Here is a 49,421-nt window from a genome sequence, read left to right on the forward strand (position 1 = left end):
AAACCATTTATAATGAATAAACTATTTTTATCATTGCTAGAATACTTAAAATGGTGTTTTAGCTGTTCTATTTCATTGTTGCGTCCATAGTACATAAATATTCTCCTATCGATAACTATTTATTATCACTATACAAAGCACCCAAATAGGTTTATAATAGCATGATTATTGATGAAGGAGATTTTCATGGATTATAAACTTATTTCTACTTACTTAGATTATTGCAAAACTCATAAACGTTTGAGTTCACATACGATTCGAGCTTATAAAAATGATCTTATGCAATTTTATAACTCAAACTATGATAATGTCGAATCCTATATCGAACACTTGACACAATCTAACATAAAAACGAATACACTAAGAAGAAAAATTGCTTGTATGAAGGTGTTTTATAATTATCTAAAATACCAGAACATAATTGAAGAGAATCCCTTCAATCAATTGCGCTTTCAATTTAGAACTGAAAAAATATTGCCTAAAACGATTCCGTATAATATTTTGAAAAATATTTTTTTATATTTAGAGCAGAGAGTAGTTATTTCTAAAACTGACTTTCAAAAACGAAAAGCTGAAAGAAATCTACTAATCATTTCTCTTTTACTTTCGACGGGTATCAGAATTTCTGAACTTTGTCACATTCATCTCAAAGATATTAATCTTTCCAATAAGACACTTCATATTATAGGAAAGGGGAAGAAAGAACGTATCATATTTTTAGGAGACCAAACAACATTTAATTTATTAGAAATATATATAAATAAAATAGGGAAGGAATCCAATGGTTTTCTATTTCCAGGGAAACATTCGCCAAAACCATTGTCAGAGCAAAGTGTACGTTTAATTTTAAAGAGAATCGTTGAACAAAATAACTTATCTAGAACTATTACACCACATATGTTTAGACATAGTTTTGCAACAATGCTTCTGGATAATGATGTAGATATCCGATACATTCAACAAATTCTTGGACACAGTTCTATATCAGTCACACAAATCTATACTCACGTATCTCATTCAAAACAAAAAGAAATACTTAGTTCTTTTAATCCTGTATCAGCAATTCATTCTGAAATCGAATAAGAGAACTTTCCAAAGTCTACAGTTCAGTTCATCTAAAATTAATTTTTGTAGTTCGACTTTAGTTAATAAATCTTATACTCAACAAAAGTAAAAGCATACAAAACTTCACTTTGAACCAGCATTTATACTATATTCCGTATTAAGCACTTCTGTAATTGTTTTTCTAAAATACAATCTTAAAACATCCTCAAATAAAACAAAAAAAGTTTTGTCAAAAACGATTCCTGGATAAAATGAAGTAAATCTTCCCACAATAAAAGGCATAGTATCAAGTTATTTTCAACATCTGATACTATGCCTTTTTCTTATTTTTAAGACTCTTTACCTAGCATTTCACTTACTAGTAAGGGTCACAATAAGTTTAAGCTTTGTAAGCAGATTGTTAGCAATAGAGAAAAAAACTCCAAATTTCTAATCTACTTTATTCTATATTCATTAACTAAAAAAGAAAATCTACCTTCTCAGTAGATTTTCTCTGTTTAAAATTTATTTCCAAGCACCACTGGCATCTACATAATAGCCATCTGGTGTGCGTGTATTGCTAAGCATATTACCAGATGAAGCCAGATAGTACCACTTACCACTATCTTTTACCCAACCTGTTGCCATTGAACCTGAGTTCTTTAGATAATACCAAGAGCCACTATCTTTTACCCAGCCTGTCGCCATTGAACCTGAATCTTTTAGGTAATACCAAGAGCCGTTATCTTTGACCCAACCTGTTGCCATTGAACCTGAGTCTTCTAGATAATACCAAGAGCCACCATTTTTAAGCCAACCTGTTGCCATTGAACCTGAGTCTTTTAGGTAATACCAAGAGCCATTATCATATAACCAATCAGCTGAAATCATAGCTCCTGATGATTTAAAGGCATACCAGCTACCACCTTGGTATAGCCATGTTTGATTAAACATAACCCCTTCATCATCCATAAAGTACCATGTTCCCTGATCATTGATCCAAGCATCTTTAACTAGTTGACCTTGTTTTTGATAGTACCAGGTTTCACCGTGATTATTTTTTACCTTTAGCCAGCTTTCTGCTTTTACAATCGGATAAAGTTCTCGGAAAGCTCCCTCACCCTTATAGGAATGACTGATAGAACCTGGTTTTACAAGTTTCATACCACCATATTCGTCTGCCCAAGCATAGACTTTTTGACCATTGACAGTTTCTGGTAAGGTAGCAGTGTAAGTCTTGGTTTGATAGTCCCATTTGGTATCAAGATAGGTGTATTGATCATTTGATTCTTTAATATGGTAGTAGCCTCTCTTTCCACCGTCATGATATACATCATCAACCACTTTAGTGGACCAGGTCTTTACTTCATTTCCGCTCTTGGCCTCTACCTTGATATCTCCTCTATAGCCATATGGAACATAGAAATTCAGATAACGTCCTTCTTCACCAATATTGGATCTATCCACTTCTTGAGCTAGGAAATTGACAGTCTGGTCTTGACCATCTAAAGTAACTTTCCACTCGATTTTCTCAGTTGTTGGCAAATCCAATGCTTTGATATCTATGTCATGGCCATTGTCAAATCGAAGAATTTTGCCATCTTGATATTGAACACCACCCTTAATACGCCATACCTCTTGTAGTTCAAAAGCTTTGGCAGATTGAGGGAGAGCCAGCATAGCTAAACCTGCTAAAGACAAACTAAATAGTGTGATTTTTTGTGATATTTTCATTTTATGAACTCCTTATTTTTTGAATAAAACAAATTGACTGTTTTCTGGATAAACTGATACATGTTGCTCTTCGTGAATTTGTGATGCAGCTTGAAGGACTAGAGGATAAGAGTATTGATACAGTTCCTCTAAAGTGATTTTTCCGTTAGTATTCGTGTCTGCCATAGGCGAAATAATTCTATTTTGAAGTGGATCCCAACCTGTACCCATTGCCCAGTATCTGGTAGCAAGACTACCTACTCCGACTAAACTATACGATTCTTCACCCATACAAGAGGCACATAGTACGAGGAATTTAGAATCAAGCATTTCGCCATTCTTGCTTGCTATATCTCCTGTTGAAAATCCTGCCAAAAATGCTTGTTCATCAAATCTTTTTTCAGACTTGGAGGTAACCTTTTTGTTTGGCTTATCTGCATCTATAATTGTTCCTGAATAGCAACAATCCAACATAACAACAAACTTACCTTTGTATTGTTTCAGTATAGATGCCAATTCCCAACCTGAAAATGATGTTTTACCACTACCAATGGATATCGTCCCATCTTCTCCTCCATGACAGGTAAAGTAAAGATAGTTCACATCACTTTCGCGAGAAGATTCAAACAGTTCTTGCATTTTTGCAATAATCTCGGACTTGGTTCTATCTGGAAAACGAACAACTTCACTAAAGTTTTGGTTACTAAATACCTTTTCCATAGCATTAACATCTTCGATAGGTACTGCTCTCGTTGATGTTTCACCAAGAACTAAAGCCCGACGATTGATATTTTGATTTTCCCCACTATTAGCAAAGAAATAGGTATCATCTCCGATATTGTGCCAACCAACTTGCATATCACCACTACTAGATAAGTAATATTGTTTACCTTCGATAGTCTGTAGACCTGTTTGCATGACACCACTAGTATTTAAATAATACCAGCTACCAGAAACCCAACACCATCCAGTTTTCATAGCACCACTATCATCTAGATAATACCAGTTTCCAGATTCATTAATCCAGTCTGTCTTCATCCAACCTTCACTATCAAAATAGTACCAGGTGCCACCTATTTTTTCCCATCCATTTTTAGTATATGAACCATCAGAATGCTTATACCACCAACGGCTATCAGATTTTATCCAATTTCCACTTGACTTACTATAAATCGTTTGAGAGGAGGATTCTTGAGCAGAAACTTGATTATTTGCTGCAAGGAGGCTGCTAAGCTTAGTAAAGCAACTGTTGACAATAAAATTTTTTTCATAATATTATTGTCCTTTCATTTTTAATTTTGTATAATAATATCAAAAATGAAAAAAAGTGTTTAATTTTTTGCAAAAATGGAAGAGGATGAATATGGAAAATTTTGGAGCAGTTTTAAAGGATATTCGTATTTCAAAAAACTTTCGTCTTAAAGATTTATCATGTAATGAAATTAGTGAATCAACTATTTCTCGTTTCGAAAATGGCATTACAAAATTATCTATTAATCATTTTTATATTCTGTTAAATCGTCTTGGAATATCATTTTCAGAATTTGAAGAATTAGTTCATTGTTATTATTCCAAAAAAGAATGTCTTTTTGAAGAATTAGAACATGCTGTAAATTCTTCAGATATATTTTTACTTCAAGAATTAGTGGATAAAATAGAGTTAAAACAAAAGCAAGAAAAAAGTTTATGCAATTATCACATAAAAATGATTGCTGAACAACAGATTAATCGTCTTGCAAACCTTCCTTATAATTCAGTGTTTTTTATGAATACTAAAACCATTAGCTTACTATATAGAATAGTAATCAAGAAAACACGACATTTTTTAAAAACGGATACCGGAACACATAAAATAATTCCTCTATATTTATTTAACCTAGAAATGTTATTAAAAAATAATTTGTTAGATAGCGCTCAATTTTTTATAGATGATTTAGAAAATTTACTTACTAGACAAGGATATTATTTTGAAAAGAATTATTTGCTCTTTCTAAGAGGTATTTATCTTATAAAAACTAATCAAATAGAGCTAGGTAAAAAAGAATGTTCTAAAGCTATGAGAATATTTAAGGAATATAATGATAGTGATACAATAAATAAATTAAACCAGAGATTTAAGCTCGATCTAACAATTTAATTGTTAAATGATATCGTTTAGAGATATAATTTCTAAAAAATAGACAAATAATTTATCTATAAGATTTGGTTCTGCATTACACTGAACTAAATCTTTTTATTTTTAATACATTTGTTATTATATAGGCTTTTGTTGATTTATTTCTTGTTTTAATTCAGTGGAATAGTAACGATTCTTCCCTTTTTTAACGCTCTCTGTTCAATAACGATCAATTCACCTTGTCACATACCATAGCCAGAAATATCCATACCAAATCTTTTTGAAAGCTGATTAAAGCTTTGTACTTTCTTTCTAAGTTCATAGAACTGAACCTTAACGTCATTTGGCAATTCCATAATAAAAATAAGGACATTCCAATAAAGGAAGTCCTTTTTAGCACTACTATAAATCAGAGACATTTTCATGATCCATTTTATTCTATAATCATTGACCAAAATATAATTTTTGGTCAAAATTTGGTCAAAATTTGGTCAAAAAAACAAAAAATACTAATTTATTTTTAAAAATGAATTTGTGATGATTGCCTTTAAATAAACACTTTGCATATTCTTTGTCTTTCTTTACATTACTAAAAATGCCGATTGCAGGGATCGAACCTGTGACCTTCGCGTTACGAGTGCGGTGCTCTACCAACTGAGCTAAATCGGCGATTCCACTTATAGTATAGCACTATAAGGAAGGATGTCAAGGGATTCTTAACCCATCTTTTTAATCAAAATCTGACAAGGATTTTGAGGCCCCCAAAGTTGTGGAAAAATCTCTAGTTTTTTAAAGCCAAGACTGCGATAAAAGACATTTGTTCGGTCATAATCTTTATTAGAGCCTTCTGCCACTGTTTTCACCTGCAAAAAATCAACATTTTGGCTGGCTTCACTTTCTAAAGTAGCAAGCAACTGACTACCAATTCCTCTACCTTGATGAGCTTTTTTTACACCGAGACAATCAATCTCTGCACAATCTTCACTAGAATAGGACAAGCTTACAAAGCCAGCCAAATTACTCTCCTGATAGGCAGCCCACACTTGCAAGTCCTTGGCTCCTTCGATATAGGCTTGCGTACTTTCTGGAATTCCAAACGATTCTGGCAAATCCTTTAAAACTTCAGCGACAACTGCCATTTTTTGATTGGCATCTTTCACTTCTTTAATTACAAACATCATAAAATCCTTTCATGATTTGGTCCAATTTTTGCTATTAAGAACCCGCACTTTCGTAGGCATCTAAGCCCCTATCCCAGAGTTTTAGAGAGATTCCAAAGAAGATAAGGGAAATCAGAACCAATCCTCCGATATTAAAAAGCCCATCCTTATCCTGCAAGAAATAGCTGGCAGGATAGTAAGCCGTAAAGGCAAAAGGCACGATAAAACTGATCAACCAACGAAGAAGTGAATTGTATATAGAAATCGGGTATTTGGCAAAATCATTGAACATATAGAAAATGTAAATCATAGCACCTGACTGCTTGGTCCAAAAAGCGATACTGGCTGTTGCAATTTTCAAGGAAGTATAAATCAAGGTCGCAAAAGGAATACAAACTAGAAAAATCAGGAATTTTGGAAAAGTCCAAGCAATGCTAGTCACTGTTGTTCCCAATAGAATGCCACCGACCAAGAGCTCACCCAAGGCATCAATCTGAAAGGTCTCAACCAGAATATGAAATAGGGGATTGATAGGACGAGTCAGATACTTGTCAAATTCTCCTTTTCGGACTAGTCGTTGACCTAAAGCCCAGAGGTTGTCAAAAAAGAGATGGTCCAGTCCCTTAGGAATCAAGGAGAAGCCATAGATAAAGGCAATCTCTTGAAAGGTCCAGCCTTCTAGGGATGGGATATGTTGAAAGAGTACATTGAGAAACAAGAGGTTCAAGCCTTGAGTCAGAAAAACACCCAGGACACCAACCACAAAATCGACCTTATATTCCATGATTTGTTTGATGTATTGTCTGATAAAAATCAGATGCATGCGTTGATATTTTTTCATACTAACCTCCTTGAATGGTGATAAAGGACTGGACTCGTTTCCAAATCAACTGAGACAAACCCACCATCACTATAAGCCAGAAAAACTGCATAGCGAGTGCTTGAAGAATCTGACTAGCATCGTATTTCCCAACAATGATCATGACCGGAGTGTAGATTAAAGATGAGAAAGGTAAGAAGGACAGAATATCTGAAACGACCTTTGGAAAGAAAGCCAAGGGAATCAAACTTCCTGACATAAAGGATACTAGTGAAGCTTTGAATACTTGAGAACCCCATAGATTTTTAAATATAAAGGCTGAAAATCCAAAACAGATATTAAAGAAAAAGTTAATCAGATATGCCAGTGCTAAGCTAAAGAGATAAAGTATAGTTAATCCCAGTACTTCTACAATACATTGCCCAGATAAGATTTTCATCAAAACAATGACACTTAAAAATGGCAGTCCAACAGAGATAAAAATCAACCACTTGGAACCAAGCTCGGTGAAAAGATAAGAGGCCGCAAAATGCACTGGTCGCAATAAGCGCATGATAATGGAACCATCCTTGACCTCATCACCGATCATAAAGGAGCTATCTGACTCAGTTAATAAATTAGTCACAAAACTCATGATGATATAGAGGGTGATATCCGCCATACTGAAGCCCTGAATCAAAGGCTCTTGCGAGGAATCAAAGACAGCCTTCCAGAGATAAAAGGCCACAAAAGCCCCCATGACGTCGCCAATCCGATAAAGAAGAAAGTTTACTCGATAGGTAATCAACTCCTGAATCCCCGCATTGATAAAGGGTTTATAACGTCTCCACAATTTGACCATCTTAGAGCTCCTTTCGATAGAAGCGACGGATAATATCTTCAATATCCGTATCTACCATCTTCAAATCACGGACTTCAAAATCAGATAAGGTTTGCTTAATAATATCAGCTGATTGGTAGCGGGAACTATCAAATTCAATGGTCAGGCTATTTCCTTGTCTATCAATGGTCATATCAGGCAAGCATTCAAAGTGAGAGACGAGATGACTTTGACCTGGTAGCAGTTCAAAGGAAAGAATCTTCATCTTGCCAAAGGTATCCTTGAGTTGGCTCACCGTTCCATCAAAAATCTCCTGCCCCTTGTCAATCATGAAAATCCGATCACAAAGTTGCTCAATATCACTTAGGTCGTGAGTGGTTAAAAGAATGGTGGTTTCTTCCTCTTGATTGATCTGAGTAATGGCGCGACGAATGTTGTCCTTGACCGACACATCCAAACCAATAGTAGGCTCATCTAAAAAGAGAACCTTGGGATTGTGAAGCAAGGAAGCTGCAATGTCTGCCCGCATCCGTTGACCAAGCGAAAGAGTTCGCACGGGATCCTTGATAAATTCCTTCAAATCCAAGACTTCATTCAAAAAATCCATGCGCTTATGGAAGAGCGAGTCTGGCACATCGTAAATCTCTTTTAAGACCGTGTAGGTCTCTTGCAGAGCCAAATCCCACCATAGCTGGGTACGTTGACCAAAGACCACCCCAATATCCTTAACATAGTCCTGGCGATTATCCTGGGGAATCTTGCCGTTAATCCGACAAAAACCAGATGTCGGTTTCAAAATTCCTGTCAGCATTTTGATGGTTGTTGACTTCCCAGCACCATTAGCCCCGATAAAACCTAAAATCTGACCCTTTGGCACCTCAAAGGTCAAATCCTTGACCGCTTCAAAAGTCTGCTTTTCAGGATGAATAAAGGAGCGCAAAGCCCCTTTCAACCCCGGCTCCTTAACTGTCTTCACAAAGTTTTTCTGAAGATGTTCCACTTCTATCATTGCCATATCTATCTCCCTTTAGAAAGAAATCGTTAAATCAAGTTCTTGAACATTCAAACACGATTTCTTATCTCCAAAAATCTGCCTTCTTTTTCGACATAAGGAAAGAAAGCTCTAATAACACCCTATTATAGTGCAAATATCTAAGGAAAACAAGTGTTAATTAATATCAAAAATTTGAATTCCTAAGAAAGTATAAAAAGGTGATTCATCATCACCTTCCTCTACCAAGTCAAGTCTTCAATCATAGTTCTTACTTGTGAATCAAGAGTCTTATCCTTCTTAAGTTCTCCAACCAAAGCCTGAATCTGCCGGACTAGATTTGGATCATTGTCATTACAGCATCGATGAAGCATCCAAATATTATGCAAGGTTGGGTTTTTACCAACTACTTCCATCAATAAATCCTCATAGCCTTGATGATAAAATCTCTCCACAAAGTGAACCAAGTAACCTGGAGAATCAAAATCTACTTCTGGATGCTTGGAAATAAAGTCTAAAATGGGGGCAACCAAATCAAAGGGGTGATCATAAAACTCCATAACATCCATAATCTCATCTGCCAACTCAAATTCTTGGTCTTCAGTAATTGCATCTTGCAAAGCAACTAAAATCTCATCTCTAGTAAGCATCTGATTCTCCTTTTTCACTTTTCCATATCATATTTGTCTTCGAACTTTTTCTTCACTTATCAAACCTTGTTCGTAAGTAGTTTTCCAACTCTTTTTGGGGTAAAACACTAGGAAGCTCAAACACATACTCATAGCCTTCATCACAAAAGAAAACCTTCTCCTCAGCTGGAAACCATTTCCGAAGCCAGATGATGTAGGAGGCATAATCTTGTAACCTGTTTGTTGAATCAAAGTAATTTATCACAAAAACATCTTTATTGCTACTTAGTGAACTTTCCAAGGTAAGCTGAGGACTTTGATAATCCCAAGAAAGCGGGTATGCTTTTTCGGGATTAGTTCTTTCTCTAACCATAATACCTGGGAATTTTTCGCTCAAAGCACCACAAAAGACTTGTAAATCAAGGAATACGGGTTCTTTAGTCTCTACAAAGACAAAATCAGCAGTACTCATCAGTTTCTTCCTTTCATTTTAAAACTGAAAAGAGACCTTAACCATCAATGGCAAAATTTTCCAGAATTTCAAAGTCTTGTCCCTGATAGTCAAAAGAAAGGATATGAATATCATCAAAAGTTTGGTCACAGAAAGTAACGGTTTGTCTTTCTGGCTCGATGATGGGTTTGCCCAACTTTTCAGTAGCTTCTTCATCTGTCAAATACCCATAAAATTCTTGTAAATGAGGCAGTATAAATGCAAGAATACGGGAAAGATTTTTATGGTAATTGGCTGCAAGCAACTGAGCTTCCATCTCAAAATTTCCACTTGGTTTTTCTTCCCAAGCTACAAGAACATCATCTACTTCATGTATGTAAGCTTGCAAGGACTGATCGAATATCATGGCTATCTTTCCTTTCAAAAGTACTGTAACGTTCTCACACCTAAACACCGAAAAACCTATGTTCGCTAGCAATCCAATGCCAACAAGTTTTTCAAATGAACCTAGTGTAGCTAAAACTGCAATTAAAGAGTCATCAATATATGCTCCGGAGGTTTCATGAATTCCAAACAACTTTGCAAATCAGTTAGAATTTCTGCCGTAAGAAAAGATTTTTCATTCTTATTTATAACCTCCCTTACTTGAATCATTATTCTCCTCCACCATTTCAATCCAAGAATCAAAATACTGCTCCATAAAATAGGTCTGCTCTGCTATCAAATCTTTATTAACCTTCTCATCCAAGGGCGCTAAAACCCACTTGTCTTCTATATCATCACGACGTCGAATGATAGCAACCAACTTTCCAGTAAAGACTTCCAGAGGCTGTTGCTGATCATGGGAAACAATATAAACATCTTGCTCTTCGCCATCTCCCCCCATCAGTTCAGGTATGTAGCCATAGTTAATCGGATAGACATTCCCAAAAGAATCTTCAAACCCCACCGGCCGATCAATGACACCACTAAATATTCTCTCTTTGAATTTCATCTTTTCATTGCCTCCGTATGACATTTTTCCTAGATTCATTATACAAGAAAAATCCCGCCGCAGCGAGATTTTCTATCTATAGCCTAATTAAGCTTTACCTTCTGAACCGAATACGTCGATACGTTCTTCAACTGAAGCTTGGATAGCTTTTACACCGTCAGCCAAGAATTTACGTGGGTCGAAGAGTTTTTTCTTGTCGTATTCTGCTTCGTTTGCTTCGTAGTCACGAGCAAATTTACGTGTTGCGTTAGCGAATGCGATTTGGCATTCAGTGTTAACGTTAACTTTAGCAACACCAAGTTTGATAGCTGCTTGGATTTGGTCATCAGGAATACCTGAACCACCGTGCAATACGATTGGGAATCCTGGTACAGCTTCAGTCAATTTTTGCAAGTGATCAAGGTGAAGACCTTTCCAGTTTGCTGGGTAAGGACCGTGGATGTTACCAATACCAGCTGCCAAGAAGTCGATACCAGTTGCAACCATTGCTTTAGCGTCTTCGATTGGAGCCAATTCACCATCACCGATGATTCCGTCTTCTTCACCACCGATAGTTCCAACTTCAGCTTCTACTGATACACCATTTGCGTGAGCAAATTCTACAACTTTACGAGCTTTTTCAAGGTTTTCTTCAACTGGAAGGTGTGAACCATCAAACATAACTGAAGTATAACCAACTTGAATACACTCAAGTGCATCTTCGTAGTGACCGTGGTCAAGGTGGATAGCTACTGGTACAGTGATACCCATTGATTCAACAAGGTTAGCGATCAAGTTGCGAGCAACTTTGTAACCACCCATGTATTTAGCAGCACCCATTGAAGTTTGGATCAAAACTGGAGCTTTTTTAGCTTCTGCTGCGCGCAAGATAGCTTGAGTCCACTCAAGGTTGTTTGTGTTAAATCCACCAACTGCATAACCGTTGTCACGAGCTGCTTGGACAAATTTTTCTGCTGAAACGATTGCCATTTTATCAGGCCTCCTGTATATTTTTATGGGACATCCCATTTACATTGTTCATTTTATCACTTTTTAGCAAAAAAAGCTAGTTTTTCCCATACTTTAGATTGAATTTCTTCTATTTTCAGATATGTAAACCTTTTCCCACTTGGTCTAATCCTTGTTCTGAGGCAGGTTCATGTAAAATACCAAGTGGTCGTTATATCTTTCGAAACGATAGTCAATTTCTTCGTTTTCTAATAAACTCTTAACCACAAATAGTCCCAAACCAGCTCCCTTACTTTGGCGACTAGAAGTCGTAAAGGATTGTTCAAACTTATCTTGCTCTTCTGTTGTACAGGTGTTTTCAATGAAAAACCAGCCATCCTTTGAACCAATTTTTAGATAACCACCTTGAACAGAGTGTTTCACCGCATTACTGATCAGATTTGAAAGAATCAGCTTGAGTACTGAAGGATTTAGATAAACGTGCTGATCAGTTAGCTGGTTCTCTACTGAGATTTTTCTCTCCTTGGCTAACAAGTCATAGTCCTTCAATAGAAGATTGGTCATATCAAGAAGATTGATTTCTTCCTTCTTATCTCGCAATTCCTGTACCGAAGAAAGGGATAGGATTTGCTGGACATGGTGACTTAAATCATCCACAATCCCCAAAGAAACTCCCAGGTAATAGTCACGGTCTTTGTAGCGCCCAATGTTTGCTTGCATATTTTCCAGAAGGATTTTCAGACTAGCAAGAGGTGTTTTCAGTTCATGGGAGGCTCCTCGCAAAAACTCGACCTTCATCTTTTCTAACTGGAGGATGGCTTCATTTTTCTCATGCAGGTCCGCAATGACTGTCAAAAGATGCTGATAGAGGCTATTGATTTGCTCCTTGAGATCCCCAATCTCGTCCTTAGAATCCACGCGCAACCTCACTTCTGCATCCAAATCCATCATCCGTCGAGTCACTCGTTTGATTTCCAAAATCGGTGCAACAATAGTCCTAGCATAGATAAAGGCGATGAGGAGCGAAATGATGAAAGACGCTAATAAAGTATAGGGTAGAAATTGCAGACTGATATCTTCTGCTTCTTTCTGTAAATCCATAGAAGCTAAAAACTGTAAGGTCATAGTCTGACCATCCTTGGTCTGAACTTCTCTTTCCTCAATAACCAGGGAGGCCGTTTGTCGTTGTTTGTCAATGGGAAGGTTGTCCTTGACCTCCAACTTATCCGAGGTCATCTCACCCTTGATAGATCCCTTAATATCACTACTTTGAGAATAGAGTTCAAGGACTTCTTGGATAGTTTGACTATCCTTTCCTTGGAGGGTTTGAGTAATTTCTGTTGCCCTCTGTCCGATACTTTCCTGACGGTGACTGAGATAGGTTGATGGAAAGAGGAAATAGATGGCCAAATGCAAACAAATGACTAAGGTAGAAAATACCGAGAAGGTATAAATAAAAATCTTTTTAAATAAACTCAGTCTTTTCATTTTCTCTCCAATTTATAGCCAACATTGCGCACAGTAAGAATACAGTCTAAATCCAATTTTTTCCGTAGTTCCTTGATATAGACATCGATCACTCTGTCAAAAGGGACCTCATCTGTCATCTTCCATACAGCATCGATAATCTGCGACCGTGTTAAGGCACGACCTTCGTTTTTAACGAGATAGTCTAAAATTTCTAATTCTTTTGCATTCACTGCAACTTCTTGATCAGCCACTGTGGCACTATAACTGTCAAAATCGACCTTGGTATCCTTATAGGTAAAGCTACGACCTGCATCATAATAACGTTTAAAGACAGCATCCACTCGAACCTTCAACAAAGAAAGGGAAAAGGGCTTTTCCAGATATCCATCAGCTAGTGAGGCAAAGGCACTCATCTTATACTCTTCATCCTGAAAAGCTGTCAACATCAAGACCGGAACTTGGCTAGTCTTACGGATTTCTGACAAGACCTCTAAACCATTGAGTTTCGGCATTTGAATATCTAGGAGAACCAAGGCAACTTGGTGATTTGAAAATTGTTCTAAGGCTTCTTGACCATCTGCAGCCTGAATGGTTTCATAGCCACAATCCGCCAAGTAATCACTAATTCCCTCACGGATCATGTCTTCATCTTCTACAATTAGAATTTTCATATAAATCCTTTTCTATCAAAAATGCTACCTATATTATATCTCATTTGAGTGAGAATAGGTAGCACGATTCTTATTCACCGTCTATCAAAAGTTCTTTTGGTTGCTTAAAGAGAAGATTGCTTGAAGCAAGTGCCATAACAAGTACTACCAGTACCAATCCAAGAACAAAAACGATAGCAAAGTCTGATGGTTGAATGGAAATATCGAGACTAGAAAGTGTTTTGCTAAAGCCGTCAACTTCTGCACCACCACCGAGATTGGAAGCTTGTGCAGCCTTACTTGCCTGCTTGGCCACATCTGATGTGACATTGGCTAGTACTGTATTTCCAATAGCACGAGCTGTATAATTAGCTAGGAAGTAGGCTGAAATGAGAGCTGGAATAGCAATCATAACTGCTTCTGTGATAAATTGACCTAGAATACTTGCTTGTTTAAGACCAATGGAAAGAAAAATTCCAACCTCTTTACGACGGGCGTTAATCCATAGTGTCAGTAAGAGAGCAAGCAGGAGAACTGAGAAGCTCAAGCTACCCCAGAAGAGAAGATTAGCCATCTTGTACATGCCTGAGATAGATTGTTCAAGGGCAGGATAGTTAGATGAACTCTTAATCAAGCTATACATCTTCCAGTTGATACCGTTGATAGACCCTAGTTCTTGCATGACACTATCTAGGTTCTTATCTCCAGCTACAAAGAAGGTAGCATCTCCATAAATAGCTGTATCTTCTGTATAACCATAGAGTTGGGCTGCTGTGTGAATATCTGTGATAGCTGTATTCTCATAGAGTTCTTGTGAGTAGGTTACAGCAGATTTGTTATGTCCATCAAAAAGTCCTTTAATCGTTACTTCTACTGTTTCCTTGGCTCCTTTTTCATTATCGGCATCGTAAATATTGGAGTTGAGTTTGACCTTGTCTCCTACTTTCCAACCGTGTTTAGCAGCCAGGTCTTTATGCATGAGAATCTGGTACTTGTCGTCATTGGTTAAATGCTCACCTTCGACCAGTTTGTAAGAGCCTGACACAAACTTGTCTTCTTTAGAAGAGTCATTTACACCTGTTATCATTAAGCTACTTCCAAAACGTTGAGCTCGATCTGCCGTTAGATTTTTCTTGGTTTCAGGCGTTTCAATCAGTTCATAACCTGTTAAATCACCGATAGCATTGATCCGTTTGATGTAGGATTCAATGGCCTTATTTTCAGTAATTTTTTTAATATCCTCACCCTTTATATTCCCTGCACCACGTGGAGTTCCTTGATTGACCCTGCGGTTGATTTGCATGGAGAAACTATTAGTGATATTTTTAAAGGTTTCCTGAGAAGCCTTGGCTGTTGCTCCCTTGATAGACAAGCCTACCAAACTCAAACTAGCCATCAAGAGAATGATAAGAAAGATCACAAGCGACTTAAAAAATTTTCTTGTGACGTAGGCAAATGCGTTGTGTAACATAAGATTCCTTTCTAGATTTACTTCGCTTATATATATTTAAAAGATTTAGTTACTATTTTTTCTTGTTTCAGTTAGTTTCTTATCCTTCAATTCAAGTGTAATATCTGACGCCTGTGCCACTTCCTTACTGTGGGTCACAACGATCACACACTTACCTGTTTTCTCAGCAAGAGATTTGAGCAAATCGATGATATCTCCAGCAGTCTTAGGATCCAAGTTTCCAGTTGGTTCATCTGCTAAAATCACTGGCGCCTCAGAGACAAGACTACGAGCAATGGCAACCCGTTGTTGCTGTCCACCTGATAATTGAAGAACATTCCGCTTGATCTGACTTTCATCTAAACCAAGTTCAAGAAGAGTGTCCTTGCTGGCCTTTTTATTGACCAAGCGGATATTTTCCAATGGAGAAAGATAATCAATCAAGTTATAGTTTTGGAAAACTAGCGAGATATGGTGCATGCGATGATAAGAATAACCTTGTTCACGAATATCCTTGCCTTCGAATAAGATAGCTCCTTCGACTGGGCTATCAAGTCCTGCTAATAGAGATAAGAGTGTTGACTTCCCAGCTCCTGATTCTCCGATAATACTATAAAACTTACCAGGTTCAAAATCGTAATTGATTTTATATAATACAGCTTCTGCAGTGTTCTTATAACGATAAGTAAGATCTTGTAATTGTAGTAAAGTCATGATTTCTCCTTCATTAACTAATTGATGATAAAATTTCTTTAGGTGATTTTCTAAATAAAAATAGGAAACAAAGTGCAACTGACAAGCAGCTGATTATAAGTAGGAAAATATAAGATTCTCCAAATGATAGAAGACTTGTTGAAAGATTCGTTGCTTTTGCTAGCGTATCTTGTAGGGCAGCTTGGTCGCCACTTGCTAGTACAGTCTTCAAGAGATAGGAAGTAATGGCATTTCCAGCTACAAATGCCGGCAAAATAGATGCCAATGAAACTAGGATGACTTCTAGAAAGAATTGGCTAAAGATTGCTCCTTTTCCCTTCCCTAGTGCCAATAAAATACCAACCTCGTAGACTCGCTCTCGTAACCAAAGTGACAAGACCAAGATCAGCGCTCCTACACCAGCAATCATAATGCCATAGAGGAAAATCTGTAGGAAGGTTTGAAAGGTCGAAACTGAATCCTTGATTTGTTCAAAGGCCTTATTTTCCTTCTCGACTTGGTAACCTTTAGTTTCCAGGGATAACTTTTCAACTTCTTGAATGATACTATCCATATCTTTTGGATTTTCTAGATAGAAACGAGCGGCAGTGACCTGAGCTTCCTTATTCCCAAGAAGAGTTTGACTGCTTTCATAGTCTGTATAGATCGTATTTTCACTAAAGTCTGATGATAGACCTGTGAACTTCTCTTGCTTCTGACCCGAGAAAATACCCACGATTTCATAATCTAGCCTTTGTCCACTATCTCCTTCTACTTGACTAGGCCTTAAGCTGATCTTTTCTCCTACTTTTAGATTGTTTTTCTTGGCTAAATCTTCGTGGATTAAGATTTTTTTGCTATCTCCTTTTTCTAAATGCCTTCCTTCTTTAAGGGTAAAGGCGGAACTTGTAAAAGAAACATCCTTGGAAGAATCTTCCAAAGCAATCAAACTGATAAGATTTTTTTCAGCCTCTGTCAAATCATCCCTTTGGATACTTTGTTCTCCAGTAACGACTTCTTTGTCAGTTAACTTGGCTATTGTATCTAGCTCAGGTGAAATCTTCTCAAGACCCTTTATCTTTTTAAGCTCGTCTAGTTGAGACAGTTGAAAAGTCTGATCTGCTTCTATTCTTTTAATAGAAAAAGATGTATTCAGTGAGCGATAGAGATTATTTTCAACAGTTTTGTTGGACTTCATAAGCGTCAAACAAGCCGATATTCCTGCCAATAAAACAAATAGAATCAAGAATAATATGAGACTTCTCAGTCGTTTTCTGCTGACGTAAGCCCATGCTCTTTGAGTGGGATTCATATAGCACCTCCATATTTGTAAGTCTATTATAATATCCAAATATGAAATGTTTATGAAATCACAAAAAAAGAGCAAAATCTTTGCCCTTGTTTATATAAAAATAAAGAGCTAGCTGAAGCTAACTCTTTTCCTATGCGGAGAGAGGGACTTGAACCCTCACGACCTAAAGCGGTCACAGGATCCTTAGTCCTGCGCGTCTGCCAATTCCGCCATCCCCGCGTCGATTACTTTACTAGTATATCAACTTTCACAAACTTTGTCAACACTTTTTTCAGATTTTTTTCATTTTTTTTGAATACATTATTCTTTGATTTCATCTAGGTTTTCATCAAGGAGTTTCGCTCCTAATGTATTCTTAAAATGTCCAAGTGCAAACTGGTGATTTTCAGGCCAGATTGATGCGACTGCTGGCTTAACAACTTCTATCTGATACCCAAGATTATAGGCATCAATAGCCGTATGCAATACACAGATATCTGTCAGAACACCTGTTAAGATGACTGTATCCACGCGACGCTCTCTCAAACGGATATCCAAATCTGTGCCAGAAAAAGCCGAATAGTGACGTTTGTCCATCCAGAAAACACGACTATCGCCAGCATATTCCTGATAGAAATCGGCTAACTTACCATATAGATTACGCCCGCTAGTCCCAATCAGATTATGAGGGGGAAATAGTTTACTTTCTGGATGAAAGACATCATTTTCCTCATGAGCATCAATGGTAAAGAAAATATAATCTCCACGGTCAAATGCTAATCTAGTCACCTGATTGATCGATTCTGATATTGCTTGAGCAGGAGCTCCAGCTGTCAATTTTCCATAATCCGCTACAAAATCTTCTGTATAGTCAATCGAAATTAAAGCCTTAGTCATTAATAGTCCCTCTTTTTCACTTCTTCAAAGATATCTGGGATCAAGACCTTAAGATAAGTTCCCTTCATCCCCAGTGAACGACTTTCAATAATTCCTGCAGATTCGAGCTTCCGAAGGGCATTGACAATCACAGAACGCGTAATACCGATACGGTCTGCAATGACTGACGCAGTTAATTGTCCTTCATTGCCATTCAATTCACCCAAAATAGCTGACACTGCTCGTAACTCAGAGTAAGAAAGAGTGTTGACTGCCATCGTTACGGCTGTACGACGACGGATATTTTTCTCGTCTTCTTCACGTTGGAAGTTCAAAAGCTGAATACCAACCACCGTACTAGCAATCTCAACAAGAATCAAATCCTCATCTTCGAATTTTTTGTCATTTCGCCAAATAATCAAAGAACCCAAACGAATCCCAGAAACATGGATTGGAGCAATTGTTGTCAAACCTTCTGAGAAATCTGCACGACTCTCAACTGGAAAGATGCTTAATTCGTGATCTACAGTCAGATTTGCTTCTGTATCGTAAATCATGTTTGCACCTTGAATATAATCCTCAGGAAAAATTTTTGATTGGAAAAATTGCTCTACACGATCATTATTAGTCTTGTAGCGCATGAAATATCCCAAAAGACGTCCCTTACTATTTAGGATACAAGCGTTGCAATCAATAATATCCGCTAATTGGCGTGTGATGGCATTATATGGAAGATCATCTTGTAATTTCTCCTCCGCACGCTTCAGGATAGACGTAATTTTTCTCGTTTTTTCTAATAAATGTGCCATTTTTCACCTCGTATTTAATCGCTTCCATTATATCATAAATTGACCATTATTTCAATAATTATCTGAAAATTGTTTATTGAATTGCAATTCATGACTGTTCGAAAATTTTTACTAGTTTTTTTTAATTTTCTTGTTGACAGGTTTCTAAATTTTTGATAATATAATATCACAAGATAACAAATATATAAATCTATTTTCTCGTATTAATACTCAATGAAAATCAAAGAGCAAACTAGGAAACTAGCCGCAGGCTGTACTTAAGTACGGCAAGGCGACGTTGACGAGGTTTGAATTTGATTTTCGAAGAGTATAAACTTTTATTAACTCTCGGTCTCCTTATATATAAAAGCGATCCACCTCAGTGAACCGCTTTTTTTATTATTTATCACCCTTGTTACGGATTACAAAACCAGTTTTCTTCTCACTTGAAGTATTACGTGGTTTTTTATTATCCTTACGGTAACGTTTTTCCTTCTCAAAGCGGTCGTTCTTGCGACTGCCTTTTTTGAAATCATCTCGACGTTCACCACGACGATTGTCTCGACGACGATCACGATCTCGACGATCCTCACCACGACGTCCTCCCTTGCCTTTACCACCGAAGCCATTACCTGATGGTTTAAATGGCAATGGTTTCTCGCGCGCAATTTCAACTTCTGGAAGACTATCTGGATCCTGAACTGTCAAACTTAGGATGTACATTGCCAATTCTTCTAGGCTGAATTCAGCTGCAAGTTTACGGGCATCTTTTGCGAATTTGTCAAAGTTTCCACGAACAGTCTCATCGGCAAAGTCACGTTCAATTTTCTTCAACGCAACATGCTTTTTAGCTTGGAAGGCTTCTTCTGCTGTCGCAGGTTTCAAGCCCTTCATGCGTTTCTTGGTCAAGTTTTCGATGATTTGGAGGTAGCCCATCTCATTTGGTGCTACAAAAGTAATCGATTGACCTGACTTCCCGGCACGACCTGTACGACCGATACGGTGAACATAGCTCTCTGGATCTTGTGGAATGTCGTAGTTATAGACATGAGTCACACCTGAGATATCCAAACCACGAGCCGCAACGTCCGTTGCTACGAGGACATCCAGATTGCCATTTTTAAAATCGCGAAGGACACGAAGACGTTTGTTTTGGTCCAAATCTCCATGAATCCCTTCTGCACGGAAGCCACGGATTTTCAGACCACGAGTCAACTCATCTACACGACGTTTTGTACGACCGAAGACAATAGACAACTCAGGCTGTTCAACGTCCATAAGACGAGTCATGGTGTCAAATTTTTCTTGTTCCTTGACACGGATATAGTACTGATCAACTAGTTCAGTTGTCAACTCCTTGGCAGCAATCTTCACATGCTCAGGTTCTTTCATAAACTGAACCCCGATACGCTTGATAGCTTCAGGCATAGTTGCTGAAAAGAGCAAGGTTTGACGATTTTCTGGGACACGAGAGATGATGGCTTCAATATCCTCAAGGAAGCCCATGTTAAGCATTTCGTCCGCTTCATCAAGAATAAGAGTTTCAATATCTTGCAATTTCAAGGCCTTGCGTTTAATCAAGTCTAGGAGACGACCAGGAGTTCCAACTACGATATGAGCTCCTGATTTAAGAGCCTTGATTTGTTTTTCAATACTTGAACCACCATAAACAGAACGAACTTTTACACCCTTGCTTCGACCAAAGCGGAAAAGCTCTTCTTGGCTTTGAACAGCTAGTTCACGAGTTGGGGCAATTACCAAAGCTTGGATAGTTGCTTCTTCTGTACGAATCTTTTCAAGGGTTGGCAAGCCAAAGGCTGCAGTTTTTCCTGTACCAGTCTGAGCTTGACCGATAACATCTTTCCCTTCAAGAGCCAAAGGAATGGTTTGCTCTTGGATAGGACTTGCTTCTACAAATCCTGCTTTTTCAATTTCTGCCAATAAATCAGCAGAAAGGTTAAATTCATTAAATTTCACGTTATTCTTCTTTCTAAAGATGGTGCGAAGCCATCCTATAGCGCTTAGTTTATACTTTTCTTGTCATGACGTACTTTCATATCTTTTATGAAAGACCGTGTTGCTTCTTTTCCACAAAAGAAAAGTACTGCTTTCTTTGCAACCTATCTAGTATAACATAAGAGAGATACAAAAGATAGTCTAACCTCCTGATTAAATCATGTAAACGATTTTCTTTCGATTTGCTTCACTCAAAAAGTATTTGTTAGAGCATTCAGTTCCTGAAACTATTTTCCGTAGCAGATTTGTGCAAAAGTCCTTTTCTTGTGCTAGAATGAAAATCGAACAGGAGGAATAAAAATGTTAACATACGATTTAATTGTTATTGGATTTGGTAAGGCAGGTAAAACGCTTGCTGGAAAACTAGCTTCAGCTGGTAAAAAAGTTGCCCTTATCGAACGTAGTAAGGCGATGTACGGCGGAACTTGTATCAATATCGGTTGTATTCCAACTAAAACCTTGCTAGTTGCTGCTGAGAAAGACTTGTCTTTTGAAGAAGTCATTGCTACTAAAAACACTATCACTGGTCGCCTTAACGGTAAAAACTATGCTACGATCGCTGGTACTGGAGTTGATATCATTGATGCCGAAGCCCACTTTGTTTCCAATAAAGTCATCGAAATTCAAGCAGGTGACGAAAAACAAGAACTAACTGCTGAAACAATCGTCATCAACACTGGTGCTGTTTCAAACGTATTGCCAATCCCAGGCCTTGCTACAAGCAAGAATGTCTTTGACTCAACAGGTATCCAAAACTTGGACAAATTGCCTGAAAAACTTGGTGTCCTTGGTGGCGGAAATATCGGTCTTGAATTTGCCGGTCTCTACAACAAACTTGGAAGCAAGGTTACAGTCCTAGATGCCTTGGATACATTCCTACCTCGTGCAGAACCTTCTATCGCTGCTCTTGCTAAACAGTACATGGAAGAAGACGGAATCGAATTGCTTCAAAACATCCGTACTACTGAAATCAAAAATGATGGCGACCAAGTCCTTGTCGTAACTGAAAACGAAACTTATCGTTTCGATGCCCTTCTCTACGCAACTGGACGTAAACCAAATGTTGAACCTCTTCATCTCGAAAACACAGATATTGAACTAACTGAACGAGGCGCTATTAAAGTAGACAAACATTGTCAAACAAACGTTCCTGGTGTCTTTGCTGTTGGAGATGTCAACGGTGGCCTTCAGTTTACCTACATTTCATTAGATGACTTCCGTGTTGTTTATAGCTACCTTGCTGGTGATGGCAGCTACACACTCGAAGATCGTCTCAATGTACCAAATACTCTTTTCATCACACCTGCACTTTCACAAGTTGGTTTGACTGAAAGTCAAGCAGCTGATTTGAAACTTCCATATGCTGTTAAGGAAATTCCTGTTGCAGCTATGCCTCGTGGTCACGTAAACGGAGACCTTCGTGGAGCCTTTAAAGCTGTTGTCAATACTGAAACTAAAGAAATTCTCGGTGCAACTATCTTCTCTGAAGGATCACAAGAAATCATCAACATTATTACTGTTGCTATGGACAACAATATCCCATACACTTACTTCACAAAACAAATCTTCACTCACCCAACCTTGGCTGAGAACTTGAATGACTTATTTGCGATTTAAGTTGAAATTTCATCGCATCAAACAGCCCTCCTTGGGCTGTTTTTCTTTTTCTAAAATCTCAAATCTGTCTTTTTCAGCATTTATGATATAATAGAAACATGAAATTAAAAACTACTTTGGGCCTTCTTGCTGGGCGTTCTTCTCATTTTATTTTGAGTCGTATTGGACGTGGAAGTACTCTCCCTGGAAAACTTGCCCTTCAACTTGATAAAGATATTTTACAACATTTAGCGAAGAACTACGAGATTGTTGTGGTTACTGGTACCAATGGAAAAACCTTGACGACCGCTCTCACTGTTGGTATCCTAAAGGAAATTTATGGTCAAGTTTTGACCAATCCAAGTGGTGCCAACATGATCACAGGGATTACAACTACTTTCTTGACTGCAAAATCTTCAAAAACTGGAAAAAATATAGCAGTTCTTGAAATCGACGAAGCTAGTCTCTCACATATCTGTGACTATATCCAGCCTAGTCTTTTCGTTATCACTAATATCTTCCGTGATCAGATGGACCGATACGGTGAGATCTATACGACCTACAACATGATTTTGGACGCTATTCGAAAAGTTCCTACTGCTACTGTTCTGCTGAATGGTGACAGTCCTCTTTTCTACAAACCTACAATTCCAAATCCTGTTCAGTATTTTGGTTTTGATTTGGAAAAAGGTCCAGCAAAGCTTGCTCACTACAATACTGAAGGTATCCTCTGCCCTGAATGTCAAAGTATTTTGAAATATGAGCTAAATACATATGCCAACTTGGGAGCTTATATCTGTGATAATTGTGGATGCAAGCGTCCTGAGCTGGATTATCGTCTGACTGAACTGGTTGAATTGACCAACAATCGCTCTCGCTTTGTTATTGACGGTCAGGAATATGGTATTCAAATCGGTGGTCTCTACAACATCTACAATGCTCTGGCTGCGGTTGCTATTGCTCGTTTCCTCGGAGCTGAGCCACAACTTATCAAGCAAGGTTTTGACAAGAGCCGCGCTGTCTTTGGACGCCAAGAAACCTTCCATATCGGTGACAAGGAATGCACACTGGTTCTCATCAAAAATCCTGTCGGTGCAACACAGGCTATTGAAATGATTAAACTAGCACCTTATCCATTTAGTCTATCGGTTCTCCTCAATGCCAACTATGCGGACGGGATTGATACCAGCTGGATTTGGGATGCGGATTTTGAACAGATTACTGCTATGGACATTCCTGAAATCAATGCGGGTGGAGTTCGTCATTCTGAAATTGCTCGTCGTCTACGTGTTACTGGCTATCCAGCTGACAAGATCACTGAAACAAGTAGCCTGGAACAAGTTCTCAAAACGATCGAAGCTCAAGACTGCAAGCATGCCTATATCCTTGCGACTTATACGGCTATGCTAGAATTCCGAGAATTACTAGCCAATCGTCAGCTTGTTAGAAAGGAGATGAACTAATGGTTTATACTTCACTTTCCTCAAAAGACGGCAATTATCCTTACCAACTAAATATCGCCCACCTCTATGGGAATCTCATGAACACCTACGGGGATAATGGAAACATCCTCATGCTCAAGTATGTGGCTGAAAAGCTGGGTGCTCACGTAACAGTTGACATCGTTTCTCTCCATGATGATTTCGATGAACATCACTACGATATTGCCTTTTTCGGCGGTGGCCAAGACTTTGAACAAAGTATCATTGCTGGTGATTTGCCTGCTAAAAAAGAAAGTATCGACAACTTTATCCAAAATGATGGTGTCGTCCTTGCTATCTGTGGTGGCTTCCAGCTATTAGGCCAATACTATATTGAAGCTTCTGGAAGACGCATCGAAGGTCTTGGTGTCATGGGACACTATACCCTTAATCAAACTAACAACCGCTTCATCGGTGACATTAAAATTCATAATGAAGAGTTTGATGAAACCTACTATGGTTTTGAAAACCACCAAGGCCGTACCTTCCTCTCAGATGACCAAAAACCATTGGGGCAGGTCGTATACGGAAACGGAAATAATGAAGAGAAAATCGGTGAAGGTGTTCACTATAAAAATGTTTTCGGTTCTTATTTCCACGGGCCTATCTTATCTCGTAACGCCAACCTAGCCTATCGCTTGATCACTACTGCTCTTAAGAAAAAATATGGTCAGGACATTGTTCTACCAACTTACGAGGATATCCTTAGCCAAGAAGTTGCTGAAGAATACAGCGATGTTAAAAGCAAGGCAGAATTCGACTAATATTTAGATTCCAATATGCTATTAGCTGTTGGAATTTTTTTAGGTTCTTTTCCCCTTCTCCCTTGCATTTTCTCTTAATTTTTGCAAAAATAGAGGGGTAGAAAGAAGGTAGCATATGTCTAAATTACAACAAATCTTAACTTATCTTGAATCAGAAAAGCTAGACGTCGCTGTCGTATCTGACCCCGTCACAATAAATTACCTCACTGGCTTTTACAGTGATCCACACGAACGTCAAATGTTCCTTTTTGTCCTTGCAGACCAGGAACCACTTCTCTTTGTGCCAGCCCTTGAGGTTGAACGTGCGACTAGCACTGTCTCTTTCCCAGTAGTTGGCTACGTGGACTCTGAAAATCCTTGGAAGAAAATCCAAAATGCTCTTCCACAGCTTGATTTCAAACGTGTAGCAGTTGAGTTTGACAATCTCATCTTGACTAAATATCACGGTTTGAAAACTGTCTTTGAAACTGCGGAATTTGAAAACTTAACGCCATTAATCCAACGCATGCGCTTGATTAAATCAGCTGACGAAGTGCAAAAAATGATGGTGGCGGGTGTTTACGCCGATAAGTCTGTCAAAGTTGGTTTTGACAATATCTCTCTTGATAATACGGAAACAGATATCATTGCGCAAATCGACTTCGCTATGAAACGTGAAGGCTATGAAATGAGCTTTGATACCATGGTCTTGACTGGTGATAACGCTGCAAACCCACATGGTATTCCTGGAGCAAACAAGGTTGAGAACAATGCCCTTCTCCTATTTGACCTTGGTGTTATGGTAAATGGTTATGCATCAGATATGACTCGTACAGTCGCTGTTGGTAAACCCGACCAATTTAAAAAAGATATTTACAACTTGACTCTAGAAGCTCAACAAGCTGCCCTTGACTTTATCAAACCTGGTGTAACAGCTCATGAGGTTGACCGTGCGGCTCGTGAGGTGATCGAAAAAGCTGGCTACGGTGAGTACTTCAACCACCGTCTCGGTCACGGTATTGGTATGGACGTCCACGAATTCCCATCCATCATGGAAGGAAATGACATGGTTATCGAAGAAGGCATGTGCTTCTCAGTTGAGCCTGGTATCTACATCCCTGGTAAAGTCGGTGTCCGCATCGAAGACTGTGGTGTTGTAACTAAAGATGGTTTTGACCTCTTTACAAGCACTAGCAAAGATTTGCTTTATTTTGATTAAAAAGTATATTACAAAAAATAAGATGGAAAAGCTTAACTTTCCATCTTATTTTTTGATTTGATAATAAATTTTATCAGCTATATAATCTTTTCGTTTCACACCATCTGGAATCGTCTTCCAAAAAGTCATACCAGCCTTTTCCATCACACGACCAGAGGCAGGATTTAAACTTGCATAGCAGGCATTAACCTCTTTAAATTCAATCTCATCCAGACAGTATGATAAAACTGCTTTCAAGGCTTCTGTCATGAGTCCTCGTCCCCAGTAGTCCATTCCTAAGATATATCCGATCTCACAGCTAAAGTTTTCTTCATCCACACTGACCAGACTAATATCTCCAATGACATAGTCTGGATTTTCTTTGAGACTAATGGCCCATTTGTAGTAATTTGGATCGTCATAGGATTTTACCCAATTGCCAATAGAATTTCGAGTCTGTTCGACATTCAGGTGTGGATTCCAAGTCACATAAGTTAGATTTTCTGAGCATGAAGCCCAATTATCAAACATGGCTCGAGCATCACCTTCCACAAATCTCCTCAGTATCAAACGTTCAGTTTCTATAGGTTGTGTACCTAGTGCTTTCATAATCGTTACTCGCTTTCTTATTTCTAGACTTGGGGTAAAAACACTTTACTCATAAACATTGATAAAACAACAGTTTCCTCCAATTTCATGACGCAGTAGCTGTCTGGCTTGAAATACGCTTTATCAAGCTTTTTCAAGCCTAGTCAGCCTTGCGGGGGTGAGACTACGAAATCGAACTCTTCGAGTTACCGACCTGCCTCGTTTCCCTATTTCTAGACTCGGGGTTCAAGGTCCCCCGGACTTACTCTCACTTTCTTATTTCTAGGTGAGAGAGTAAAAACCTCCACTGGAGGTTTTTACTCCCAAAACGTATCAAACACTGTGATTGGTAAATGGCGTTTGTGTTGGCCTTTGTACCACCATTTTTCAATGGTTGCTTGAGCTTCTGGGCTGACTTGTTTACCTTCGAGGTAGTCATCAATTTCTGCGTAAGTAACTCCTAATGCTACTTCGTCTGCAATACCTGGTTTTTCTTCTTCCAAATCTGCTGTTGGGATTTTTTTATAGAGGGCCGGATCAGCTCCAAGCTCCTTCAAAAGTTGTTTTCCTTGGCGTTTATTGAGGCGATAAAGTGGGAGAATATCTGCACCACCGTCACCAAATTTGGTAAAGAAACCTGTGATATTTTCCGCAGCATGATCAGTCCCGATAACTGCTCCGCTATGGGTACCCGCAAGGGCATATTGGGCAATCATACGACTACGAGCCTTGATATTTCCCTTGTTAAAATCGGAAACATGACTGCCTGTTGCTTCCACTGCTGTTGTCATAGCATCAGCAGATTCCTTGATATTAACGACCAAGCTCACATCTGGTCGGATAAAAGCTAGGGCTTTTTGGGCATCTGCTTCATCAGCTTGCACTCCATAAGGCAGGCGAACTGCTATAAATTTATAAGAATCATCACCGGTTTCAGCTCGCATTTCTTCTATAGCTAGTTGGGCAAGGCGACCAGCTAAAGTCGAGTCTTGACCACCAGAAATTCCTAATACATAACTTTTAAGGAAGGGATGTTTTCTTAGGTATTTCTTTAGAAAGTCAATGGAACGACGGATTTCTTCTTGAGGGTCGATGACAGGTTTAACCCCTAATTGCTGGATAATGGTCTCTTGCAAACTCATTCTTCTTCTCCTTCACCTAGAGCTGCCTTACGCATCTTGTCAATCAAGTCCATCTTATCTTGCCAAATATCATGCGCTAAGTCTACTGGATAATGTTGTGGGTTAAGAACACGTTTGTATTCATCCCAAAGCTTATCAAATTCCTTGCGAGCATAGGCCTGAATTTCAGGAAGACTTGGTAAATCATAGACTAGCTTACCTTCCTTAAAAATGTCTACCAAAAGAGGAACGGCATCAAAATTGCGGACAGTTTTCTTGATGTAAGTATAGGTTGGGTGGAACATCTTGAGTTCAGTCATACTTGACACATCAACGCCGTCATAGGTAATATAATCACCTTCAGATTTTCCTTTTTCACGACTGGTAATGCGCCAAACTTGTTTCTTACCTGGAGTTGAAACTTTTTCAGCATTGCTAGAGAGTTTGATAGTATTGCGCATCTGACCATTTTCATCTTCAATGGCAACAACCTTATAAACTGCTCCTAGAGCTGGTTGGTCATAGGCTGTAATGAGCTTAGTTCCTACACCCCAAACATCAATCTTAGCTTTTTGCATTTTGAGGTTAAGGATGGTATTTTCATCAAGGTCATTGGATGCATAAATCTTAGCATCAGTAAATCCTGCCTCGTCCAGTTGTTGACGAACCTTTTTAGAAATATAGGCGATATCACCAGAGTCAATACGAACACCAAGGAAATTAATCTTGTCACCGAGTTCACGCGCAACCTGAATGGCTGCTGGAACACCGATGCGAAGGGTGTCATAGGTATCCACTAGGAAGACACAGTTTTTGTGAGTTGAGGCATAAGCCTTGAAAGCCTGATAGTCATTCCCATAGACTTGAACCAAGGCATGGGCGTGAGTCCCTAAAACCGGAATTCCAAAGAGCTTACCTGCACGTACATTACTAGTTCCATTGGCACCACCAATGACAGCGGCACGAGTTCCCCAGATAGCTGCATCCATCTCTTGCGCACGACGTGTACCGAACTCCATCAAAGGCTCATCTTCAATGACCGAGCGAATACGAGCAGCCTTGGTCGCAATCAAGGTTTGAAAATTAACAATATTCAAAAGAGCTGTTTCAACCAATTGACACTGCGCTAAAGGTCCTTCCACTTGAACAATCGGTTCATTAGCAAATACTAAGTCCCCTTCTTGAGCAGAACGCACCGTCAACTCTAACTTGAGATTACGGAGATATTCCAGGAAGGCACCATGATAACCAAGTGACTCCAAATAAGCTATATCGCTATCAGAAAAGCGCAGGTTTTCTAGGTAGTTCACAATGCGTTCCAAACCTGCAAAAACAGCATAACCATTTTTAAACGGTTGTTGGCGGAAATAAACTTCAAAAACTGCTTTCTTGTTATGAATTCCTTGGTCGAAGTAAACCTGCATCATGTTAATCTGATACAAATCTGTGTGCAATGTTAAACTGTCATCTGGGTACATATACTGTCCTTCTTCCTTATTTGTAAAAAGAAGAAAATATTTCTTCTTTTCTCATAAATTAGTACTATTATAACACATTTTACCAAGATGGAGAAAAAGCTAACAAGCTATTCCATGCTCTCGAGCTCATCCATATCTTTTTCATACTTCTTCTGAGCCCATTCACCATAACTTTTCAAACCTAAGTTACCAATAAAGACCCAAGGAAGATAAAAGATATAGGTAAATACCCAAGCAAAAATGTATTTAAGATGTAGAGGGTTATGCTGATATATTTCGATATTGAACTGGTAGTTCTGTAGCATCAAGGTAGCTGTAATCACTAGAGTTAATAACAGACATCCTAAAATTGTAAAATGAAAACGACTATAGTAAGTCACACCTAGACTTCTAGCACGATTGATAAAGTAAAAAGTCCCTATGATAATAATAACGAGAAGCATACTTGGATTAAAAAGGCTTGGTGCTAACACTGCTATGAAATAAGTTAGAAACAATAATCCGATAGAAATATAAAAACTCTCTGCACTAGCTTTATTCATCAGTTGTTCTTCTCTTTCGTCTAATAATTGATAATAATAAAATTTATTTTTCATCTTCTTCCTCCCAAAATAATTGGTCTAAAGTTTTCCCTAAGCATCTGCAAATAGACTGGCAAAGCGAAAGCGAGGGATTGTACTTTCCTGCCTCTATCAAGCCGATAGTCTGTCGAGTGACACCCACAGCTTCTGCCAAATCACCTTGTGTCATGTCAAGCTCCACTCGAGCTAATTTTAATTTTATATTCTTAGCCACTTGTTACCTCCTCCTTAATTTTAAAAGTCGCGCTTCTTTTCTCAAATACATTATACCATATATTTTACATTGTGCAATATATATATTGCATTTTGTACAATTTTTTTAACAAAAAACTCTCTACCAGCTAAATGATAGAGAGTTTTCTGCTTATTCAAATTTTTTCAAAATATCTACAACGTCACTTCTCTGTTTGACTTGATAGGCTTTGATGCCTAAACTTTCAGCCATGTTAGTGTTGTCTGCTATATCATCAAGAAAGACACAATTTGCTGGATTCAACTCGTATTTACGGAGGATTTCTTCAAACATTTTTCGATCAGGTTTGATGACCTTAATATCACAGGAAAGAACAAACCCATCTAAAATCTTTTCTAGAGGTGATAATTGATCTTTCAATAATTCATAAAAAACTGGTGAGGTATTAGATAGGACAAAAATACGATGGCCATTTTCCTTTAAACGTGCAAGAAGCGGAAAGACTTCCGTGTAAATATCGATATAGGCAGGCCAGTTCCAAATGACTTCTTCAACCTTTTTCTGATAGCAATCTCCTAATAGGGAAAGAACCTTATCAACCAATTCTTCCCGAGTCAAGGTCCCCAGGTCCAACCTTTCCCATAGCCCCGACTGAAAAATAGCCTTGTCTAATATCAGATAATCTTTCTGAGTTTTAGCTACAGCTTTCAAAATCTTATCCTTGTTCCATTCCAGTAGAACATTACCCATATCTAGTATGATATCCATTAACCCGCCTCCATTATGATGTGCCACTCTCTTCAATCGGTCATTTTCCGTTTACAAATCTTTTTGATAATAGTGCCTTTGACCAGAGTAGGGATAGTCTTTCAAAACAAAGACCTCCTTGTAGCCATACTTCTGATAAAAGGCTGGTGCTTGAAATTGATACGTATTCACAAAAGCGTAGCGACAATTTCTCTTCTTAGCTTCACTTTCTGCTCGCTGCAATAGTTGGGAGCCGATTCCTTGTCCTCGCAAGTCTTCTTTCACAAATAAATACTCAATTTCTAACCAATTCCCGAAAGTCTCTGCTACTAAGCCAGCTAGGAGTTGACCTTGTTCATCTTCGACATATAGGTTTAGTGGCTCACATTCAGCTGCTTCCCTTTTAGAACGATTATAAGAACGAATCAAATTCCCTATTTCCTGTGCTTTCTGAGACTCTGTATTCTCCAATCTAATGTGCATCAAACCCTCCTCCAAGACACTTACGCCTTGATTATATTCCTATTTTAAAGAACTGTCAAACTAAAAAAACTCACCAACCTAAGTTGATGAGCTTCTGACTTATTTTCTAAACTTCCATTGGCTATAAATACCAAATGCAACAATCCAGATTGCTGAACCTCGAGCTCCCATTACAGTTGATTCTTGTAAAAAGAGGGTTCCAAATACAAAGATAAAGAAGAGCATTGTTAAAGGATTTAGCAAGCGATATTGAGGCATGAGATAGCCATCCGACATAAAGTCTTTAGACTTACGATATTTGAGATGGGCTACCATGATCAAGATGTAGATAGCGATATAAACACCTGATGAAGAAGCTGTAATCAAAGCAAAGGCATCTGATACGCCTGGAAGGACATTGATGAAGGCTGCAAAACCAATCAATACGGCAGAAGCAATGATAGCATTCTGAGGAACGTTGTGACGTGAGAGTGTATCTGCCTTAATAGCTTTCAAGAAACGATTTGGTGAATCATGGGCAATTTGGTACAAGTGACGACCTGTTGAGTAAAGGGTTGAATTCAAGGCTGATGCAGCTGATGTCAAGACAACGAAGTTAATCAAGGCTGCCGCCCACTTAAGTCCAACAAGTTCAAATACCGTTACAAATGGTGAATCCGCTGCAGAAAGCTCACGCCAAGGAATAATAGACATGATGGCTAAGAGAGCTCCACCGTAGAAAAAGATAATTCGCAAGGGAATTTCCTTAACAGCCTTAGGCAAGACTTTTCTTGGATCCTTAGTTTCAGATGTAGTAACACCGATAAACTCAATCATCAAGTAAGCAAAGAAAACCATCTGGAAGGCCATGACAAAGTTCATCCCACCATTTGGGAAAAGTGAGAAGTGTTCACTAATATTAGCAAGACTTGCTGAACCATAAGGCGTTTCAAAGCCGGTCAAAACCATAAAAATACCTGTCGCAATCATAGCAAGAATAGCCACAATTTTAATCATGGCAAACCAAAATTCTACTTCACCAAAGATTTTAACGGCAATCAAGTTCACTAAGCCGAGTATTGTCAGAAATACAACCTGAATCAACCAAGATGGCCAGGATGGAAACCAAAACTGAACATAGTGAGAGATAGCCGTAATCTCGGCCATTCCGATAAAGACTACTGAGAGCCAGTAAGACCAGACTGAGAAGTAACCCCAACCCTGACCTAGATAACGGGTAATAAAATTGATAAAGGTATGTTGCTCCGGATCCTGGTACAACATTTCCCCGATAGCACGCATCATAAGATACATAAAGCCACCCGTAATCATATAGACCAAGACGATTGACGGACCTGTCAAACTAATGGAACGTCCAGCTCCTAGAAAAAGTCCTGTTCCAATTGTTCCTGCAATGGCCATAACCTGAACATGGCGATTGGTTAACCCACGTTCCATTTTATTTTTCTTTTTGTGCTTATTTTCTGAATTCATATAGTCTCCTCTAGTTTTTAGAATTAAGAAAAGGAGTAATGGGAAGCGCTTTCCCTGCATCTACTCCTTCTTTTCATTCCTATTAAACTGTTTTTTCTACTTTTAAGATTTTAACATCATAGCTTCCTACAGGTGTTTCGATCGTAGCAGTATCACCTGTTTTCTTACCAATCAAGGCTTGCCCAATTGGGCTTTCATTTGATACTTTACCTGCAAAGGCATCTGCACCCGCTGATCCCACGATGATATATACTTCTTCGTCGTCTTCACCAATTTCTTGGATAGTGACTGTTTTCCCGATAGCAACTTCATCTTGAGCAACTGCATCGCTATTGACAATCTCAGCATAACGGATTTTTGTTTCCAAGCTAGAGATTTGTCCTTCAACGAAGGCTTGCTCGTCCTTAGCTGCTTCATACTCACTATTTTCTGACAAGTCACCGTATGAACGCGCAATCTTGATGCGTTCTACAACTTCTGGACGACGAACTAGTTTCAACTCTTCTAATTCTTTTTCGAGTTTTTCTTTTTCTTCAAGGGTCATTGGATATGTTTTTTCTGCCATTTTTCTCAACTTTCTTTTGATTAAATTTAAATTTCTTTAGGTAGTAAAGCAAAATTATGTGGTAAACCACATAATTTTACAATGAAGACAAAGTCTTTTTAAAGCTTTCCTTAAATGATTTTGGTTAGTAGCGACCTTTTAAAATCTGTGCCTAAACCTAATGATTCTATCACTTCTAGACTCAGGTTCAAATAAGATCTCAATTTCCGAACGCCTAAAACTTATGGATTTCAGGCTTTTCTAATCATAGCGGAAAGACTTGTGTGACTTGCTATTCCCGTAAAAATTAGAGATTCTTTTCTACATTCACGGATATAATAGCAAATCTTGTTCTAAGAGTTAGTTTGAACTACTTGATTGTGTCAATTTACTGTTAACATGCTCTGCAACGTTTCGATCATGTTCCTCTCGTGTCGTTGCAAAGTAAACCTTACCATCTTGTACATTGGCTACAAAGTAGAGATAGTCGCTCTTAGTTTGATTGATACTTGCTTCAATTGCATCCAGACTTGGACTGTCTACTGGGCCAGGCATTAAGCCAAGGTTTGTATAAACATTATATGGTGAATTGATTGTTGTATCAATTGCTGCATCATCTGCCAAGCTAATATTTTGTCCTAGCTTACCTTCTGCATAGAGAATAGCAATGTTACTTTGGAGCGGCATGCCAAGGTTCAAACGATTATAGAAAACTCCAGCGATCAGTTTGCGGTCGTCAGTTTTCAATCCTTCTTTTTCCACAAGTGATGCAATGGTGAGGAGTTCATTCACTGTCAAGTTCTTTTCTTTGATTGCAGTGTAATGTGCTGACAAGTTTTTGTCCATAGCTGCCACCATTTCATCAATCAAACTTTCAATTGTTGTGCTTTCTTTGATAGCATAAGTTGCTGGGAATAGGTATCCTTCTAAACGATAACGAACACCACTTTCTTTAGTTGGTAGACTTTCGAGAAGGGTTGGGTACTTAGCAACTAATTGAGAGATGAAGGTTTCATCTTGCACTTTTGCCAAGAAGGCATCAGCAGTCAAAGGTTCTTTAAAGTCTCCTTGAAGCTGACCAACTGTTTGTGCGATTTGATCAAGGGTATAACCTTCAGGGATTGTAAGATTTGCAAGTGCAACTTCTTGAGGTTGAGGCGTTCCACCCTTTTGCAATTCTTTGATGATATCATCTGTACTCATGCTCTTCTGCAAATTATAGTAACCAGATTTCAAATCATTGTAGTCTTTATACTTAGCATAAAGGCTAAAGATAAAACCATGTTTTACCAATTCAGATTTTTCTAAGGTATCACCAATTTGCTGAAGATTAGCCCCTTCTGGAATCTGAACCGTGACATACTGTTTTGAATTTGCATCAACTGGTTGGAGTGCAGATTCGACATAACGGTAACCAAAGAATCCACCCACACCTAGTAAAATCAATAAAACAAATACTGTTACGAAAAATCCTTTCAAGCGTGATTTTTTCTTTTTCTTGATTGGTTTCACTGATTCTTTACGACTTCTTCTAGGAAGTTCAGTTCTAGTTTCAACTGGAGCAACTGGCTCTTGACTTGGAGTTTCTTTTGCAAGATCTGTTGGTTTCGGTTGAGGTTTAATATTCTTTCTAGCAGGACTTGGTTTAGCCTGATTCGTACGATAAGAAACTGGAATCCTTGTCGAAATAGCATTGAACTCTTTCTCTTCTTCCGCTGGTTGAGCAGGTTCAAGAGGCTTGACGGGTTCAACAGCTTCCGTTGATGGTAGAGGATCTGGAGCTACAGCTGGCTCTGAAACTACAGCTGGCTCTGAAGATACAACTGGTTCTGAAGCTACAGAAGTTTCAACTGAATCATCTTGTAAAACTGGACGTGGTGGAACTGCTGGAGCATTAGCAAGCAATTCATCCACTAAAGAAACAGAATTGGCCATCAAATCTTCTACAGAAGGTTCTTCCGCTGCTTTTTCCGCTTCTGAACTATTACTTAAATTTGAAAACAAATCATCGTTGCTACTTTTAGTATTCGCGATGCCGTCTTCTCTTTTTAATCTTTCCAAATCTCTTAAAATTTGTTCTTTAAAACTTAACTTTTCTTCTTCTCGAGAATTTTCGCTCAAAGGTGTTACCTCCTTGTTGATAATCCATAATATTATATCTTAAAAACTAAAGAAAAGCAACCATAGATGCCTTTCTGATGCCTAATTCGTGTTTTCCCAGACCATGTCATACCATTCTTCACCAGCAAAAGTCGACTTTGATTTTCCTTCATTCACAAAACCATGTTTCTCATAATATCCAATGAGATAGTCATGGCAGGTTAGATTGATTCCCTCACGCTCATGCTCAAGAGCGAGATCTTTTAAAGCGGTCAATAATTTTCGTCCGACACCTAAAGCTTGAGCTTTCTTAGCAATGGATAGACAAGTCACAGAGATATAGCCACCTTTTTGATGGCTATAATCTTTAATGTCTTCTGTAAAGGACTGGTCTTGTAAATGTCGATGAGGGACTACTGGTCCCTCAATATAGCCTAGTATTTCCCCCTCTTTTTCAGCCACTAAAAAACTGGTCTTAATTTCCTTCAGATGAGCTTCAAAAACAGGACGAGGAATGGCTTCTTCAATTGAAAAATTTTCTAGTTCAATTTCAAAGATACGATCTAAATCTGTCAATCTAGCTTGTCTAATAATCATATTTTCTCCTGATAATAGGGATTCTGCCAACGCATGAGAAAGGCAAATTCACTGCTCCTTTCTCCATCTACAATCCCTTGTTCCACAAATCCATTCATTTCAAAGTAGGCCAGCGACTCATCCTCGCAAAGCAAATAAATACCTGGTCTATTTTGCTGACGGGTAACTTCCTTCAAAGCTGCTAGCAACAAGGTTCCAAAGCCTTGCCCCTGAAAATCGGGATCGACAGCTAAATCTTCAAGGATGATTGAGTTCTCGCGAATGAATTCCTCATCTCCGATCTCAAGCATCCATTTTCTTAAAGAGGGAATAGGAGGTGTCGTCGCAGTGATATAAGCAATCCCTTGATCATCCAGGCTAGCTAAGAGAAACGTACCCGCATGGTTGCGGATACGTTCTTCTATTATTTCTCTATTCAATACTTCTAGGGAGTTTGAAATACTTTCTTGGATCAAGCAAATCTGATTTATATCTGATTGCTGTGCTTCCCTTATTTTAATTGGAAATTCCATGATCTTCCTTACTGAACATTGCTTGTCAAATTAGACAAGAGACGTTCGAATGAATATTCATAAGTTTGGATATCGCCAGCTCCCATAAAGACATAGACAGCATTATCATGGTCTAGGAGTGGAGAAACATTTTCAACTGTGATAACTTGATGTTTCTTGTTGATTTTATTTGCAAGGTCTTCTACCTTGACATCACCATGGTCCACCTCACGAGCAGATCCATAGATTTGTGCGAGGTAAACTGCATCAGCCTGATTCAAGGCCTGAGCAAAATCATCCAACAAGGCAATTGTACGAGTAAAGGTGTGTGGTTGGAAAATTGCCACGATTTCCTTGCTTGGGTATTTTTGACGTGCAGCATCTAGCGTCGCAATGATCTCAGTTGGATGGTGAGCAAAGTCATCGATGATAACCGTATTATTAACAACCTTTTCTGTAAAGCGACGTTTCACTCCACCAAAAGTCTTCAAGTGTTCACGTACTAAATTCAAGTCAAAGCCAGCAGTATAAAGCAAACCAATCACTGCTGTGGCATTCATGATATTGTGGCGACCGAAAGTTGGAATGTGGAATTGACCCAACTCTTGATCACGGAAGTGAACGGTAAAGGTTGAACCTGTTGTAGAACGAAGCAAGTCACTTGCTACAAAGTCATTACCTTCTGTTTCAAAACCATAGTAGTAAATCGGAGCATTAGCCGTAATCTTACGCAACTCAGCATCTTCACCGTAAACGAACAAGCCTTTAGTAATTTGTTTGGCATAATCATTGAAGGCGTTGAAGACATCTTCCAAGCTTGTGAAATAGTCAGGGTGGTCAAAGTCAATGTTCGTAATAATAGAATATTCTGGGTGATACGGCATGAAATGGCGCTCATACTCGTCTGATTCAAAGACAAAATACTTGGCATTTTCAGAACCACGACCTGTACCATCTCCGATCAAGTAGCTTGTATCAGTGATGTGTGACAAGACGTGAGAAAGCATACCAGTCGTTGACGTCTTACCGTGGGCACCAGCAACTCCCATACTGATAAAGTCACGCATAAAGCTACCAAGAAACTCATGGTAACGTTTGTAGCTGATACCATTTTGGTCTGCATAAGCAATTTCAACATTGTTATCTGGACGGAAGGCATTACCAGCGATAATTTCTAAATCACCTTGAAGATTTTTTTCATCAAAAGGTAAAATTGTAATTCCTGCTTGCTCCAGTCCACGTTGTGTAAAGTAGTACTTTTCAACGTCAGAACCTTGCACCTTGTGCCCCATTTGATGCAACATCAAAGCCAAGGCACTCATACCTGATCCTTTGATTCCGATAAAATGATAGGTTTTTGCCATTTTCTTCCCCTCTATTCGCTCATTCTAGTCAAGTTAAGCTCTTGGGCCACTTGATGTTCTTGTTCTTTTTGTTTACTTTTTTTGTTATAAATTTGACTTTTCTTTAAAAAGTCATAATTGTTTTTCTTGGAACGACTTGTTTCACCGTCTGAAATTGGATGTTCCACTTGAGAAACGGTTTCTGCCAAAATATAGTGAGATTGACCTAACTTCTGACTATATTTCGCAAATTCTCCTGGATTTTCTTTTTGAAAAGGTGCTGTCGGTTGATTTGCTGGACGCACCTGGCTTGTTTTCGTTTGACGTCTCGTATGACTCACATCCTGAGTCAAATATCGAGCCGAACGCTTCTTTTTCAAATCCGCACGAGCTTCTTCACGCGCTAATTCAGCATAGGATTTTTCTTTTTTCTCAATCGATTTTACAAGAGGCTTGGCTTTCTCTTGCTTTTTTTCTTCAGTGATTGGAGACCATTCTAAGTAGTTTTTATCTTGATAATCACCTTTGATATTACTGATGAAATCCGACTCATCGTAGAGATTCATAACTGGCATTTCTGTCAACATGACTTCATCATCTGCCACTATTGGAAATCGTTTTTGTGTCATATTTATTTCCTTTCAATACTCCATTATAGCGTAATGTCTTGATTTTTCAAGTATAGGCTCATGAAATCCCTAAAATTTCTCGTATTTCAGCTAGACTCAGACTTCCTCGAGACTCTGTTCCATCCAAGATTTCAGAAACAAGATTTTTCTTTTTCTCTTGTAATTCTTGAATCTTTTCTTCAATTGTACCTCGAGTCACAAGGCGATAAACTTCAACAGCCTGCTCTTGCCCCATACGATGGGCTCGACCGATAGCCTGAGATTCAACTGCAGGATTCCACCATAAGTCTACTAGAATGACCGTATCCGCACCAGTGAGATTGAGTCCTACCCCACCAGCTTTTAGAGAAATCAAGAATACATCGCGCTCTCCTTGGTTAAAAGCCTTGGTCATTTCCTGACGTTCTTGAGAAGGAGTTGAGCCCGTAATTTTAAAGGAAGTCAAGCGTAAGTCAGGCAGCTCTTGCTCAATCCGATCCAGCATACCTCTAAATTGTGAGAAGATAAGTACACGGTGTCCACCTTCAGCAATCTGAACCAGCAAATCTCGTAAACTATCCAGCTTCCCACTCTCCCCTTGGTAGTCCTCCATAAAGAGCCCAGGTGTATCACAAATCTGACGCAGACGCATGAGACCAGTCAAAATTTCGACACGATTTCGTTGAAATTCCGAATCGCTTACCTGTCCCAGACGCTCCTGCATCTGTTGCAGCTGAGCAAGATAGATAGCTTTTTGTTGATCCTCCAGTTCATTCTTATAGACGACTTCAATCAAGTCAGGCAACTCTGTCAAAACCTCTTCTTTCTTGCGTCTCATGACAAAGGGTTTGATAAATTGAGTCACTCTTTCAGTTGATAGTTTCATAAACTCCTTCTTAGCAGGTAAGAGGCCTGGTAAGACAATCTGAAAAATCGACCAGAGTTCTCCCAGATGGTTTTCAATCGGTGTTCCTGATAGTGCAAAGACAGATGGAACCACAAATCGTCGCAAACTTTGAGCAATCTTCGTTTGTGCATTTTTCATCACTTGAGCTTCATCTAGAAAAAGAAAATCAAAAGATAGGTTTCGATAAATCTCACTATCCTGACGGAAAGTTGCATAGCTTGTCACATAAATCTGATGATTTTCTGCCAAAATTGATTCTCGATGAGATTTTAAGCCATGCACAACCGCTACATCCAAATCTGGAGCAAACTTTTGAAATTCATCAGCCCAGTTATAGATTAAGCCAGATGGTGCAAGGATTAGGACACTAGTATCTGCTTGAACCTGACTACTTAAAAAGGCAATAGTTTGCAAGGTCTTCCCAAGTCCCATATCATCTGCTAAAATCCCACCAAAGCCATAATGGTGAAGCATTTGAAGCCACTGAATTCCCTTTTTCTGATAATCCCTGAGATCTGCTTGGATATTCAGCACTTTCATCGGAAAATCTTCTGGATGCGTCAAATCATGGGCCAAATTGCGAAATTCTTCGGTGAAAGAAATTTGATCCTGGTCCTTAAATAGATGAGATAGGGTATAAGCTAGAGATTTACGAGCTCGAAAAGCTCCATCTTGTAGGTCCTCTATCCCTAATTCTTCTAAATCCTGACGGATACGCTTGGTCTGATCATCGAAATAGTAAACCTGGTTAGAGGACGAAATATAATAATCCTGCTTCTCAACTAGCGCTTTCATCGCTCGATCGATTTCTTCCTGGTCTATATATTGAAAATCAAATTGAATTTCTAATAGGCTTCCCTTGGATGAGATGTGAACTTGAGGCTTCTGAACCTGATAAAGGTCTTGCAAGCTTTCAGAAATCTTTAATTCTCCAAGTGCTGCAAAGGCTGGCAAAACTTCCTTGAAGAAGGCATGGACTGCATCAGCTTTCAAACTTTGACGCCATGAACGAAAATCTGCTTCGAATCCAGCTGATAGAGCTAGTTGAAAAATCTCTTTCTCTAGTTGAATATCGCTAGCAAATGGAAGACTCTCTAGTTCATCACGATTCCTTACTAGGCAAGTTTCATACTGAAACTGCATATCCAAACGAATAGAACCGTCCTCTTCTCCTTCCATGTAGAAAGAAGGATGGAAAGACTGAATTCGAAGCCCATCAGGAGCCTCTACCTTTCCTACGTTTTTGAACTGGGATAAGGTCGAAGCTAAAAGATCTCGATCACTGGTATCAAATTGTAAAATCTTTCTACCACTTTTATCGATAGGTACTTTTTTTAATTTTTCTATAAGTCTAGCTTGTTCTTTAGACAGAAGATAAAATGTACCTTTAGTAAACAAGACTTGTCCCTTATAAAACGAATTAAGCCCTACCTGTTGAACAATTTCCATCTCAAAATAGTTGGACTTTTCTTCAATTTGAAAGGTAAACAAACCTGCTTGACCATCAAAATCTTGAAATACAAGGTGGTGATAATTCGAAATCTGATGGTCAAATTGAAATGCATCTAAGCCCATCAGCAGACTAACACCCTGCTCAAAAAAAGACAGCGGGAAATAGAGATGACGACCTTGATTTTGGAAAAAGAGGGCATTTTCAGCCTCATCTTCTAGAATTCCTTGAAGGAAATTTAGAACAAATTGGCTACTTTCATCAAACTGACGAATATTCAAGGAAGTTTCATATAACTTCCCAATCATATAGGGTTTGCTAGTTTCTAAAACCTTCAGAAAAAGGGGTATATCTCGGATTACATAGAATTTCTGTGTCTGAATAAGACCGACTCTCAAAGTCCAAATAATACGATTAGTCCCTGCTTCAACCTGCCCTTGAGCAGACAACTGATAGATTTCAGAAAGTTTCGGAATTTGGACGGATTCTAAAAACTTTCCTCCAAAAGTAACCTGAGTTTCAACTTCTTCTTTCTTTTCGTGCACATTTTCCAGATTTCCTAAGAGTTCCTGGCCAATCGGGTCATTTTTTAGGTAATGTTCTAGTGCTGCCAAATGTACACAAAACCCTCTTTTTTGGAAAAAATCACAAGCACAAAAAACCAAATCATCATCCAGGCTATAGCGAATTTCTTCATTTGCTACACGCGCATAGAGACGATGGTCTTTCTCTTTAATAATTTCAATCTGACTAGTTTCGTAGAGTTGAGCTCCCTCCATCCGAAGTTTCCCTGGAATCAATTTAGCCATAGTTTCCCCTTTTCTTTATCTCCTAATTATACCACATTTCTGCCTATGAAAATAGCCTTCTAGGGTACTTTTCCCCCAGAAGGCTAGCTTGTTAAAGGTTAGCGAAAGTGGTTAGGATTCGTTGACAAACTTCTTCCAAGACAGATGTCGGCATGGCTACATTTAAGCGAGCATGTAGAGCTCCTTCTTCACCAAAGTCCAAGCCCCTATTCAGGATAACCTTGGCTTCGTCTCTTAAAAGGCTTTTTAATTCTTCATCTCTAATATCATAGGCTGAAAAATCAAGCCAAATGAGATAGGTCCCTTGAGGTTTCATGACCTTGATTTTAGTTTCTTTACCAAGCAAATCAACTACATAATTGATGTGTTTCTCAATCAGTTCTTTGAGTTCTGTCAACCAATCTTCACCATATCGATAGGCAGTTTCTGTTGCTAAATATCCCAAACCTGAGATTTCATGTTGATTATTAGCAAGCTGGCGCTTCTGGAAAGCCACTCTCAACTTGGGATTCTCGATAATGGCGTAAGAATTCTTGGTCCCAGCAATATTGAAGGTCTTGGTCGCACTGCTTAAAATCAGTGAAAATTCTTTAAAATCTTCATTTACCGTATTGAATGACTGGTGTTTATGTCCAAACAAGGCCATGTCTTGGTGAATCTCATCAGATACCAGCAAGACTCCATGTTTTTGACAAAGTTGTCCAATCTTCTCCAAGACTTCCTTCTCCCAAACACGTCCACCAGGATTATGAGGATTACAGAGAACGTAGAGCTTCACTTCCTCTTCGACAAAATCTTTCTCCAATTGATCAAAGTCAATCTCAAAAAGTCCATCTTTTTCTACTAGAGAGTTGGTGATTAATCGACGATTGTTGAGCTTAATGCTGCGAGCAAAAGGAGGATATACCGGTGTGTTAATGAGCACTGCTTCACCCTCTTTTGTAAAAGCTTGAATGGCTGTTGAAATGGCTGGTACTACTCCTTCGATAAAGACTAGAGCATCCTTATCAAAACGATAACCATGGTGTTTTTCTTCCCAGTCTTGAACTGCTTCAATCAAACCATCACTAGCATAGGTATAGCCATAGACTAATTGCTCTGCATAATCATGGACAGTCTGACGAATCTCAGGTAAGACTTCAAAGTCCATATCAGCAATCCAGGCCGGCAATACTTGACGGTCAGTCTCTGCTTCTTTCCATTTATAGGTATGGTGTCCAAAACGATTGGGCAAAGTTGTAAAATCATATTTTCCCATAGTCTTATCCTTCCAGGGCTTGACGCAAGTCTTCAATCAAATCTCTAGCATCCTCAATACCAATAGACAAGCGTAAAAGGTCATCGGTCAGTCCATAAGAATGACGAACCTCTGCAGGAATGTCTGCATGGGTTTGAGTGGTTGGGTAGGTAATCAGACTTTCAACACCACCTAGGCTTTCAGCAAAAGAGAATACTTTCAAAGTATTCAAGATATGAGGGATACGCTTCTCATCCGCCACTTTAAAGGAAATCATTCCCCCACGACCTGTATACAAAACTTCTTTGACAGCAGGTGATTGTTCCAAAAAGGATACAATCTCTTGAGCATTAGCTGTTGAGCGCTCCATACGAAGTGACAATGTTTTAAGACCACGAATCAATTGATAACTATCAAATGGTGACAAAACAGCCCCTGTCGTGTTGAGATTGTAAAAGAGTTTTTCGTACAAATCAGCATTATCTGTCACAACTACACCAGCCAAGACATCGTTATGTCCTGCAAGGTATTTTGTCGCTGAATGAAGGACAATATCTGCTCCATCTTCAATTGGACGTTGGTAAATCGGGCTATAGAAGGTATTGTCAACGACAACTTTAGCACCCTTAGCATGAGCTAATTTTGATAATTTTTCAATATCAAATTCCAACATCAAAGGGTTGGTTGGTGTTTCGATATAAAGTACATCCACATCCTTTTCTAGCTCGGCAATTAACTCTTCTTCCGTGTTTGCATAGGTAAAGTGGAATCGTCCTTCCTGCTCCACTTGATTGAACCAGCGGAAAGAGCCACCGTAAAGGTCACGGACAGCCAAAACCTTGCTTCCTACTGGAAAAACGCTAAAGGCTAACACAATCGCAGACATACCTGAACTAGTCGCCAAAGCATACTTGGCTGATTCAATAGCTGCCAAAACTTCCTCTGCCTTGCTACGAGTTGGGTTTTTGGTGCGGGTATAGTCAAATCCAGTTGATTGACCAAATTCTGGGTGCTGATAAGTCGTTGAAAAGTGAATAGGTGTAACCAAAGCACCTGTTGCCTCATCAGACTTGATCCCTGCTTGTGCTAAAATTGTGTTGATGTGAAATGATTTACTCATACAATACCTCCAAATCTATAGTAACTATTGTACCACTTATTTTGGATCCTTCGTTTTCTTGTTTTCAAGAGCTAGTTATAGTTTCAAACTATATAAAAAAACGATAACCTTTTCTAGAGTTATCGTTTTTCTGTTAACAATTATTATTTAACGTGTTTGGCAAGATCTTCTTGAGCTTTTTTGTTAGATTCTTCTTTTTCTTTTAGCCATTTTTGTCTAGCTTCTTCATACTCAGCTGTTGTGACAATCTTATCTTGCAACTTAACATATTTGTAGGATTCAACACCTTTGTTACCCGCTTGAGAGAAGGCAGCAGAGAATGGAACTGTTTTTCTGATTCCTGGTGTTCCACCAAGAGAAACGTTTGGAAGTGTGAGAGAGCTATCCACCAACCAAGCTTGTGCTTCAGCGTATTTGTCATAACGTTTGGTCAAATCTTGTTCAGCATTGGCTTCTTCTAGCATCTTAGTGTAGGTATCCAAGCCAACCGCAGTTGCTTTAGCATTACTTTCACCAGGTTCTAAGCCAAGGTTTTGCAATGAACCACCATTTGTAAGGTTAAGTGTATCAAGATAAGTTGATGGATCCTGGTAGTCAGGGCTCCAACCACCATTGTAGAGGTCATAATCTTTTTGGGCAGCTGTGTTAGCAAGATAACCAATGCCATCCATTTCTTCTGTAGTCAGCATTTGAATATCGATGACGACATTATCTGCACCCAAGACGGACTCGATAGATTGTTTGAAGGAACTTGCCTCTTGGACACCCTTCTTATATGATTGGTCTACTGGCAAGTCTAGATGAATAGGGAATTGTACGCCTTTAGCTTCCAATTCTTTCTTGGCTTGTGCAAAAGCTTCTTTGGCCTTATCAGCATTATAATAAGCATCTTGTGCATCCGCAAAGTTCACATTTTGCCATACTTGGCCGTAGTTAACCATCTTAGAAGCGACGACATCCCCAAAATCTTTACCATCAAGAGTTACAAATGAAGGTGGAACGAGCAAGTTTCTGATAATCTTAGTTGCTCCCTCTTCCCCTTGTGACTGAGCTCCATAAGCTGTACGGTCATAAGCAAAGTTAATGGCTTGACGGAATGATTTGTTTAAGACTGCTTCTTGTTGGGCTGTCTTTTCAGCATCTGTCGTTTTTGATGTGTGGTTATAAGATTTTCTATCTAGGTTAAAGTTATAATAGTAGGATGTCGCAGTTTGCATACTATAGATGATATTATCCTTGTATTTCTCTTGCACACCTGCAAAGCTTGAACTATTTGGATAGAGACGCGCAAAACTATAGACACCTTCGCTAAAGTTACGAACAAGCGCATCTTGGTCACTTCCATCATAGTATGTCAACTTGACATCATCTACAAATACATTTTTTGCATCCCAGTAGTTTGGATTTTTCTTGTATTCAAGTACAGATTTAGATGTGAATGATTTCAGGATAAATGGACCATTATACAAGATATTTGCTGGATCCACCTTACCAAAGTCATCCCCTTTTGAGTTCAAGAAGTCTGCATTTACTGGGAACAAAATAGTTGCAGTTGTTTTTGAATTCCAATAAGGTTCTGGTTGAGTCAAAGTATATTGAACAGTTTGGTCGTCAATAGCTTTGACTCCAACTGTTGAAAAGTCCTTGTTTTTTCCGCTAACGTAGTCAGCCAAACCAGCAACAGAATCTTGCACTAGGTACAAGGCTTCTGAGTTTTTATCTGCAGCATATTTCAAACCAGTCACAAAATCTTGTGCAGTCACTGGTGCATACTCTTCACCATCTGCTGTATACCATTTGGCGTCCTTACGAAGTTTGTAAGTATAAGTCAAACCATCTTGGGAAACAGTCCAGTCCTCTGCTAATGAAGGAATGTAGTTTCCGTACTGGTCATTTTCCATCAAGCCATCTACCAAGTTTGTAACAACATCACCTGTTGTTGCACGGTTTTCCACTAAATAGTTTAGACTAGAGGGATCGCTACTGTATACATAATTGTATGTCTTTGTTGAACTAGCAGAGTTGCTACAAGCCGCCAAGAGCAGACCGGCACTTAGGGCAAGGCCTGCTAGCGTCAGATATTTTGCCTTAGACTTTTTCATTTCCAGAACCTCCAAAATTAAATATTTGTATCATTATACAGTTAAAGTTTTTTTAGTCAAGCGTTTATGTGTTAAAAATTTATTTTTTTCTACAATTTTTATTTTTTTCTCTCTTTTTTTAATAAAAAATGAACAATTTAAACTTTTTCCCCTTAAAAGTTCAAACTGTTCATTTTATTTATAAAGCATTATGATAATTTTAATCGTGCTCGTAACTGGTCAGCTTTTGCCTGCCCAATAACCTTATCTAAGAGACGAGTATAGAGACTCATGAATCCGTAGAGACCACCACCGATAGCACCGATTAATGCGACATAGATAAAGCTCCAGAAACGTCCAGTTGGATGGAAAACAAATCCAAGAATCCATTGTAAGAAGCCTACCAGGATAAACATGACAAGAGTTAAAATAGTCACTAGGATGGTTCGTTTAAGGATAATTTTTCGATGAACTCCTGTAATCTGACAGATCTCGCGATACATTAAAACAATTGGAATGATAAGACCGATGGTCGTTGAAATGAGAGGACCATAGCTATGGAAAATCGCTATTGATGGTATTTGTAAGACGAGTTTGGCAATGGAACCATAGAAAAAGAAAAGGATTGCCTTGCGGTTACGGAACATAGCTTGAAGCATTGGTGATAAGACCATGTACAAACCTAGGATTGTTGACTGCAAGACCGCAAAGACAAACAAGCCCATAGCCAAACTATCTGGCTTACCGTAAAAGACTGTATAGAGGGGTTCTCCTACCATGACTACTCCAACCGTTGCAGGTAAGAGGAATAGGAAAAGCATGGTTATACTATCTTGAATGAGACGAGAAGCTGCTGGTAAATCTCCCTTTACATAGTTCTCTGTCAAGAGAGGTAGCCCAACGCTACCAATCGAAACTCCTACCGAAATCAAAATCATGGTGATTTTATTAGGATTGGCAGAGAAGTAAGAAAACATGACAACCAAGTCTTCATTACTGTAGTTGGTAAACCACTTCATGCTATTGATAAAGGTCATTTGGTCCAAGATTTGGAAGAGCTGAATAGCTGACCCTGTTATGATAAAAGGAATAGCTTCCTTAATCGTATCCATTAACAGGTGTTTGCTATCAATCTTATCTCGCGTTTCAAAAACTTTTTGAAGCATCCCTTCTTTAAAAAGGAAATAAAGTAAGACAGCAAAGCTAGCTACCATTCCCACAAAGGCCGCAAAGGTAGACTGGGTGACTGCTGACAGATAATCTCCTGAACCAAGTTTCATGATGATAAAGGTTGCTAAGAGCATCCAAATAACACGGATAACTTGCTCAGCGATTTGGCTCATGGCATAAGGCTTGAGATTATTCATTCCTTGGAAAAATCCGCGGATAACACTCATAGATGGGAAAATCAAGACCGCCCAAGCCAGACTCTGCATAATTGGAATTAAGTCCTTACCGACACCAGAAAGGTCTGCCATCCAAGGCGCAAAGAGATATAAAACCAAAGCAAAGACAAGACCGAGTCCAGTCATAAAGCCCAGAAAACTTCGAATCAGAGCAAAACTATGCTCTTCTTCTTGCATGGTGTTATACTTGGCAACCTGCTTTGCGACTGCCACCGGGATACCCGCTGTCGAAATCAACAAGAACCAGGCGTAGATATTGTAGCCCATGGTGAAAAGTCCATTTGCCTTAGCGGCATAAGTCCCCATCCAGATATACCAAGGGATGATGTAGATGGCCCCGAGCAGGCGACTGATAAAGTTACTAGCCGTTAGCCAGGCAGTCCCTCGTAACATCTGGGCCTGCTGATGATTATTTTCGTTAGACATAACTTCCTCATTCAATTTTAATAACGGAAATGTTCCTTATCTTCCATTATAAACTTTTCCTTGTTACTTGTAAAATTCAGACTTTCGGTTTACAATAGAAAGTATGATAAAGATTGAAACCGTATTAGATATTTTAAAGAAAGATGATCTCTTCCGTGAGATCATCGACCAAGGACATTACCACTACAACTACAGCGATGTTGTTTTTGACAGCATCAGTTACGATAGCCGAACAACCAAAGAAAATACTCTATTTTTTGCAAAAGGAGCTGCCTTTAAAAAAGAATATCTGTTTTCAGCTATCGCACAAGGGCTTGGTTGGTACGTGGCTGAGCAGGACTATGAAGTCGGTATTCCCGTTATTGTCGTTAGCGATATTAAGAAAGCCATGAGTTTGATTGCCATGGAGTTTTATGGCAACCCTCAGGAAAAATTAAAATTACTTGCTTTCACTGGTACTAAAGGAAAAACAACCGCAGCTTATTTCGCCTACAACATCTTAAATCAACAACATCGTCCAGCTATGTTATCAACCATGAATACGACCTTGGACGGTAAGACTTTCTTTAAATCTGCTCTAACAACTCCTGAAAGCATTGATCTCTTTGATATGATGGCTCAAGCAGTTGATAATGGAAGAACCCACCTTATCATGGAAGTATCCAGCCAAGCTTATTTGGTGAAACGGGTTTACGGCCTGACCTTTGATGTCGGTGTCTTCCTCAACATTAGTCCTGACCATATTGGTCCTATTGAGCATCCGACCTTTGAAGACTACTTCTACCACAAGCGTCTCTTGATGAAAAATAGCCGAGCAGTTGTCATTAATAGCGATATGGACCACTTCTCTGTTCTAAAAGAACAAGTTGAGAACCAAGAGCATGACTTCTATGGTAGCCAGTCAAGTAACCAAATCGAGAACTCCAAAGCCTTTAGCTTCTCAGCTACTGGTAAATTAGCTGGAGACTATGATATTCAGTTGATTGGGCACTTCAACCAAGAGAATGCTGTTGCAGCAGGACTTGCCTGTCTTCGTTTAGGTGCTAGTCTAGATGATATCAAAAAAGGGATTGCGTCTACTCGCGTCCCTGGACGTATGGAAGTCCTCACTCAAAAAAATGGAGCAAAAGTTTTCATCGACTACGCCCACAACGGTGACAGTCTTAAAAAACTAATCTCAGTTGTTGAAACACATCAAACTGGAAAGATTGCTTTAGTACTTGGTTCAACTGGAAACAAGGGAGAAAGCCGTCGTAAGGACTTTGGACTTCTCCTCGATCAACATCCTGAAATTCAAGTCTTTCTAACAGCTGATGATCCAAACTATGAAGATCCGATGGCCATTGCAGATGAAATCAGTAGCTATATCCATCATCCTGTTGAAAAGATTGTCGACCGTGAGCAAGCCATCAAGGCCGCCATGTCTGTTACAAGTCAAGAACTGGACGCTGTGATTATCGCTGGTAAAGGAGCCGACTGCTACCAAATCATCCAAGGGCAGAAAGAAGACTATCCTGGAGATGCTGCTGTTGCAGAACGTTATCTATAGTATATTTAAAGAAGGCTAGGAAAATCCCCAATGTCATTAAGTTAGTAATCTAACTATTTGAATAGGAGATAGGATTGAGATCATCAAAGTGATTCTCTATCCTATCTTCTATTTTTTTTGCATAACAAATAAAGGTTTTTTCACCCTATTT

The 49,421-nt window shown here is 38.8% G+C and carries 45 protein-coding genes, 2 tRNA genes and 1 pseudogene; 7 read left to right on the forward strand and 41 right to left on the reverse strand.

Features of this window, described 5'->3' with window-relative positions; all coding sequences use genetic code 11:
* Positions 1–186: 186 nt before the first annotated feature.
* Positions 187–1,083, forward strand: a complete 897-nt coding sequence (locus PCY08_RS08875) for a tyrosine-type recombinase/integrase (RefSeq protein ID WP_301560105.1) — start codon at positions 187–189, stop codon at positions 1,081–1,083.
* A 486-nt stretch (positions 1,084–1,569) separates the two neighbouring features.
* Here the strand turns inward: PCY08_RS08875 and PCY08_RS08880 are convergent, their stop codons facing one another.
* Entirely contained in the window at positions 1,570–2,778 is a 1,209-nt protein-coding gene (locus tag PCY08_RS08880; protein WP_301560106.1) for an N-acetylmuramoyl-L-alanine amidase family protein, read from the reverse strand.
* Positions 2,779–2,790: 12 nt separating this feature from the next.
* A pseudogene (locus tag PCY08_RS08885) lies at positions 2,791–4,028 on the reverse strand (caspase family protein).
* A 92-nt stretch (positions 4,029–4,120) separates the two neighbouring features.
* On the opposite strand from PCY08_RS08885, the gene PCY08_RS08890 reads away from it, so the two are divergent.
* Entirely contained in the window at positions 4,121–4,894 is a 774-nt protein-coding gene (locus PCY08_RS08890) for a helix-turn-helix domain-containing protein (RefSeq protein ID WP_301560108.1), read from the forward strand.
* Positions 4,895–5,115: 221 nt separating this feature from the next.
* Here the strand turns inward: PCY08_RS08890 and PCY08_RS08895 are convergent, their stop codons facing one another.
* The 20 genes from PCY08_RS08895 to PCY08_RS08990 form a co-directional block, all read right to left on the reverse strand.
* A complete protein-coding gene (locus tag PCY08_RS08895; protein ID WP_152906811.1) occupies positions 5,116–5,298 on the reverse strand; it encodes a hypothetical protein in 183 nt (60 codons plus the stop codon).
* A gap of 171 nt (positions 5,299–5,469) precedes the next feature.
* Positions 5,470–5,542, reverse strand: a tRNA-Thr gene (locus PCY08_RS08900).
* Between the two features lie 47 nt (positions 5,543–5,589).
* Positions 5,590–6,051, reverse strand: a complete 462-nt coding sequence (locus PCY08_RS08905) for a GNAT family N-acetyltransferase (protein ID WP_301560109.1) — start codon at positions 6,049–6,051, stop codon at positions 5,590–5,592.
* Between the two features lie 37 nt (positions 6,052–6,088).
* A complete protein-coding gene (locus tag PCY08_RS08910; RefSeq protein ID WP_301560110.1) occupies positions 6,089–6,874 on the reverse strand; it encodes an ABC transporter permease in 786 nt (261 codons plus the stop codon).
* 1 nt (position 6,875) lies between these two features.
* Positions 6,876–7,694, reverse strand: a complete 819-nt coding sequence (locus PCY08_RS08915; RefSeq protein ID WP_301560111.1) for an ABC-2 family transporter protein — start codon at positions 7,692–7,694, stop codon at positions 6,876–6,878.
* Position 7,695: 1 nt separating this feature from the next.
* The gene (locus PCY08_RS08920) at positions 7,696–8,688 is read right to left on the reverse strand and encodes an ATP-binding cassette domain-containing protein (protein ID WP_301560112.1); all 993 of its coding nucleotides are present in this window, start codon (positions 8,686–8,688) and stop codon (positions 7,696–7,698) included.
* Between the two features lie 218 nt (positions 8,689–8,906).
* Positions 8,907–9,314 (reverse strand): hypothetical protein, encoded by a 408-nt coding sequence (locus PCY08_RS08925; RefSeq protein WP_301560113.1) that lies wholly within the window; start codon positions 9,312–9,314, stop codon positions 8,907–8,909.
* A gap of 52 nt (positions 9,315–9,366) precedes the next feature.
* The gene (locus PCY08_RS08930; RefSeq protein WP_301560114.1) at positions 9,367–9,765 is read right to left on the reverse strand and encodes a hypothetical protein; all 399 of its coding nucleotides are present in this window, start codon (positions 9,763–9,765) and stop codon (positions 9,367–9,369) included.
* A 37-nt stretch (positions 9,766–9,802) separates the two neighbouring features.
* Positions 9,803–10,150 carry a hypothetical protein gene (locus tag PCY08_RS08935; protein ID WP_301560115.1) on the reverse strand — a complete coding sequence of 116 codons (348 nt, stop codon included), beginning with the start codon at positions 10,148–10,150 and terminating at the stop codon, positions 9,803–9,805.
* Positions 10,151–10,369: 219 nt separating this feature from the next.
* The gene (locus PCY08_RS08940; protein WP_045763869.1) at positions 10,370–10,738 is read right to left on the reverse strand and encodes an inorganic diphosphatase; all 369 of its coding nucleotides are present in this window, start codon (positions 10,736–10,738) and stop codon (positions 10,370–10,372) included.
* Between the two features lie 87 nt (positions 10,739–10,825).
* Positions 10,826–11,707, reverse strand: a complete 882-nt coding sequence (locus tag PCY08_RS08945) for a class II fructose-bisphosphate aldolase (RefSeq protein WP_001019005.1) — start codon at positions 11,705–11,707, stop codon at positions 10,826–10,828.
* A gap of 144 nt (positions 11,708–11,851) precedes the next feature.
* Positions 11,852–13,174 carry a sensor histidine kinase VncS gene (vncS, locus tag PCY08_RS08950; protein WP_301560116.1) on the reverse strand — a complete coding sequence of 441 codons (1,323 nt, stop codon included), beginning with the start codon at positions 13,172–13,174 and terminating at the stop codon, positions 11,852–11,854.
* Complete coding sequence (gene vncR, locus PCY08_RS08955) at positions 13,171–13,827, reverse strand: response regulator transcription factor VncR (RefSeq protein WP_301560117.1); 657 nt, start codon at positions 13,825–13,827, stop codon at positions 13,171–13,173. Before vncR ends, vncS begins: the two co-directional genes overlap by 4 nt.
* A gap of 70 nt (positions 13,828–13,897) precedes the next feature.
* Positions 13,898–15,277, reverse strand: a complete 1,380-nt coding sequence (gene vex3, locus PCY08_RS08960; protein ID WP_301560118.1) for an ABC transporter permease subunit Vex3 — start codon at positions 15,275–15,277, stop codon at positions 13,898–13,900.
* Between the two features lie 45 nt (positions 15,278–15,322).
* Complete coding sequence (vex2, locus tag PCY08_RS08965) at positions 15,323–15,970, reverse strand: ABC transporter ATP-binding subunit Vex2 (RefSeq protein ID WP_004252438.1); 648 nt, start codon at positions 15,968–15,970, stop codon at positions 15,323–15,325.
* Between the two features lie 13 nt (positions 15,971–15,983).
* Positions 15,984–17,261 (reverse strand): ABC transporter permease, encoded by a 1,278-nt coding sequence (locus tag PCY08_RS08970; protein WP_301560119.1) that lies wholly within the window; start codon positions 17,259–17,261, stop codon positions 15,984–15,986.
* A gap of 133 nt (positions 17,262–17,394) precedes the next feature.
* A tRNA-Leu gene (locus PCY08_RS08975) sits at positions 17,395–17,480 on the reverse strand.
* A gap of 81 nt (positions 17,481–17,561) precedes the next feature.
* A complete protein-coding gene (locus PCY08_RS08980; protein ID WP_301560120.1) occupies positions 17,562–18,137 on the reverse strand; it encodes a cysteine hydrolase family protein in 576 nt (191 codons plus the stop codon).
* On the reverse strand, positions 18,137–18,925 hold the full coding sequence (gene codY / locus PCY08_RS08985; protein WP_000940720.1) for a GTP-sensing pleiotropic transcriptional regulator CodY: 789 nt from the start codon (positions 18,923–18,925) through the stop codon (positions 18,137–18,139). Before codY ends, PCY08_RS08980 begins: the two co-directional genes overlap by 1 nt.
* Positions 18,926–19,303: 378 nt before the next feature.
* Positions 19,304–20,881 carry a DEAD/DEAH box helicase gene (locus tag PCY08_RS08990; protein ID WP_301560121.1) on the reverse strand — a complete coding sequence of 526 codons (1,578 nt, stop codon included), beginning with the start codon at positions 20,879–20,881 and terminating at the stop codon, positions 19,304–19,306.
* A gap of 339 nt (positions 20,882–21,220) precedes the next feature.
* On the opposite strand from PCY08_RS08990, the gene PCY08_RS08995 reads away from it, so the two are divergent.
* The 4 genes from PCY08_RS08995 to PCY08_RS09010 all read left to right on the forward strand — a co-directional run bounded on the left by PCY08_RS08995 (position 21,221) and on the right by PCY08_RS09010 (position 25,959).
* A complete protein-coding gene (locus PCY08_RS08995) occupies positions 21,221–22,537 on the forward strand; it encodes an FAD-containing oxidoreductase (protein WP_301560122.1) in 1,317 nt (438 codons plus the stop codon).
* Positions 22,538–22,635: 98 nt separating this feature from the next.
* The gene (gene murT, locus PCY08_RS09000) at positions 22,636–23,979 is read left to right on the forward strand and encodes a lipid II isoglutaminyl synthase subunit MurT (protein WP_301560123.1); all 1,344 of its coding nucleotides are present in this window, start codon (positions 22,636–22,638) and stop codon (positions 23,977–23,979) included.
* Entirely contained in the window at positions 23,979–24,761 is a 783-nt protein-coding gene (gatD, locus tag PCY08_RS09005; protein ID WP_301560124.1) for a lipid II isoglutaminyl synthase subunit GatD, read from the forward strand. The genes murT and gatD overlap by 1 nt, the downstream gene beginning before the upstream one ends.
* A 115-nt stretch (positions 24,762–24,876) precedes the next feature.
* Positions 24,877–25,959: a Xaa-Pro peptidase family protein gene (locus PCY08_RS09010; RefSeq protein WP_247921708.1), complete on the forward strand. Its 1,083-nt coding sequence runs from the start codon at positions 24,877–24,879 to the stop codon at positions 25,957–25,959.
* A gap of 45 nt (positions 25,960–26,004) precedes the next feature.
* Here the strand turns inward: PCY08_RS09010 and PCY08_RS09015 are convergent, their stop codons facing one another.
* From PCY08_RS09015 to PCY08_RS09105, 19 genes are all read right to left on the reverse strand, one after another.
* On the reverse strand, positions 26,005–26,547 hold the full coding sequence (locus tag PCY08_RS09015) for a GNAT family N-acetyltransferase (RefSeq protein ID WP_301560125.1): 543 nt from the start codon (positions 26,545–26,547) through the stop codon (positions 26,005–26,007).
* A gap of 296 nt (positions 26,548–26,843) precedes the next feature.
* Positions 26,844–27,668: an ammonia-dependent NAD(+) synthetase gene (nadE, locus tag PCY08_RS09020; protein WP_301560126.1), complete on the reverse strand. Its 825-nt coding sequence runs from the start codon at positions 27,666–27,668 to the stop codon at positions 26,844–26,846.
* On the reverse strand, positions 27,665–29,125 hold the full coding sequence (locus PCY08_RS09025) for a nicotinate phosphoribosyltransferase (RefSeq protein WP_301560127.1): 1,461 nt from the start codon (positions 29,123–29,125) through the stop codon (positions 27,665–27,667). Before PCY08_RS09025 ends, nadE begins: the two co-directional genes overlap by 4 nt.
* Positions 29,126–29,232: 107 nt before the next feature.
* Entirely contained in the window at positions 29,233–29,721 is a 489-nt protein-coding gene (locus tag PCY08_RS09030) for a DUF6773 family protein (protein ID WP_301560128.1), read from the reverse strand.
* On the reverse strand, positions 29,711–29,920 hold the full coding sequence (locus PCY08_RS09035) for a helix-turn-helix transcriptional regulator (RefSeq protein ID WP_301560129.1): 210 nt from the start codon (positions 29,918–29,920) through the stop codon (positions 29,711–29,713). Before PCY08_RS09035 ends, PCY08_RS09030 begins: the two co-directional genes overlap by 11 nt.
* Before the next feature lie 150 nt (positions 29,921–30,070).
* The gene (locus PCY08_RS09040; RefSeq protein ID WP_301560130.1) at positions 30,071–30,667 is read right to left on the reverse strand and encodes an HAD family phosphatase; all 597 of its coding nucleotides are present in this window, start codon (positions 30,665–30,667) and stop codon (positions 30,071–30,073) included.
* Positions 30,668–30,718: 51 nt separating this feature from the next.
* Positions 30,719–31,129, reverse strand: coding sequence for a GNAT family N-acetyltransferase (locus tag PCY08_RS09045; RefSeq protein ID WP_301560131.1), 411 nt, complete (start codon positions 31,127–31,129; stop codon positions 30,719–30,721).
* A 99-nt stretch (positions 31,130–31,228) separates the two neighbouring features.
* Positions 31,229–32,602 (reverse strand): amino acid permease, encoded by a 1,374-nt coding sequence (locus PCY08_RS09050; protein ID WP_001083660.1) that lies wholly within the window; start codon positions 32,600–32,602, stop codon positions 31,229–31,231.
* An 82-nt stretch (positions 32,603–32,684) separates the two neighbouring features.
* Entirely contained in the window at positions 32,685–33,167 is a 483-nt protein-coding gene (greA, locus tag PCY08_RS09055; protein ID WP_000818756.1) for a transcription elongation factor GreA, read from the reverse strand.
* A gap of 339 nt (positions 33,168–33,506) precedes the next feature.
* Positions 33,507–35,267 (reverse strand): endolytic transglycosylase MltG, encoded by a 1,761-nt coding sequence (gene mltG, locus PCY08_RS09060; protein WP_301560132.1) that lies wholly within the window; start codon positions 35,265–35,267, stop codon positions 33,507–33,509.
* Positions 35,268–35,348: 81 nt separating this feature from the next.
* On the reverse strand, positions 35,349–35,843 hold the full coding sequence (locus tag PCY08_RS09065) for a GNAT family N-acetyltransferase (protein WP_301560133.1): 495 nt from the start codon (positions 35,841–35,843) through the stop codon (positions 35,349–35,351).
* The gene (locus PCY08_RS09070) at positions 35,840–36,355 is read right to left on the reverse strand and encodes a GNAT family N-acetyltransferase (RefSeq protein ID WP_301560134.1); all 516 of its coding nucleotides are present in this window, start codon (positions 36,353–36,355) and stop codon (positions 35,840–35,842) included. Before PCY08_RS09070 ends, PCY08_RS09065 begins: the two co-directional genes overlap by 4 nt.
* A gap of 8 nt (positions 36,356–36,363) precedes the next feature.
* Positions 36,364–37,698 (reverse strand): UDP-N-acetylmuramate--L-alanine ligase, encoded by a 1,335-nt coding sequence (gene murC / locus PCY08_RS09075; RefSeq protein ID WP_045763857.1) that lies wholly within the window; start codon positions 37,696–37,698, stop codon positions 36,364–36,366.
* A gap of 11 nt (positions 37,699–37,709) precedes the next feature.
* A complete protein-coding gene (locus PCY08_RS09080) occupies positions 37,710–38,306 on the reverse strand; it encodes a cystathionine gamma-synthase (protein ID WP_301560135.1) in 597 nt (198 codons plus the stop codon).
* Between the two features lie 58 nt (positions 38,307–38,364).
* Positions 38,365–41,451, reverse strand: coding sequence for a DEAD/DEAH box helicase (locus tag PCY08_RS09085; RefSeq protein ID WP_301560136.1), 3,087 nt, complete (start codon positions 41,449–41,451; stop codon positions 38,365–38,367).
* 91 nt (positions 41,452–41,542) lie between these two features.
* The gene (locus tag PCY08_RS09090; protein WP_301560137.1) at positions 41,543–42,709 is read right to left on the reverse strand and encodes a MalY/PatB family protein; all 1,167 of its coding nucleotides are present in this window, start codon (positions 42,707–42,709) and stop codon (positions 41,543–41,545) included.
* A gap of 4 nt (positions 42,710–42,713) precedes the next feature.
* Positions 42,714–43,808: a cystathionine gamma-synthase gene (locus tag PCY08_RS09095; RefSeq protein WP_301560138.1), complete on the reverse strand. Its 1,095-nt coding sequence runs from the start codon at positions 43,806–43,808 to the stop codon at positions 42,714–42,716.
* 143 nt (positions 43,809–43,951) lie between these two features.
* A complete protein-coding gene (locus PCY08_RS09100) occupies positions 43,952–45,910 on the reverse strand; it encodes a peptide ABC transporter substrate-binding protein (protein ID WP_301560139.1) in 1,959 nt (652 codons plus the stop codon).
* Positions 45,911–46,098: 188 nt separating this feature from the next.
* On the reverse strand, positions 46,099–47,721 hold the full coding sequence (locus PCY08_RS09105) for a polysaccharide biosynthesis protein (protein WP_301560140.1): 1,623 nt from the start codon (positions 47,719–47,721) through the stop codon (positions 46,099–46,101).
* Between the two features lie 103 nt (positions 47,722–47,824).
* Here PCY08_RS09105 and PCY08_RS09110 point away from each other — a divergent pair, with 103 nt between their 5' ends.
* Positions 47,825–49,270, forward strand: coding sequence for a UDP-N-acetylmuramoyl-L-alanyl-D-glutamate--L-lysine ligase (locus tag PCY08_RS09110; protein ID WP_223139984.1), 1,446 nt, complete (start codon positions 47,825–47,827; stop codon positions 49,268–49,270).
* Positions 49,271–49,421: the final 151 nt, after the last annotated feature.

This window comes from Streptococcus sp. SO4, assembly GCF_030440055.1.
Lineage (GTDB): Bacteria > Bacillota > Bacilli > Lactobacillales > Streptococcaceae > Streptococcus > Streptococcus nidrosiense.

Coding starts and splice junctions, on each gene's coding strand:
- PCY08_RS09050 (WP_001083660.1), bottom strand. CDS start 32,602: ATGAATTCAGAAAATAAGCACAAAAAGAAAAATAAAATGGAACGTGGG.
- PCY08_RS08940 (WP_045763869.1), bottom strand. CDS start 10,738: ATGAAATTCAAAGAGAGAATATTTAGTGGTGTCATTGATCGGCCGGTG.
- PCY08_RS09090 (WP_301560137.1), bottom strand. CDS start 42,709: ATGGGAAAATATGATTTTACAACTTTGCCCAATCGTTTTGGACACCAT.
- gatD (WP_301560124.1), top strand. CDS start 23,979: ATGGTTTATACTTCACTTTCCTCAAAAGACGGCAATTATCCTTACCAA.
- PCY08_RS09040 (WP_301560130.1), bottom strand. CDS start 30,667: ATGGATATCATACTAGATATGGGTAATGTTCTACTGGAATGGAACAAG.
- PCY08_RS09045 (WP_301560131.1), bottom strand. CDS start 31,129: ATGCACATTAGATTGGAGAATACAGAGTCTCAGAAAGCACAGGAAATA.
- PCY08_RS09100 (WP_301560139.1), bottom strand. CDS start 45,910: ATGAAAAAGTCTAAGGCAAAATATCTGACGCTAGCAGGCCTTGCCCTA.
- PCY08_RS09085 (WP_301560136.1), bottom strand. CDS start 41,451: ATGGCTAAATTGATTCCAGGGAAACTTCGGATGGAGGGAGCTCAACTC.
- PCY08_RS08995 (WP_301560122.1), top strand. CDS start 21,221: ATGTTAACATACGATTTAATTGTTATTGGATTTGGTAAGGCAGGTAAA.
- PCY08_RS09080 (WP_301560135.1), bottom strand. CDS start 38,306: ATGACACAAAAACGATTTCCAATAGTGGCAGATGATGAAGTCATGTTG.
- PCY08_RS09095 (WP_301560138.1), bottom strand. CDS start 43,808: ATGAGTAAATCATTTCACATCAACACAATTTTAGCACAAGCAGGGATC.
- PCY08_RS08930 (WP_301560114.1), bottom strand. CDS start 9,765: ATGAGTACTGCTGATTTTGTCTTTGTAGAGACTAAAGAACCCGTATTC.
- vncR (WP_301560117.1), bottom strand. CDS start 13,827: ATGAAAATTCTAATTGTAGAAGATGAAGACATGATCCGTGAGGGAATT.
- codY (WP_000940720.1), bottom strand. CDS start 18,925: ATGGCACATTTATTAGAAAAAACGAGAAAAATTACGTCTATCCTGAAG.
- vex2 (WP_004252438.1), bottom strand. CDS start 15,970: ATGACTTTACTACAATTACAAGATCTTACTTATCGTTATAAGAACACT.
- PCY08_RS08910 (WP_301560110.1), bottom strand. CDS start 6,874: ATGAAAAAATATCAACGCATGCATCTGATTTTTATCAGACAATACATC.
- PCY08_RS09110 (WP_223139984.1), top strand. CDS start 47,825: ATGATAAAGATTGAAACCGTATTAGATATTTTAAAGAAAGATGATCTC.
- vncS (WP_301560116.1), bottom strand. CDS start 13,174: ATGAAAAGACTGAGTTTATTTAAAAAGATTTTTATTTATACCTTCTCG.
- PCY08_RS09030 (WP_301560128.1), bottom strand. CDS start 29,721: ATGAAAAATAAATTTTATTATTATCAATTATTAGACGAAAGAGAAGAA.
- murT (WP_301560123.1), top strand. CDS start 22,636: ATGAAATTAAAAACTACTTTGGGCCTTCTTGCTGGGCGTTCTTCTCAT.
- PCY08_RS08880 (WP_301560106.1), bottom strand. CDS start 2,778: ATGAAAATATCACAAAAAATCACACTATTTAGTTTGTCTTTAGCAGGT.
- greA (WP_000818756.1), bottom strand. CDS start 33,167: ATGGCAGAAAAAACATATCCAATGACCCTTGAAGAAAAAGAAAAACTC.
- PCY08_RS09105 (WP_301560140.1), bottom strand. CDS start 47,721: ATGTCTAACGAAAATAATCATCAGCAGGCCCAGATGTTACGAGGGACT.
- PCY08_RS09015 (WP_301560125.1), bottom strand. CDS start 26,547: ATGAAAGCACTAGGTACACAACCTATAGAAACTGAACGTTTGATACTG.
- PCY08_RS08890 (WP_301560108.1), top strand. CDS start 4,121: ATGGAAAATTTTGGAGCAGTTTTAAAGGATATTCGTATTTCAAAAAAC.
- PCY08_RS09025 (WP_301560127.1), bottom strand. CDS start 29,125: ATGTACCCAGATGACAGTTTAACATTGCACACAGATTTGTATCAGATT.
- PCY08_RS08905 (WP_301560109.1), bottom strand. CDS start 6,051: ATGTTTGTAATTAAAGAAGTGAAAGATGCCAATCAAAAAATGGCAGTT.
- PCY08_RS08935 (WP_301560115.1), bottom strand. CDS start 10,150: ATGATATTCGATCAGTCCTTGCAAGCTTACATACATGAAGTAGATGAT.
- PCY08_RS09070 (WP_301560134.1), bottom strand. CDS start 36,355: ATGGAATTTCCAATTAAAATAAGGGAAGCACAGCAATCAGATATAAAT.
- PCY08_RS08915 (WP_301560111.1), bottom strand. CDS start 7,694: ATGGTCAAATTGTGGAGACGTTATAAACCCTTTATCAATGCGGGGATT.
- PCY08_RS08970 (WP_301560119.1), bottom strand. CDS start 17,261: ATGAATCCCACTCAAAGAGCATGGGCTTACGTCAGCAGAAAACGACTG.
- PCY08_RS08875 (WP_301560105.1), top strand. CDS start 187: ATGGATTATAAACTTATTTCTACTTACTTAGATTATTGCAAAACTCAT.
- PCY08_RS08925 (WP_301560113.1), bottom strand. CDS start 9,314: ATGCTTACTAGAGATGAGATTTTAGTTGCTTTGCAAGATGCAATTACT.
- murC (WP_045763857.1), bottom strand. CDS start 37,698: ATGGCAAAAACCTATCATTTTATCGGAATCAAAGGATCAGGTATGAGT.
- nadE (WP_301560126.1), bottom strand. CDS start 27,668: ATGAGTTTGCAAGAGACCATTATCCAGCAATTAGGGGTTAAACCTGTC.
- PCY08_RS09010 (WP_247921708.1), top strand. CDS start 24,877: ATGTCTAAATTACAACAAATCTTAACTTATCTTGAATCAGAAAAGCTA.
- PCY08_RS08895 (WP_152906811.1), bottom strand. CDS start 5,298: ATGAAAATGTCTCTGATTTATAGTAGTGCTAAAAAGGACTTCCTTTAT.
- vex3 (WP_301560118.1), bottom strand. CDS start 15,277: ATGTTACACAACGCATTTGCCTACGTCACAAGAAAATTTTTTAAGTCG.
- PCY08_RS08980 (WP_301560120.1), bottom strand. CDS start 18,137: ATGACTAAGGCTTTAATTTCGATTGACTATACAGAAGATTTTGTAGCG.
- PCY08_RS08920 (WP_301560112.1), bottom strand. CDS start 8,688: ATGGCAATGATAGAAGTGGAACATCTTCAGAAAAACTTTGTGAAGACA.
- PCY08_RS09065 (WP_301560133.1), bottom strand. CDS start 35,843: ATGATTATTAGACAAGCTAGATTGACAGATTTAGATCGTATCTTTGAA.
- PCY08_RS08945 (WP_001019005.1), bottom strand. CDS start 11,707: ATGGCAATCGTTTCAGCAGAAAAATTTGTCCAAGCAGCTCGTGACAAC.